Origin of the sequence: Deefgea rivuli DSM 18356, from assembly GCF_000620145.1 — a bacterium.
GTDB classification, from domain to species: domain Bacteria; phylum Pseudomonadota; class Gammaproteobacteria; order Burkholderiales; family Chitinibacteraceae; genus Deefgea; species Deefgea rivuli.
Genome location: NZ_JHVM01000003.1, coordinates 461,069 through 518,739 on the forward strand (window position 1 = coordinate 461,069; position 57,671 = coordinate 518,739).

Sequence of the window (57,671 nt, forward strand, 5' to 3'; positions counted from 1 at the left end):
TACATAAAGCCCCAAGCAAGCTTGGGGCTTTATTAAACATGCGAACTTTAAGCCTAAGAGCTTACTCGCCCAGATACGCTTGCTGTACTTTCTCGTTCGCTAACAAAGCCTTAGCATCATCGCTAAAAGTGACTTTGCCTGATTCCATCACATAGCCACGATTGGCGGTTTGCAAAGCCAACTTGGCATTTTGTTCAACCAGCAACATCGTCACGCCTTCAGCAGCCACCATGCGGATGATTTCAAAAATCTTCTGCACAATAATCGGTGCCAAACCCATTGATGGCTCATCGAGCAACAGCAATTTCGGACGACTCATCAACGCGCGACCCATCGCCACCATTTGCTGCTCGCCACCGGATAAAGTTCCTGCCAACTGTTTGAAACGCTCTTTCACGCGTGGAAACAATTGATACACGCGCGCCAGATCGTTCGCGATTTCGGCTTTATCATTGCGCCAATACGCGCCCATCAATAGGTTTTCTTCAACCGTCAAACGGCCAAAAATCCCGCGCCCTTCTGGCACCATGACCAAACCGTGACGCACATAATCGTGCGGCTCGAGCTTTGCAGTCGATTGCCCTTTAAATAAGATTTCGCCGCCCGCTGGCTTAACCATGCCCATTAAAGTTTTCAGCGTCGTGGTTTTACCTGCGCCATTCGCGCCGATCAGCGCCACCAACTCGCCTTCTTTGACTTCAAGACTAATGCCTTTGACCGCATGAATCCCGCCGTAGGCGACTTTTAGATCATTGACTTGCAACAATGCTTTATTTGATGATGCGCTCGTCATTCTGGTGCCACTCCCAAATACGCTTCAATCACTTTTGGATCATTTTTCACTAGCTCAGGAATCCCTTCAGCAATTTTTTTGCCGTAATCGAGCACTGCAATTCGATCGCACAAACCCATCATCAATTTCACATCATGCTCAATCAATAAAATGGTTACGCCATCGTTGCGAATTTTTTCCATCAAGCGTTTCAAATCTTCGGTTTCTTTTGGATTCATCCCTGCAGCAGGCTCATCAAGAGCCAACAGTTGCGGGTTCGTCGCCAAAGCGCGCGCGATTTCTAAACGACGTTGATCACCATACGATAGATTGCGCGCCAATTCATAGGCACGATCCGCAATCCCAACATACTCCAGCAATGTCTCGGCTTTAAGTTGAATAGCCGCTTCTTCTGCGCGTGCTTTCGGAGGGCGAAACACAGCACCAATCACGCCAGTACTGGTACGCACATGCTGGCCGACCATTACGTTTTCGAGCGCTGTCATATTGGCAAAAAGACGAATATTTTGGAAGGTTCGCGCAATACCCGCTTCGACGACGATATTCGGTTTTTTGCGGAATAAATCTTTGCCATTAAAAGTAAACCGGCCTTCATCCGGCTGATACAAGCCCGTCAACACATTAAATAATGTCGTTTTGCCCGCGCCATTCGGGCCGATCAAGCCGTAAATTTCGCCTTTATTAATCGACAAACCAACACCCGACAAAGCATGCAAACCGCCAAAACGCTTATTAATGCCTTCAATAGATAATAAAACCTCAGTCCGTAACATCTCAGTCATGATTACGCTCCGCGTCTTGCAGACTATCTTTTTCTTGTAGCGAAATCGTCTTAGTTTTTGGTTTTAGCTCCGCACGGCGCTGCTTTGAAGGCCAGATCCCAGCAGGACGAACTAGCATCACAATAATCATCGCCAAACCAAAAATCAGCATCCGTAGGTTTTCTGGATCAACCACTTTGCGTCCCGCAATCGCCATTTGCACCGGATTAATCACATCGCGCAAAATTTCTGGCGTGATTGACACCAAAACCGCACCCAAAATCACGCCCGGAATATTACCCATGCCGCCCAGCACCACCATGGCCAAAACCATAATCGATTCCATCAAAGTAAACGATTCTGGTGACACAAAACCTTGGAAGCTGGCAAATAAAGCGCCGGCCACACCACCAAAACTCGCGCCCATTGCAAACGCCAATAGTTTCACATTGCGGGTGTTAATCCCCATTGCATTGGCAGCGATTTCATCTTCACGAATCGCCACCCAAGCACGGCCAATCCGCGAATTTTGTAGGCGTTTCGACACAAAAATAATCAAAAAGCACATTGCCAAAATTAGGTAGTAGTACAAATGAATTTTTTCGAAAACGATGCCGAAAAACTCAATCGGACGCCCCAAATCAAAGCCAGCAATCTGCACCGCAGGAATATTATTAATCCCCTGTGGGCCATTGGTGATGTTAACTGGACGGTCTAAATTGTTCATGAAAATACGAACGATTTCACCAAAACCCAAAGTTACAATCGCCAAATAATCGCCGCGCAATTTCAAAGTTGGCGAGCCCAGCAGTAGGCCAAACAAGCCTGCAACAAACGCTGCGATTAGCATCATCACCAAAAAATTAGGTCTAAATAACCATTCAGGAATAAAAGCCTGCAAATGCGGCGAGTTTAGCAAAGCGAAGGTATAAGCCCCCACCGCATAAAACGCGATATAGCCTAAATCAAGCAAGCCGGCATAGCCCACCACAATGTTGAGCCCCAAGGCCAACATAATGTAGAGCAAGGCAAAATCGATGGCGCGCAGCCATGAATTCCCGCTTTCAAAAAAGTAGCCCAAAGCCCAAGGCAAGATCGCTAACACCAGCGCCATACCCGCCAGCACCAGCGTGGTTTTTAAATTATTCGCGCGAAATTCGGCGCTATTGAATGCAATATTCATGATGTCCCCTACGCTTAAGCGCGTTCTGCAACGCGTTCACCCATCAAGCCTGATGGACGGAACACCAGTACCAAAATAAGTACCACGAAAGCCAAAATATCTTTGTAATGACTACCGAGCACGCCGCCCGTTAAATCACCCAAATAACCAGCCCCCAAACTTTCAATCACGCCCAAGAGCAAGCCGCCCAAGACAGCGCCACCCAAATTACCAATCCCGCCCAGTACTGCGGCAGTGAAGGCTTTCAAGCCGATCATAAAGCCCATATAGGCATGCGCTTGATCGTAATTGGCGGCCACCATCACGCCAGCCACAGCACCGAGTGCCGAGCCAATCACAAACGTCATCGAAATAATGTGATTCACATTCACACCCATCAATTTCGCTACATCCGGATTTTGTGCCGTAGCACGCATCGCGCGGCCCATTTTGGTTTTTTCAATCAGGAAATACATGCCCGCCATTAACAATAAGGTCAAAACGATAATCGCAATTTGCACATCAGTAATCGATGCGCCACCAATATTGTGGACTTCAGACGGCAGAATCGCCGGAAATGGGCGATAGTTACGACCCCAAATCAGCATCGCCAGCTGTTGCAACACAATCGACACCCCGATTGCCGTAATCAACGGCGCTAAACGCGGCGCGCGGCGCAATGGTCGGTAAGCCACTTTTTCAATCGTGTAACCCAAGAGCATAGACACAGGAATTGCCATCATCAAACCGACCAGCAAGATCATCGGCCCCGACAATTGCATGTTTTGCCCAAGCAATAGATTGATACAAGTAATCGTCACCATCGCACCGATCATCACCACTTCGCCGTGGGCAAAGTTGATCAACTGCATAATGCCGTACACCATCGTGTAACCCAGCGCGATGAGCGCATAAATGCTACCAATCACCAGGCCATTAATAATTTGTTGCAGAAAAATATCCACTGGAGACTCCGTCCTTAAAAGGCTATTTGTACAACGAGGTCAAATAGACCCGCTGTTTTATAAAGTTCATGCTACGTTGCGTGGCATATCAGTTAGTGCCAAATATTACCGTAACAGTTTGGATAAGGTGAAAATTACCCGTTTGCTGTGGTGTGGAATACTGTGTTTTTCCCTAACGCATTTTTCTTACAACTCATTACTATTTTTTTAATCATGAAACTATAACCAAAGCAACTGCATAGCGGCACTTAATAATCTAGGTATTTAAATGCAGGCTTTATTATTCATAGGCCACAGCTCAATACATCGCTTAGCTTATTTTTCATTCAGATAAAATCAGTTTGTGAAATACAAAAAAACCCGCCATCTAGGCGGGTTTGAAAAACAGGAATACAAACTAAATTTAAGCAACAAACTGTGCGATTGCCGCCTCAAAGCGTGCCAAACCGGTATTAATCTCGTCATCTGTAATCACCAACGATGGCGCAAAGCGCACCACATTCGGCCCAGCCATTAAGACCATCAAACCATTTTGCGCGGCCAAGCCCAAAATATCTTTAGCGCGATCCTTATATTGCTCAGTCAAAACCGCACCAATTAACAAGCCCAAGCCACGTACTTGGCTAAACACATGATATTTGGCGTTAATCGCAGCAATACCCTCAAGGAACTGCGCGTGCTTAGCTCTCACACCCGCCAAGGTTTCTGGTGTATTGATCACATCCAATACCGCGCCCGCCACTGCACACGCCAATGGGTTACCACCGTAGGTCGTACCGTGCGTACCCGCCACCAAGTGCTTGGCAATATCGGCAGTCGTCAGCATCGCGCCAATCGGGAAACCACCACCTAGACTCTTCGCGCTAGTCAAAATATCTGGCACGACGCCGTATTCTTGGTATGCAAACAAACTACCTGAACGACCCATGCCGGTTTGCACTTCATCAAAAATCAAGAAGGCATTGTGTTGGGTGCAAAGCTCACGTACACCTTGCAAAAAGGCCGCGTCAGCTGGTAATACGCCGCCTTCACCTTGAATCGGCTCGATAATCACGCACGCCGTGTCGTCATCAATCAGAGCTTTAAGTGCTTCGAGATTATTGTATTCAAAATACTCAATGCCAGTCGGCTTCGGACCGAAACCATCTGAATACTTCGGCTGTCCACCAACGGTTACTGTAAAAAATGTCCGACCATGAAAACTATTCAGCGTCGAAAGCACTTTATGCTTTTGCTCACCAAAGCGCTCAATTGCGGCCCGGCGCGCTAATTTAAGCGCAGCTTCATTCGCTTCTGCGCCTGAATTGCAAAAAAACACTTTATCGGCAAAAGTCGCAGCCACCAGTTTTTGCGCCAATTCTAATGCTGGCTCATTGGTGAACACATTCGACACATGCCACAATTTATTCGCTTGCGCAGTTAAAGCGCCAACCAAAGCCGGATGGCAATGGCCCAAAGAATTCACCGCAATTCCGCCAGCAAAATCGATATATTCTTTTCCTTCCTGATCCCAAACACGACTTGCCTCGCCGCGCACCGGAACGAAAGCAGCAGGCGCATAGTTCGGCACCATATATTGGTCAAAAGCAGCACGGCTTAAAGGCATGAGAGTTTTCCTTTGATAATTAAATCAGCGATCGATATTAATGCAAACGCTTCTTAGCACAGCGCAATGCCAGAGAAAATATGGCGGAGCGATGCGGCTTAGAAGTACGTTTAGCTTTGAGCTGATGATAAACCAAGAGTCTACTTGCTGACACATTAGGACTAACCCTTTTCGCTAAAAACATTGTTCTTTGCTGAGAACAATACCCAACATTCAAACAATTAAACTTAAATAACAAAAAAGCCCAATCAACGACTGGGCTTTTTGTTAAATGAAAGCTAAAACTACTCAGCTTTTCCGCCTCGCGCCAAGAACAACCACGTCTCAATGACGGTATCGGGGTTCAGCGAAATCGTTTCAATACCTTCTTCCACCAACCACTGCGCAAAATCAGGATGATCCGATGGGCCTTGACCACAAATGCCTACATATTTCCCCAGCTTGCGACACGCTTTGATCGACATTGACAACATCGCTTTGACCGCTTCATTACGCTCATCAAAGCTTGTTGAAACCGGGCCGCCCGAATCGCGATCAATCCCCAAAGTCAGCTGCGTCATATCATTCGAGCCAATCGAGAAACCATCAAAATATTGCAAGAATTGCTCAGCCAATACCGCATTGGCAGGGATTTCGCACATCATAATGACGCGCAAACCATTTTCGCCGCGTTTTAAGCCGTTGCGCTCGAGCAATTCAATGACGCATTCAGCTTCTTTTAAAGTACGTACGAAAGGAATCATCACTTCGATATTGGTCAAGCCCATCACGTCGCGGACTTTTTTCACGGCGCGGCATTCAAGCTCAAAACAATCGCGAAACGATTTATCCACATAGCGCGCCGCGCCACGGAAACCAATCATTGGATTTTCTTCATGCGGCTCGTATTCAGCACCACCAAGCAAATTGGCGTATTCATTCGATTTGAAATCAGACAAACGCACAATGACTTTTTTCGGATAAAACGCCGCACCCAAAGTGGCAATGCCTTCAGCAATTTTATCGATATAAAAATCAATGGCCGAACGATAACCCGCGATGCGCTCTTCGACTTGCGATTTGAGTGGTTCGGCCAGATTTGGGTACGCCAGCAGCGCTTTCGGATGAATCCCGATCATGCGGTTGATAATGAATTCCAAACGCGCCAAGCCGACGCCTTCATTGGGCAATTGGCAGAAATCAAAAGCCAACTCAGGATTGCCGACATTCATCATAATTTTAACCGGTGCGGCAGGCAGCGTTTGCAGCGCAACATCGAGCCGCTCAAACTTGAGCAAGCCTTCATACACAAACCCAGCGTCGCCCTCAGAGCACGACACGGTCACCTCATCGCCTTCACGCAGCATTTGCGTTGCATCGCCGCAACCGACGACCGCGGGAATACCCAGCTCACGCGCAATAATCGCTGCGTGGCAGGTTCGGCCACCGCGATTAGTGACAATCGCCGCCGCGCGTTTCATGACAGGTTCCCAATCTGGATCAGTCATATCCGACACCAACACGTCTCCAGCTTGCACGCGATCCATTTCCGACACATCGCGAATAATCCGTACCTTGCCTTGGCCAATTTTCTGACCAATCGCGCGACCTTCGGTCATGATGCGGCTGGTTTCTAGCATGCGAAATTTGGTGAGCTTATCCGAGCCAAATTCTTGCGATTTCACCGTTTCTGGCCGCGCTTGCAAGATATACAACTTGCCATCAATGCCATCACGCCCCCATTCCACATCCATTGGGCGGCCGTAGTGTTGCTCGATAATCACTGCGTAGCGCGCTAATTCCTCGACTTCGGCATCGGTGATCGAGAACTGATGGCGATCTTCTTTGGATACCGCGACCGTTTTAACCGATTTACCAGCCACAGATTCAACATCAAATTCCATCTTCAATGCTTTACCGCCCAAGTGACGACGCACAATCGCTGGGCGACCTGCGGCCAGTGTTGGCTTGTGCACAAAAAACTCATCGGGATTCACTGCGCCTTGTACCACCGTCTCGCCCAGACCATACGAAGCGGTGACAAACACCACCTGATCGAAACCCGATTCGGTATCAATGGTGAAGAGTACCCCCGCCGCGCCCTTGTCCGACCTGACCATCCGCTGTATACCCGCCGATAGTGCGACGATTTTATGATCGAAACCTTTATGTACGCGATACGCAATCGCGCGGTCGTTATACAGCGACGCAAATACCTGCTTCATTGCATCGACGACGTTTTGGTAACCAACGATATTCAAAAACGTCTCTTGCTGGCCTGCAAATGACGCGTCAGGCAAATCCTCAGCAGTGGCCGATGAGCGCACCGCAACGGTGACGTCATCACCCAAATTCGCATAATGCTCGGCCATCTCAAGCTCAAGCTGAGCAGGCAATGGTGTTGCCATAATCCAATCACGAATTTGCTTACCGACGACAGCGAGTTGCTTCACATCATCGACATCTAATGTACTTAAAATCGTATCAATACGTTCAGCCAAACCGCTTTGCGCCAGAAAAATACGATAAGCCTCAGCGGAGGTCGCAAAACCACCCGGCACTCGAACACCTTTTTCGGTCAACTGCGAAATCATTTCGCCTAAAGAAGCATTTTTCCCGCCCACTTTTTCTACGTCATGCATGCGTAGCTGAGCGAAATCGAGTACGTATTTTTCAGTCATCTGCTTGGCCCTTATTTGTTTAAATGCTGCATTGCAAAATTTTCTTTTCCAGTTTAGCTTTTTAGATGCAGAAGCCAAGTCGGGAATTACCTTAACAGGACTTACCTTTACTGGTTTTCCTGCGCATTGCGCGGTATTCTAAAAACAACAGGGGGAACTATGCGCCGCACTGCTTTTTTTATTTCAGATCGAACAGGAATTACCGCCGAAATCCTCGGCCATTCATTGCTATCGCAATTTGAAGACGTCGACTTTAATCGGATCACACTACCGTTTGTCGATACGATTGCCAAAGCCGATCAAGTCGCGTTGGATATCCGCCGCCATGCGGTCGTTGATGGCTGTCGACCTTTGGTGTTTAGTACGATTGTTGACCCGATTTTGCGTAAACGCATCTTGGTTGAAGATGCGCTGACCATTGATTTTTTGGAAAAATTTATCGGCCCAATCGAAGAGGAGCTTGGAGTTGAATCAACGCATACCGTGGGTCGCTCTCACTCCATCGGTAATTTCGAAGAATACAAAAATCGCATTGATGCAGTGAATTTTTCAATCAATCACGACGATGGCATCATGCCGCGCGATTTAGCCGAGGCTGATTTGATTTTGGTGGGTGTGTCTCGCTCAGGCAAAACCCCCACCTGCCTTTATCTCGCGTTGCAATTTGGTATCAAAGCCGCCAATTACCCGCTCACACCAGAAGATTTTGGCCAGCACACTCTGCCAAGATTATTACTCCCCTATCGCAACAAACTCTTTGGCCTAACGATAGATCCTGTGCGTTTGCAGCAAATTCGCGAAGAACGCAAGCCCGACAGCCGCTATTGCGCGCTCGAAACCTGTCAATTTGAAGTCGCCGAAGCCGAAGCTTTGCTACGCCATGTAGGGGTGCCCTATTTGAATGCAACCAAAATGTCGATTGAAGAATTATCGACCACCATCATGCATCGCACGGGTATCAAGCGCCGCACTTACTAACAAGTAAATACATTTCAACTGAGTGATTTATCACCACACCACCATCATGAATAGATACTGGCACCAAGCGTCGCACCCTACTAACGAGTAAGTACATCTCAGCTAAAAGACTCATCACCACAATCATGAAGGGGTACTGGCATCAAACGCTGCACGGACCAAGCCCCATATACAAACTCTTGTCACGATAAGCCATTAAAACCTGCGATTTAGGCTGTTTTTCTGCAAAAAAATCGCTTACAGGTAAACACAGCTTCCTAGCATTGCGCTGAGACGGTAAACTGCGTTTTTACGCCGTTGTGACGCCACTATTTATATGACCAGCTTTGCTTATACCGATGATTCGGTGAATGTATTTGAGTTCAAAAGTACCAGCACCAAACTCACCGCCTTCGTGCCGACAACGCTAGAGCCAGAAAAACTCATTCTTGCATTGCAAAATCAGCTCGGCGATGGCGAACACTTCCTGTCTGATGAACAAATTGCACTCGATTTTAGCCAGCTCGCCAGCATTCCATCGGCGATTGAAATCGTCGCTCTCATTAGTTTATTGCGCCAATTTCATTTGTATCCGGTAGTGGCACAAGGCGGCAATATCGATCAGCAAGTCGCCGCCAAAGAAGCAGGCCTCGTCGTTTTGCTCGATAGTGGCATCACACCCGCTGCCGCACCCGTAGCTGAACCCGTGGCAGCACCGAGCGCGATGATTATTGATCGTCCAGTTCGCACCGGTCAGCAGGTCTACGCTAAAGGCTGCGATTTAATCGTACTGGCCTTGGTATCACACGGCGCAGAAGTGATTGCCGACGGCAATATTCATGTCTACGCCCCCTTACGTGGCCGCGCCCTTGCTGGTGCTCGTGGCGATACCAGCGCGCGAATTTTCACCACCTGCATGGAAGCTGAACTTGTTTCAGTCGCTGGGGTCTATCGCTCGCTCGACGAAGACTTGCCAACGTCTATCGCAGGCAAGCCCAGTCAAATTTTCCTCGATCAGGACAAGCTCGTGATCGAAGCGTTACAACAAACCAATTAAATCGCACACTAAATTCAATTATCCCAGGGGAACTCTGTGGCAAAAATCGTAGTAGTAACATCAGGCAAAGGTGGCGTTGGCAAAACGACAACTAGCGCCAGCTTTGCTTCCGGCTTGGCTTTGCGCGGCTTCAAAACTGCCGTTATCGACTTTGACGTGGGCCTGCGTAATCTTGATTTAATCATGGGTTGCGAGCGCCGCGTCGTATATGACTTTGTCAATGTCATCCAAGGCGAAGCCAGCTTGCGCCAAGCACTGATTAAAGACAAAAACTGCGACAATCTGTTTGTGCTGCCCGCCTCGCAAACACGCGATAAAGATGCGCTATCAAAAGAAGGCGTGGAAAAAGTACTCAAAGAACTTGAGCACGACGGCTTTGATTACATCATTTGCGACAGTCCAGCGGGTATCGAAACGGGCGCATTCTTGGCACTTTACTACGCCGACGAAGCGATTGTCGTCACCAATCCTGAAGTCTCATCCGTACGTGATTCAGACCGCATCATCGGCATTTTGGATGCAAAATCCAAACGCGCTGAAGACGGCGGCTCAGTTAAAACGCATTTGTTGATTACACGTTACAGCCCGGCGCGTGTTGAAAGCGGCGAAATGCTATCGCTCGACGACGTACAGCATTTGCTACGCATTTCATTGATCGGGATTATTCCAGAATCGGAAGCGGTTTTGCAGGCATCTAATGCCGGTATGCCAGCGATCCACAATGCGGGCACCGATGTGTCGGAAGCCTACAAAGACGTGGTTGCGCGCTTCTTAGGTGAAGACAAGCCGATGCGCTTTATTGAAGTACCAAAGGCACCGTTCTGGAAACGGTTGTTTGGGGGTTAAGCGATGTCGATTCTGAGCTACTTTTTTGGCGAAAAGAAAAAAACCGCCAACGTTGCGCGCGAGCGTTTGCAAATTATTTTGGCGCATGAACGCAGCAGCCATAACACCACACCGGATTATTTGCCGCAGCTGCAACGTGAATTATTAGAAGTCATTTCTAAATACGTCGCGATCAATCCAGAAGACATTCAAATTCAACTGGAACGCAAAGACGATTTTGAAGTACTTGAACTCAATATCGTTCTGCCAGAGCACCACAAGCGTTAATTATTACGACGCTTCATAGTAAGACCTCTAAGGGTTCAGCCAATGGCTGAGCCCTTTTTGTATTGCGCCATCCAACGCAAGAACAGGCTGTGCGCCGTATGCAATGTTATACTGATTACACATTAATATTGACCAGAAGAAGCTGCGGCTTCTCTACAGCACGTAAAGGCTCGTATGACTATCACCATTAAAACTGCCGAAGAAATTGAAAAAATGCGCGTTGCTGGCCGTCTAGGCAGCGAAGTGCTCGACTACATCACGCCATTTATCAAACCAGGTGTGACGACCGAAGAAATCGATCGCCTTTGCCACGAGTATATGATTAATGTGCAGGGTACTATCCCAGCCCCCTTGAACTACTGCCCTCCTGGCTATATACCCTACCCAAAATCAATCTGCACCTCAGTCAACAATGTGATTTGTCACGGTATTCCAAACGAGAAACCACTTAAAAATGGCGACGTGGTCAATCTGGATATTACCGTCATCAAAGACGGTTACCACGGCGACAATAGCCGCATGTATCTGGTCGGCGACAATGTTGCAACCCACGCCAAACGCCTGTCGCAAGTGACATTTGATTGCATGTGGATTGGGATCGACCAAGTGAAAGCCGGTGCGCGTTTAGGCGATATTGGCGCGGCGATTCAAAAATACGCCGAAAAAGCCGGTTATTCAGTCGTACGTGAATTCTGTGGCCACGGCATTGGCGCCGTATTTCACGAAGAGCCACAAGTATTGCATTACGGCAAAGCTGGGACTGGCGTTGAACTCAAAGCAGGGATGATTTTCACAATTGAACCGATGATTAACGCGGGTAAACGCGAAATCAAACAAATGAGCGATGGTTGGACGATCGTCACCAAAGATCGCAGTCTGTCGGCACAATGGGAGCATACGATACTCGTCACCGAAACGGGCTACGAGGTATTGACCGTATCCGCAGGCACCCCGCCACGCCCAGAGAAATACCTACTCGCATAATACACACGCCCTCGTTTGAGGGCGTTTTTAAATCTAAAGATTAAAAACGATTGGATCACGAAAGATACGAAAAAAAGCCGAAAAAAAGCAAAAAAACCCCGTAGGAAACCCAAAAAAGCGCTGCCCAAATGAATTAATGATTTGTTTGTTTTTTTGCCTTTTTTTCGTGCCTTTCGTGTTACGACTTTTTTCGTGTCTTTCGTGATCCCGCCTTTTTGCAGTTGGAGTTTGCCGCCATGCGCTCGGTTAGTGCCATTCGTGAATCCTATGCCAGCGCCAAGATCGCGCTGCGTGATCGTTTTGATGTTCCCACTAAGGCTGCGCCTTTATTGAATGCGCTGGCGCATTTAACCGACAAAACCTTGGCAGAGCTATGGGAACGCCACGAATTCACGCCCGATGTATTGCTCTGTGCGGTAGGTGGCTATGGGCGTGGTGAGCTATACCCCTATTCCGACATTGATCTGCTGATGTTACTGCCTGATCAGCCCAGCCCAGCACTTCTAGAAAAGCTGGAAGTACTCATCGGTGAGCTGTGGGATATTGGCCTTGAAGTCGGCCACTCGGTGCGCACGACGACCGATTGCTTGTATGAAGCCGAGCGAGACATTACCGTACAAACAGCGCTATTAGAAACGCGGGTTTTATCCGGCGACAAGCAGCGCTTTAACGAGTTTATGGACACCGTCCATCGGCATATTGATCCCAAAGAATTCTTCGAAGCCAAGCTGATTGAGCAGCAATCACGCTACGGCCGTTTTCAAAATGCAACGTATAAACTCGAACCGAATATCAAGGAAGCGCCCGGCGGCTTGCGCGACCTGCATTTAATCGGCTGGATTGCCGCCAGCCAGCGCCTTGGCCGTGATTGGCATTCGCTTGCCGCGCTCGGCATTTTAACTTTTGAAGAAAACAGCAAACTCTGCGAAGCCGAACGCGTGCTACGCACCTATCGCATCGCGCTGCATTGGCGCGCCAAACGCCGCGAAGATCGGATTTTATTCGACTATCAACACGCGCTCGCCAAAGATTTTGGCTTTGACGACCTTTCTACGGCAGGCCGGATTACGCAGCGCGCCTCTGAGGCGCTGATGGCCGAGTATTACTTGGCGGCGCGAATTATCACGCAGCTGGTTCCCGTCTTGGTGCATGCGCTGCGGCAGCGGATTTATTCGTACCTGAGCAATACCACGCCGGTGAACGACGATTTTTATATTCGTGACGGCCTGCTGGCAATTCATGACCCCGAATTATTTAACAAAAATCCATCGGCGATTTTGGCGCTGTTTTTGCACTTAGAACAACGCCGCGAAGCGACCGATATCGCGCCCGAAACACTGCGCGCACTGTGGCATGCACGCGAACTCATTAATGATGAATTTCTAGAAAATCCGCACAATAGACAGCTTTTTATCGCGCTATTTCGCGAACCGCGCGGCTTGACGCGCATTTTGCGCCGCATGAATCAATATGGCGTATTAGGCCGTTACATCCCCGAATTTGGCGATATTGTGGGCCGCATGCAGCATGATTTATTTCACGTTTATACCGTCGACGAGCATATTTTGATGGTGCTACGCAATATGCGCCGCTTTGCTGTACCGGCGTTTACGCATGAATATCCGCTGTGCTCCAAGCTGATCGAAGAATTTAAACATCCTGAAGTGCTGTATTTGGCGGCGCTGTTTCACGATATCGGCAAGGGGCGTGGCGGCGATCACTCGCAAATTGGCGAAAATATCACACGAGACTGGTGCAGCAAGCATCCACTGCCAGTGGAAGACACTGATTTAATCGTTTGGCTGGTACGCCATCATTTAACCATGTCATCCGTCGCGCAAAAACAAGACGTTTACGATCCTGATGTCATTACCGAGTTTGCCGAGCTCGTCGGCGATGTGCGCCATTTGAACGCGCTGTATTTACTCACAGTGGCCGATATTCGCGGCACCAGCCCGAAAGTATGGAATGCGTGGAAAGCCAAACTCCTCGAAGATTTGTTTAAAGCGACCCAGCGTTTTCTGAACCGCGAAAGCGGTCATTCATGGTTGAGTGAACGACAAGAAGAAGCACTAAGACTATTGCGTTTGTACGGCCTGCGTAACGATGCGCACGATGAATTTTGGGCGCTGCTCGACACTGTCTACTTCCTACGCCACGACGCGCGCGATATTGCATGGCATACCCGCATGCTGTTTAATCGCACGCACAGTGAAGAAACCGTGGTGCGCGCCAAATTGTCCGAATCGGGCGAAGGCCTACAAGTCGTGATTTACGGCCCCGATCAAGCCGATTTATTCGTACAAATTTGTAGCTTTTTTGAGCGCGCGGGTTATTCCATCTTCGACGCACAAATTCATACGACACACCACGGCTATGCACTCGACACCTTTTATGTGTTCATTCCCGACAGCCTGCACGCCTCGTATCGCGACTTAATTAATTATGTTGAGTACGAGTTGAGCGAACGAATTAATCAGAAAAAGCCAATCCAAGCCGCCGCCTGTGGCCGTTTATCGCGCCAACAAAAACACTTCCCGATCAAAACACACGTCCAAATTCGCCCAGATGATAAAGGCAAGTATTCGGTGCTCTCAGTCGTTACCGGCGACCGACCCGGTCTACTTTCCACCATCGCCCGCATTTTGGCCGCCAATCGCATCGAGATTCAATCGGCCAAAATTATGACGCTGGGCGAGCGCGCTGAAGATAATTTCTTAATCTCGGGCCGCGTACTGAATGATGAAAAAGTCGTTTTACAATTAGAAAATGAGTTGCTACAAGCTTTAACTCAAAAATAAACCAAGCCACAAGGAGAGCATAATGCGTTGGGATAAAATGCCGGAAGACCATAGCAATGTTGAAGATCGTCGCGCCAGTGGTGGCTCAAGTCGGCGTGGCGGTGGCAAGCTTAGTCTCGCGGGCATCGCCATCGTCGTTGTGATTGGCTTAGTGATGGGAAAAAACCCCGTCGAAATTCTCGGCATGGTCATGCAATGGCCTGAAGGCAGCGCGCCTACCCAGCAAGCCGGCCCCGTCAATACCGCCACCGACAACGATCAAGTCAAATCGCAAGCCGTGAAAACGCTCACCGACACCCAAGACACTTGGACTACTATTTTTGCGCAATCAGGCGAAAAATATCAGCAACCGAAAATGGTGTTGTTCCGCAATGGCGTGCAAACCGCCTGCGGCAGCGCCACCTCGGCCGTCGGCCCCTTCTACTGCCCGGGCGATAGCAAGGTGTACCTCGACTTAGGCTTTTTTGATGAAATGCACAAAAAGCTCGGCGCACCAGGCGACTTTGCGCAAGCCTATGTGATCGCGCATGAAGTCGGCCATCACATTCAAAATCTAACAGGCATTTCCGGCCAAGTGCATCAAAAACAACAGCAGCTTTCCAAAGCAAAAGGCAATGAACTCTCGGTGCGGCTCGAATTACAAGCCGATTGCTACGCTGGCGTTTGGGGATATTACGCAGCCAAAAAAGGCTTGGTAGAAACGGGGGATATGGAAGAAGCGCTGAATGCCGCCAATGCGATTGGCGATGACACCTTGCAAAAAAACGCTGGCCACAGCGTGATGCCCGATTCTTTCACGCACGGCACGTCCGCTCAGCGCATGACTTGGTTTAAGCGCGGTATGGACAGCGGCAACCCACAAGAATGCGATACATTCAAGTCGGCTATCTAGGTATAGAGCGCTAGCCATTATTAGTAGATACTTAGAAAGCAATACCCCAACAAAAACCCCAGCAAATGCTGGGATTTTTTAAAACAAATCGATCACGAAAATCACGAACATAATTCAAAAAACACGAAATTTAAATCTCCGTAGGTCGGGTTTTAACCCGATTCCGCAATGCTGTCGGGTTGAAACCCGACCTACGTTTACAATCTATTTCGTGATTTTTGCCCTAACTCGCGCCGTTCGTGATCCTTATTATTTTTCAGACTTGCGCGGATTGCGGCCTAATGGGCTTGGTTCATTGCGTTTTTTGGCCAACTCGATTTGCTTTTGACGTTCCATCGCGCCACTACGGGTTTTTTCGCTCAGATTGTCATAGCAATGCGGGCAGCTTACGCCCGCCACATAATGCGGCGATTGTCTTTCTTCACTAGAAACGGGCTGACGACAAGCGTGGCACAGCTCGAAATCGCCCTCGGTCAAATCGTGGCGCACCGTCACACGGTTGTCGAACACAAAGCAATCGCCCTTCCACAAAGTGTCTTCTTGTGGTACTTCTTCGAGGTATTTCAAAATCCCACCTTTTAAGTGGTAAACCTCTTCAAACCCTTCACCCAGCATATAGCTTGATGCTTTCTCGCAGCGAATCCCGCCAGTACAAAACATTGCGACTTTTTTGTGGACTGCCGGATCGAAATGTTCTTTCACGTAGTCTGGGAATTCACGGAAAGTTTCGGTTTTCGGGTCAATTGCACGCTCGAACGTACCGATGGCTACTTCGTAATCATTGCGCGTGTCGATCACCAACACTTCAGGATCTGAAATAATCGCATTCCAATCTTTGGGCTCGATGTAGGTGCCGACTTTTTTATTTGGATCAACACCAGGCACGCCCAAAGTGACGATCTCTTTTTTGAGTTTTACTTTGGTACGCAAAAACGGCTGCTCGTCGCAATACGATTCTTTATGATCGACATTCACCAAGCGCGGATCAGAGCGCAGCCACGCCAACAGAGCATCAATCCCTGCCCGCGTTCCTGCTACTGTGCCGTTAATGCCTTCATCAGCTAGCAACAGCGTGCCGTGCACGTCTAAATCGGTCATCGTTTGTAAGAGCGGCTCGCGCAAAGCTTCATAATCGCTGAGCGTCACAAATTGATATAAAGCGGCAACGACAATACTGCCGTTCTGAGAGGCATTGTTCGACATCATTTCTCCAAGTGGTCGCCCACGTAAAGGGCGGACCGGAATATTTAAAAACCGCTAAATAAAAGATAGCCACATCTTGTGGCTATCAATCACAACCAAATTAGTATGTTTAATTATTCAATACGACAAAAAATATAAATTAATGGGCGCTCGGGCTTGCCATTTATCCTTTCAATCTCGCCAAAAATCACTCGACCGTCGCAAACGAGGGATGTAAACCATGGCAAAAATGCACGATTAACATAACCCAGCCTACCTTGCTTAGAAACAATCTGAACTGCATTTATATCAACCGTGTTTGCACAATCTACTTCAAAGGCAACGTTATCTCCAACTTGTGGAGTTAATTGCTCCAAGTCACTCTGATGCCGAAACCCCGCCACTTCAAGCAAAAGATCAATTGGCTGTGAAATAGAAGAAAAATCTGGGACAAAACTAAATGTATCAGAAGGTAATTTGCCCCCTGTATAACCCAACAAAGAAAAATCACTACCTGAAAAACTACTAGGCAAACGAAATTGCATTAAATAATTAGAAAAGTCTTCCCGTTTTCTAGGAGGCAGCCGTCGTGCTAAAGCATCCATCACACCAACATTATGAACGGGCTTTTCTAAACTAAATGCTGCATAGCCCTTAAAACCCTGTTTAATTGCAAAATTATAATCTTCTGTATCAATTAAATAATTAAAAATATATTCATCATTTGAGCGAACGACTTCAGCCACCACTCGACGTGTGCGTGGACGCTGGTCTTCCGAACATTGCCACGTTAATAACAAACGCTCAGGCTCATGTATATATTGTAAAAAATTCACTTTAAAATCTCTCTCATCCGCTCAAGGCGATAACTTAACAATTTTTTTATCCATTCAATTCTCAGCGGATCTAGCCTGTCCTTATCTGGCAACTCAAACGTCCCTAAGGCATTCATTATTTCCACAAACCGATCAAAATCAAAATTTGCTAATTTTGCAACAAAATAATCTTTTATTTCATTACGCGTAACTAAAACTTCAAACAGCACCATATGCGGCACACGAACCAAATTTTTCGGATTATCTCGCATATGGTGACAACCTTTATCAACATATACTCTCATCCTATCGCTCGGCCAATTTAAAACTCGATCAGGCCATCGGTCACTACCAAAACTAGTTCCATTATCGAACCAAGGAGCAAAACGAAAGTGATATTGCCCCAATTGAAGATCTGCAACATCAATCAAGAAGCCCCAATTATCTTGATGTCGATCTGAATTCCCGATTAAGGTATCAAGTAAGACCATATCAGCAATTCCCTTCCGCCAAATTTTTCCTACTGTTTCTCGACTAATTCTACAAGCGTCGCTCCAGTTATGCTGCCCGCCCTTCCTGCGATCAAATGTTTCATTTTCACGCTGAAAGATATGCCCTGCTGGATAAAACTCTGTAATGCCCTCCTGATAAAACCACTCAATTAAAGCTGCATATTGTTGTGTACTTTCATCGTAAGCAACAAAAGCAGGTGGCACTGAGATTTCCAGCATCAGTCCAATCTGATAGGCCAGAATCTCACCCCAAAATTGCTGAGGGTAACGTCTATCAGAGTGCTTAAATAAATAGTACCAATTCGGTTTTATTCCAACAAAGCACGGCTCATCTTGAGACAAAACCCTCTTTTTAGCTCTAGCACCTTCTGGATAAGCAAGTCCCCATTGCTCATCAGCTCGCCAAGTTCCTACCTGAATAACGTGTGGTTGCAGCAAATGGATCTACCAAGTATTTAATATAGATATTGAATCTTGCGGGATATTTTTCATTCGGTCAAAATTACACAACTACGTCGCTCTCAATCCCATAAAAAATCATATCTAAATCGCTTCTCAGCTGCTTTTTCAATTCAAACACAGCATCAAAACAATCGCGCCAGCAACGCATTGGCATATTTGGCATCCAGCGGAATCGCCGCTTTGGCGCCACTGCCCAGCGCCGACTCAACTGGCGTACCGCTCTTGCCGCGAATTTCAGTAAGTTTCACAATGATATTGCCGCTTGGGTGGATCACTTCAAGCGAGTCGCCGACTGAGAATTTATTCTTCACATCAATCTCAGCCCAACCATCGTGGATATTCAGTACTTCACCAACGAACTGGCTGCGGTGCGCTTTGGAATGGCCTTCGAGGTAGTTTTGCGTTTCGTGCGTGCTGTGGCGTTGGTAAAAGCCATCGGTATAACCGCGATTAGCAAGACCGTCCAAATCAGCCAGCAAAGTCGGATTGAATGGGCGGCCTGCCACAGCATCGTCAATCGCTTGGCGATACACTTGCGCCGTGCGTGCAACGTAATATAGCGACTTGGTGCGACCTTCGATTTTTAGCGAATCGATACCCATTTTGACTAAGCGCTCGATATGCTGCACCGCGCGCAGATCTTTGCTGTTCATGATGTAAGTACCATGCTCGTCTTCGATGATGGGCATCATTTCGCCAGGGCGATTAGCTTCTTCGATCAGATAAGTTTTATCGGCTAGCGGATGACGCTCAGCGCCGCCGCACGATGAAACTGGTGCAAAGGCTTGATTGGCATCATTCATCGCTTTTTGGAAATCAAATTGAATCACCTGCTCTTTCAACGCTACATCACCCGCGTCATCTTCCACCGTGTCGTGCGTTTTATAGTCCCAACGGCAGGCATTAGTACAGGTGCCTTGATTGGGGTCGCGGTGATTGAAGTAGCCCGACAACAAACAACGGCCTGAGTAGGCAATACACAGCGCGCCATGTACGAAGACTTCGATTTCCATATCTGGGCAAAGCTGGCGAATTTCTTCGATTTCATCGAGCGACAATTCGCGCGATAAAATCACCCGTTCCAGCCCCATTGATTTCCAAAATTTCACGCCAGCGTAATTGACCGTATTGGCTTGCACCGACAGGTGAATCACTTGCTCGGGCCACTTTTCGCGCACCATCATAATCAGGCCAGGGTCGGCCATAATCAGCGCGTCGGGCTTCATCGCGATGACCGGTTCCATATCAGCGAGATAGGTTTTTACCTTGGCGTTGTGCGGCAAAATATTGCTGGCGACAAAGAATTTTTTGCCGCGCGCATGCGCCTCCAAGATGCCTTGGCCGATTTGCTCCAACTGAAATTCATTATTGCGCGCGCGCAAGCTGTAGCGTGGTTGTCCCGCGTAGACCGCATCGGCACCGAAATCATAAGCTGCGCTCATTTTTTCCAGCGTACCAGCAGGCAATAAGAGTTCAGGGGCTTTTAAGGTCATGGTCTACGCACACTCAAACTAAGAAAGGCGCGCATTATACCGCAAATGCATTGCACAAAAAACAAGCAACAGCAATAAGTTGAGCTAAATCAGTAACTTGATCACCTTACCCACAGCTAACCCACACCGTATCCTTTTTTATCGGGGATAAATCGAGTAAAACGATTTTTTCCGCAAATTCCGCTGCGATTCGCTTCAATTTCAGCCTAAATCACACATTACTCGCTCATTTTTTAAGCAGAGCATTAAAATCACAATAAAACAGCAACTTAGCACAGATATCCACAGCCTTTCAACACAACGCTCCCGCCACACTGTGAATTAGACCTTGAAATTGCTCAAAAAATAGACACCAATAAATTTTTCTTTAATTACAACAAGCTAGATCGTTTACCCACAGCCCACTCACAGGCTTAGGCCAAATAAAAAGGGAAAACGGGTTTGATTCCAACAGACAACAAAAAACCGAGCATAAAGCTCGGTTTTATTCACATTGGGCCACAGCCAAAGCTAGATTTTAGGCGAAGGCCACACCTTCCAACTCGGCCATCATTTGCTCTTCATAACGCTCAACCGCGGTATGCAGCACCTGCTTCGCACAACTACTACATTTGCCACAGCAGGTCGCAGCGGTGGTGACCCGCTGTAACTGGATAAAAGTACGCACACCGGATTGCTCAACGGCTTGGCATATCGCTTTATCACTGACATTATTGCAAACGCATACAATCATAATGAGAACCTTATTAGCAACTGTTCTCATTATCATAAAAAAATCCACTCCTGCCAAGTGGATTTTTATTTTGGTGATTAACGGCAAGCGGCGCCCCCTACATGCGTTAACGCTCAACGCCCCGACGAATCGATCTAGCCAAATCCTCCGCCCACTCGCACCGACTGCAAATTGCTTTGTACCAGCAGCCCCTTTGCGCCACCTTCAAATACGCTTCGCCCAGATACTGGAGAGCAACGATACCCCGCAAACCACCGCAAAAGAAAACGACTCGCCAAATCCCCACCGATAAAAAAATTAGCCCCGCAATCGCAGGGCTAATTCATTTAAATCCATTCAGTTCAATTAAAGCATGGCTAGCTTTAATTGAATACTCGCCGCAATCCCAGTCGCATCAAGACCACAGTCAGCCAGCAGTTGTTTCTGCTCACCATGCTCAACGTAGCTATCGGGCAAGCCCAGCTGCAATACCGATTTGAGGACGTTATTCGCCATTAAGCACTCCAACACCGCACTGCCTGCGCCGCCCATAATCGCGTTATCCTCAACGGTGACGATCAAATCGTGCGTTGCCGCTAATTCCAACACCAGCGCAGTATCCAGCGGTTTAATAAAGCGCATATTGGCGACCGTTGCATTTAATTCTTCTGCGGCTTTAAGTGCCGGTTCCAGCACCGTACCAAACGCCAAAATTGCGATTTTTTTGCCATTGAGTTCTGCGCCTTGGCGGCGAATTTCGCCTTTACCCCAAGGCAGCAAACTCATTTCCGCATCGACCTTCGCGCCTAAACCACAGCCGCGCGGGTAACGTACTGCAGCAGGCCCGATATGTTGATACGCGGTATAGAGCATTTGGCGGCATTCGTTTTCATCGCCTGGCGCCAAAATTGCCATATTCGGAATGCAGCGCAAGAAAGACAAATCAAAACTACCCGCATGCGTTGGGCCATCTGCGCCGACTAAACCGGCGCGGTCAATCGCAAAGGTTACATCCAAATTTTGCAGCGCCACATCGTGAATGAGCTGATCGTAGGCGCGCTGCAAGAAGGTCGAATAAATCGCCACGACGGGTTTCAAACCTTCGCAGGCCAAACCTGCCGCAAACGTCACTGCGTGCTGCTCGGCGATGCCGACGTCAAAATAACGCGTTGGATATTCGGCATGAAAACGCACCATACCCGAGCCTTCGCGCATCGCTGGTGTCACCGCGACTAATTTCTCGTCGCTCGCGGCCATATCACAGAGCCAATCGCCAAAGACTTGCGTAAACGTTGGCTTGGTCGACTTACTGCCACATACGCCCTCTTCCTGATTAAAGGGGGTAACTGCGTGATACTTAACAGGATCAGCGACTGCAAGCTTATACCCATTGCCTTTTTTGGTCACCACGTGCAAAAACTGTGGGCCAGACAATTGCTTGATATTGGATAAAGTCGCCACCAGCGTTTCCATATCGTGACCATCAATTGGGCCGATATAGTTAAAACCGATTTCCTCAAACAGCGTACCCGGCGTTAAAAAGCCTTTGACGCTCTCTTCGCCTTTTTTTGCCAGCTCTTTGAGCGGCGGCACCACATCGAGCATTTTGCCCGACGCATTGCGGATGCCATTGTAAAATTTGCCTGATAAAAGCTTGGCGAGGTAATTATTAAACGCGCCGACATTCGGCGAAATCGACATTTCGTTGTCGTTTAAAATCACCAGCAAGTCGATATCATCACGATGCCCCGCGTTAAACAGCGCTTCAATCGCCTGCCCCGCAGTCATCGAGCCATCACCGATCACTGCAATCGCTTTGCGTTTTTCACCTTTGATATGCGCAGCTTCCGCCATGCCCAGCGCAGCACCAATCGATGTCGACGAATGCCCGACGCCAAAAGTGTCGTATTCCGATTCTTCGCGCTTTGGAAATCCAGCTAATCCACCCTGCTGGCGCATCGTGCCCATCCGGTGTTTACGGCCAGTCAGGATTTTATGCGGGTAGCTTTGATGCCCCACATCCCAGACTAAACGATCATGCGGCGTATCAAAAACATAATGCAGCGCAACGGTCAACTCAACCGCGCCCAAATTGCTGGCAAAATGCCCGCCAGTTTGACTCACTGAATCGAGTAAATAGCTGCGTAATTGCTGCGCAACAGCGGGCAATTCTTTGCGCTCGATTTGGCGTAAATCGTCGGGTGTTTGGATAGTATCAAGCAAAGGGTAATTCATTTGTACCTTGCACAGCAGGGGTATATCCCTGCAAGTCCTATTAATATTTTCTGTCAACGATATACCCAGCAAGGGCACTTAACATAGCGGCTTTTTCGCCAAACGGAGTGAGCGATGCCAAGGCGGACGCTTTTAGCTCAGCGGCTTTTTCTTTCGCGCCCTTCATGCCCAGCAAAGCCACATACGTTGGCTTATGATTTGCAGCGTCTTTACCCGCAGTTTTACCCAAAGTCGCCGAATCGGCTTCGCAATCGAGAATATCGTCGACCACTTGAAACGCCAGACCAATGCATTTGGCGTAATGATCCAGCGCCTCACGCTGCTCTGGCGCGAGTGCCGTACCGCAATACGAACCGAGCAAAACTGACGCACGAATCAGCGCGCCTGTTTTCAAAATATGCATCATTTCCAGTTGCGGCAGCGTCAACTCTTGGCCAACGCTATATAAATCCACGCCCTGCCCGCCGCACATCCCCAAACTACCCGAGGCATTCGCCAAAATCCGGATCATTTGCAATTGGTCGACCGGATTATCCGCCAAAGTGCGGTTAGACAATACTTCAAACGCCGCCGTTTGCAGCGCATCACCCGCCAGCAAGGCCGTTGCTTCACCGTAAGCGACATGCACCGTCGGCTTGCCACGGCGCAGCACGTCGTTATCCATTGCAGGCATATCGTCATGCACTAAGGAATACGCATGAATCAACTCCACAGCAGAAGCGGCGTATTGCAAGCGCTCTGGCGACGCATCAACCACCGCGCCCGCCGCAAACGCCAGCAAAGGCCGCACGCGTTTGCCGCCATCGAGCACGCTATAACGCATCGCATCGTGCAGGCGCTCGGGCAAATGATTGCTCGATGGCAACACGCTAGCCAGCGTTTTTTCCATTTGTGCTTGGACTTCATTCATCCAAGTCTTGAAGTCTGTTGTTTCAAGCTCGCTCAATTTGTAGCTCCAGCGCCCGACAAAGGCTTAAGCTCATCGCCTTCCAGCACACGCACTTGTTGCTCTGCGCTTGAGAGTTTCCCTTCACAAAAACGGAGCAATTCAGTACCACGCTGAAATGCAAGCAAGCTAGCATCCAAAGCCTGACTACCGCTTTCCATTTGCGCAATCAAGCCCTCCAGCTCGGCCAAACCTTGTTCGAAATTATCGGGCAACGCCACCGATTTAGCTGCTGCTTTCGCCATAGTCCTAACCCACCGCCAAATAAAACCCGTGAAACGATAACGACCCACCGCACGGCAGTCAAGCCAAGTGCACTGGGCAAAAGGAGCTTATTGTACCCTTGCCGCCTCAGCGAAAACAGTAATTCCGTCACCAAGCCTGCGCCAGCAGCGACTCAGACGCTCAGACTGCTAGAATAGAGACACTTTGAACACCGCAATCCGATAAAAATGCCCCGCATCGCTTACTTTATTTTGGCGCACGCCCACCCCGAACAATTAACGCGACTTGTCACTCAACTGAACTGCCCGAGCGTACATTTTTATATTCATATCGACGCCAACACGCCCGATGCTGTGTTTACCGCGATACAAGCTCAAGTTCAAACCAGTCGCAACAACATCACTTTCATTGAGCGCCAGCCCTGCCGCTGGGGCGGATTTTCATTGGTTGATGCCAGCCTACGCCTCATTCAACGAGCAATGCAAGATGGGTTCGATTTTGGGGTATTACTCTCTGGACAAGACTACCCAATACATAGCAATGAATACATCAATAATTTTTTATCTAGTACAGATAGCCTCGGCTTTATCGACATCAAATCGGCGAGCGATTTTGATGTCGCTTACCGCTACCGCGCTTGGCATTTTGAAGTGCTCAATGGCAAAACCAGCGGGAAGATTCTACAAAAAATCCAACGCTTTACCCGATTGATCGGCCTGCAACGCCAGTTGCCCGCTCCACTCCAGCAAATCCATGCTGGCTCTCAATGGTGGATACTCAGCCAAACCGCCTGCCAAGCTGTATTGGATCTCTGCGAGCAAGAACCCCAACTGATTGATTTTTTTAAGCATACCCTCGTGCCCGATGAAATGTTTTTTCAGACGCTTTTAATGCACACCGCATTAGCGCCACAACTCACGAACAACGCAATGCGTTATCTCGAATGGGAAGAAGGCGCTTGGTCGCCACGCACATTCAAACCCGAAGAAATTAGCCAACTAGCAGAAAAACCCGATTTATTTGCACGAAAGTTCGCTCCCGACTTGGCGAGCAGTCAAGCGTTAGCTTTGTTGCATAGCGAACAAAAAACCAAAAACAAACTTTAAGCGAATAACAGAGCAGTCTACGATAAGGTATCGCTTACAAAACTTTGCAGAATAACCATGGATACCTTGCTCGGCGGCATTTCACTTCACAATATCGGCCCGCAACTCATGCGCGCCCTCAAGCTCAGCCCGAGCCCCAACGCCCATCTCGCAATGAGCTACGCCAGTGAAGCGCGTAGTTTGCTATGGCAAGGAAAAATAATCCCCGATACCGCCAGCATTCCCGAATGCCAGCAAGCTATTTTACGCAGCAGTGATTACGGTGCTTTAGCAGCTGCTCCCCACCTATATCAAGACCATCTGTGCATAGCGATTTGCGGTACGATCGAAAATTTAGAGCACGTTAATGCACTCTTAAATGACAGTGAATCGAGCAATAAGCGGCAAGAACACCTGATCGCAAGCTTGATTGATCGGCACTGGCAACAGCACCATGATTTATTGCGTGCACTACATAGCACGAGCAAAATACTGCAAGGCTATTACACACTCACCGCCTACTCCAGCAAAGATCCAGAGCATATTTACTGCACCACATCGGGCCCCGCCTTTTTTGTGGCTCATGGCAATGACAGCAGTGTTTTTGCGTCCGACCCGATTTTTTTGCGTGAGCGCGCAGCCCTCATTACCCAATTGCATGATGGTGATGTAGCACAACTCTCTGCAGCAAAAATCAAACTCATCGACTCGAACGGCACAGTCATACATCGCGACCCAGCACCAGCACACACAGCGGGGCAATTACCACACTTTATGCTGCGTGAAATTCATGCACAGGCACGTAACTGCGCCGAATTCATTCATCACGCAGAAGAAAATCGGCTAGAAAACTGGCTCAGCACGCCTGAATTATTTGCCAATATTGATAGTGCACTACTGATTGCCAGTGGCTCCAGCCATCACGCGGCGCAAACTGCACGATTTTGGCTAGAAAGCCTGGCGGGAATTCCTACCCAAGTTGAATTGGCCAGTGAATTTCGCTATCAAGAGCGCACGCTCAGCCCCAGCACACTGATTGTCGTGATTTCTCAATCTGGCGAAACTGCCGACACCGTTGCAGCGCTTGCGCATGCACAACAATTAGGCTGCCAAATTACGCTAGCGATTAGTAATCAGGGCAACAGCACCTTGATGCGCCAAGCTGCGCTGCAATTGCAATTACATGCCGGTGAAGAATTGGGCGCCACATCGACCAAAACCTTCAGCGCCCAATTGCTAGGCTTATTCTTGCTTGCCCAAACATTAGCCAAAGCCCGCCACAAAAAGCTTCCTGCCCAGCTCAGCAATGAGCTACGCGCCTTGCCTGCAGCGATTGCGGCCGTTCTCGCCCTTGCCCCCAAACTGGGCGAGTGGGCTAAATACCTAAGCAAAAAACCACATTTATTGTTTACCGCACGCCATATGTACTACCCGATTGCACAGGAAGGCGCACTAAAATTTAAAGAAGTCACTTATCTGCACGCAGAAGCCTACCCCAGCGGCGAACTCAAGCATGGGCCACTGGCGTTGATTGATAATAACTTCCCTGTTATCGCTTGCTTGCCGTGGGATATTCTGGCTGAAAAGCTGCTCGCCAACCTGCATGAGGTACGCAGCAAACATGGTGAAATCTTCGCCCTTAGCGACGTCGCACTCCCGCCGATTGCTGGATTTAACACCATTCGTATGCCACCCAAACTTCCCCACCTCAACCCAATTTTATATGGCGTCGCATTGCAAATACTGGCTTATTACACCGCCACATCACGCGGAAATAGCGTCGATACACCACGCAACATCAGCAAAACTGTCTCAACGGAGTAAATTTTATCGATAAAAAAGGCCACATCATCGATGCGGCCTTTTTCTATGCACACTTAAACTTAATTATTTTGATGCGTTAATGATATATAAAGCAGCAGCTTTAAATTCTTCATCCGACCCACTAAATCCACCTTTAGGCGGCATTGCATTCAAACCTTTAATCGCAATCGCCACGGCATTATCAACGCCATCTTTCAAGCGCGGAGCCCAAGCTGCTTTATCACCAAACTTAGGTGCGCCAGCAAGACCCGCATCATGACAGGCCATACACACACTCGCGTAAATCTCTTTACCTCTAACCGCAGGATCAATCGCAGCACCCACTGCGCCAGCCACTTTTGGCTCTTCAAATTTCGCGCCACCAGCATTTGCCATAAAGGCCACGCCGCGTTTCACTTCATCATCAGTCAAATCAGCAGCGCCGCCCTTAGCTGGCATCGCATTAAAGCCACTAATTGCATGCTTAACGAGGGTATCAAAACCTTGGCCAATACGTGGAGCCCAAGCGCCAGCATCTGCAAACTTAGGTGCCCCCGCCAAACCCGCGTCATGACAGGACATACAGACGGACTCATAAACAGCCTTACCGCTTTTTGATCCTGGTGGACCACCATCAACCACTTTAATTACGGCAACAGGCTGCAAGCGCGCAGTAACAGCCTCTTTAGTCATCGTTGAACTGGTGACGTCCGTCGCCATACCAGAAGTGAATAGTTTAATAACCAAGTATGCAAACAAAGGCACACCAATTAATGCCGTCACAATAATGCCGACAACGCTTTTAAACGCCGATGCGCTGGAACTGCCCATGCTGTCATCCCTTTTTAAATAATGTAATTTGTGTTTGCGAATCGTTATATCGCTCTTATCGTCGGCAATTATACCGACAACACAGAAACAACAAAACACTATTCACAAACCAACTAGACGAAAGCATCATAAGCCGTTATCATCGCACCCCTACTCGTAATGCGCCCGTAGCTCAGTTGGATAGAGTATCAGTTTCCGAAACTGAGGGTCACAGGTTCGATTCCTGTCGGGCGCACCAATAAAATCAACAGCTTAGCTCAAAGATGATTTCAAACTCATCGAGCTAAGTCTGTATATAGTGCCAGCTATAGTACCACTTTCATAAAATACTTCAGCATTGCCCCCACCTAAAATAAACATTTCTAAGTGCAATATAGCCAAAACAATAGAGACGTCGCGCTTGCTCAACAACCACAAAACAACAAATACACACCTCAAATGACAAACTTGTTCACAATCGCCAACGTAAAACAAGAAGCAAAGTCAGAAAAATACAACAGATAAAATTGAAATAAAGCAGAGGCAACTCTGTTTGAACTAGAAACCTTGGTCAAGTTGCTTTCAGCTTCCGAGCTAGCCTCAGAAACATTTAATTGAGCATGGGTTAACGCCAACATAAAGTTACGGCTAGTCTTATGAGTATTAGATGAATATCAAAAACACTCCCCCTCAAGATGACAGTTTGTCGGACGCCCCATAATCAGCTTGTGCGCTAGTTTTCATTCGACAGAGCAGCCAGGAGTCGCTTGGCTTCGCATCCATGCTAACACCCCATCACACTGCCAGCGGAATGCCGGACAAAGATAAGACTGCCCCAGCGTTCGTTTACGCCATTGATGAGTTCATTAGAACCAGTGCGCAGGGCTGGTAGATATTTGCCTGAAATAGCGAAATCACGCTCCCTTGATGTGTACCGCGAACCGGAGCGTCTCCCCCCCCCCCCCATAACGCCACCTGTTTTGACGAGCTGATTCTGGTTGTTACCCGCTTTAAATACGTGGCTGACGTCAATAATGGTGACGTTATTCTACAACAATGCACAGTATTAACCCGAAAGCCTAGTACTTAAAGGCTTTGGCGACGATACGTACTGAATTTATATCAAAAAATCCACATCTAACGATGAATAACCAATAGAGATGACCCACATATCTATGCAAAAAATAAATAAATATTTTTTTTATTTAAAGTAAAAATAGAAGTTAAGTAAAAAATAAACAAATGCTAGAAACAGAAAATAATAATTTTTAAATTGCGAGCCCTTGAATTTCAATGAAAATTAAATTATGTTTGTAATAGTTAACAAACAACGGGAGAAATACAACATGAGTAGAATCATTAGATTCGCGGAAGCCGCTAAGATTTTTGGGGTATCAAATTCGACACTTTACCGCCTGCAGAAAGCGCATGATTTCCCACCACTTATAAAAGTGACTCCGAATGGGCGCGCATCAGGTTTCTTTGAGGATCAGATTGAAGAATACCTTGCAAAGATAAAAATTGACAAGAATAAAACTACAAATACATCACAGACAGATCCTTTATGCGGAGAATCAAAATGAGCAAGAAGATCACATTTCGGCTTCAAAAAGAAATGCACACCACTTTAATAATGCTGGCAAAAAAAAGAAAGGTACCAATATCTGGCTTGGTTCGCGAAATAATCAGTGATTCAGAAAACATCATCTGCTACCTGCAAGAACAGGCAGAAATCTTCGAAAATGAAATACAACAATTAAGAGGCATAATTGAAGAAAAGAACAAAGAGATTCAACAACTTAAATTAGGGTAAAAAAATGAATATCACAATTATTCATGTCCCTAAGCTACGCTTAAAATCCCCACGTGACCTTATTCATTACTTGGCCAAAAATGCTGACCTAAGTTTACCCCATGGCATTTGCAAATTACGATTCCTAAACGGGGTAACTAGCAATATACAGTACGAGATCGATGAGTTTTGTCGAGAAATTAAAAGGACCAGAGCTAATTCAAGGCCGCTACTTCATATCGCAATTAGCTTTAGCCCTTGCGAATATGCCAGCAAACTTGAAATTGAAATGGTGATTATGAAAATTCTAACGAAGCTTGAAATTCATAAGCACCGTGTGGTTTATTGCCCCCATTTGGATACGGCAAACTTGCACCTGCATCTTGCAATATCTCGAGTTGATCCAGATTCAGGAAAAGTGGTAAGGATTAACAATGGCTTCACCAAGAAAGGATTTCGACGGATTATGGATCAAATTTCAGCTGATTTTGGCTGGACATCTGAAGCCAAAAGCAGAACCGCACTACAGATGCTTGAAATTCAATACGATAAAAAATCAGCACAAATCGTCAAAAGTCCTAAATTTCTAAACGAAATTCTTAGATTAGCTTTGGGAAAAGCAAAATGTTGGCAAGACTTTCATTTACATCTCCTTAGAATTGGCCCTAGAGTTTCATTTTGCTCTCAGAACAGGTTGCTCTATTACTTTAATAGTGTTTACTTCTACGAGAAAGAATTACCAAAAACATTTCATCTTAATAATTTAATTAAGAAATTTGGCCCATACGAGGAACTAAATTATGAATTCGAAACCAGAAAATTCCAGCCACACGCTTCACATTTTGGGATCAGAAAAGACATCAGTTTGTCATCACGATTGCAAGAACGCCCACATTTTCTCGACCGAAGATCTGCGTCCAATCGTATTTTGCCTAATCCTGCAAAGTATCATCGACTTCAAAATTCCCCTATGCGATGGGAACACGACAGTGAATCTGACCGATCTGACCGATCTGACCAATCAGAAACAATCCGAAGCGATCGAAAAATAGCTGAGCAAATTTACAGGAATCTAAAAAATAACAAAGATATTTCACTCCTGTATCGACTTGGCAGCAATCCAGATCTACTTAAATTTGATTCTGAAGATTTAACCATCGGCAAAATTGAGAATTTTTTACGGAAATCAAGACTTGTCAATAGATCGATTGAATTTCATCTTCAATTTAACAGCTCGAAATGGCTTTGTTTTCGCCTAAACGACCATGCTTTCGCAGTGCTAGAGAAGCTACCTTTGCTGCTAATTAGTGGCCGTATCAATAAGGAAGTATATGTAGCAATAAATATTGTACCGATTTTAGAGAATTTCATTGGCAGCTCAACGCTAGCAGCAATAGCCCTATTGGAAATAATTCTTGAAGCAATTAGCGTTGACCGATTTGCTCGCCAAGAAGTTGGATTCTTAATTTATTCAAAAAATCGAAAACAATTGACCAGCAAAAAACATGGATCCAAGGAAATTAGCTGTGATTTTTTACAAAAAATATCCAGTAAAATTAAAGAAAACATCAGCAACAATAAAGGGTTAGATCGGCATGACATAAAAAGCTTTTTACTTAATGCTAGAAGGCACTTTATAAGTCCAAAGGTACATTTCACCAGAGAACTTTATTTGTTCTTTTTTATTGGTGTAAAAAAGTTTGGCGACCTGTTATGCAGAAAGTCTTTAACTGACGCATTTGCTGACATTGCGGAAAACCATGGCTATTCCCGTGATGAAGTGCAGGATATGGTTTTGAATTTTGATTGTTGCATTGCAAACCGGCCAAAAATAACAAATAGCAGTGGAAAGGTAAAACCAAAATATGAAGACAAACCCGAATTAGCAGAAAAGTACGCGGTCTCCATGCTGTCTTGTGACCTTGCATGCTTAATGGAGCAGCATCATTACTGGATACCACATTTAATCGGCGCTCGAACAGCGACAGACTTATGTTCAATACCGACTGAATTGGCTCCTTCATCATTACCAACTATCTAAGTTACACTCGGCCCTACTTAGCGTTAAAATTTTTCCACTGAACTGTCAAGTCGATTGTTTTTCACCAAAATACTCAAGTTTGTCATCTGAATCACACAGGGTTTCACGGAGACGCCAATTCTTGAGAGAATGGCGCCATGAAGAAATCTAATCAGTTTTCACTTGAAGTCCGCGAATGCACTATTCGCATGTGAGCACCGTGCCGAAGACCCATCGAGTGCGCAATACTCGTTTGAATTGCTAGCAAAATAGGCTGCGCGCCCGAAACGCGCTTACAGTGGTGGTTGCTGTAAATCGTACGCTACTGCACATTCGCGTAAAGTTTGATCGTGCAGATCAAGTACTGGTCTAATGGAACCCAACTCGTCTCTTTGATAACCTCCTGCGAGATTCCATGCCACCGGCAGCTGAAAGCGCCGACAGTATTCAAATACAATACGATCTCGTCTTTGCATTTGCTCACTCGTTAAAAAGCCGCCTAGTGGATCATTGATGTGTGGGTCTGCTCCAGCCTGATACAGCAGTAGAGTGCAGTCGGCAAAGCTGTTCATTACCTTGGGCAAATCGGCTAGAAAGCCTTCGGCAAACTCAGGCATAGTACTCCATCGTGCCCCCATGCTGATGTGCTCAATCCAGCCCTCAAGCTGAAGGCGATCAATGATGGCCTGACTACCATCACCATAATGCACATCGCAGTCCAGAATACCTACTTTATAAACCAAACCAGCCTGCTTGAGTGCGATGGCGGTTACTAACAAACCATTAAACGTGCAATAGCCAAATGCTTCGCCATAGCCTGCATGATGGAATCCAGATACTGGAGCAATAGCAACTTGCTGGTTTTTCAGAGCATCATGGGCCGCCGCCAGCATTGCGCCAACCGTATAGCGACAGCTTTCCGCAAGTACGGGATCTTTTGCCCGAAAACCATTCGCCCGCGTGCCTGCAAAAATACCGTCCACATAGTCTGGATCATGCGCTAGTTTCAATAATTCAATACTGGCAGGCTCGATAACATGGACGGAAATTGAAATATCCAAGGCTTGCCAAGAAGCTAAAACTTCCCTCGGCTTCGCTGCGCTAGGTGAAAAACTGCCCACATTGCCAATCATATTTTCCGAATAAAACACGGGTATGGCAGTCATTGGAGGCAAAGGAAGCATCATGATAAGCCTCCGTTCGCAAGTTGATGACCTTAGTGGCTACCTTCCACATTCGTTTTGAGTAAAAGCCTCTGGGTTTGCAGAACCTGTTCTAACAACAAGGCAAAATGATCTTTGGCACGCCCATTCAGTTCAGCGACAAGCGCCTCGTGATCAGCCTTTAACTTGCTCACGTCTAGGCTGTGTAGGTACTCCGGCACGCTCATGCCCGTGGGCCGCATCACATGATCTTCTGGGGTATGACGCTCTACGCACCGGAGCTTCATAACACAATTGGCGTGTCATTTCCCACTCTAAGCAAGGAAACGGCCTGTCACCTAGCCTACCTGCTTCAACTGAACAACGAACGTTTGAAGCTCTTCTCGCACGATCAATCTGATCTGATCGCTAAGGCCAACGGTTTCTCCTGCTGCGTGATTGGCCTTGGCATCCTCCTGCTCAAAACTGGATTGCAATCTTGCAACAATTTCTGCATTCATGCTTCTGTTATTGGCTTTTGCTGCGGCAGCAATTTGTTCTCTCATTCCATCAGGATAACGAAGAATGTATTTGTCTGCGCTCTGGCTAGGTGCGTTATTTTTCATAATTAATCCAGACACATGGCAAGTAGCCATAAACACAACAAGAAAATGGCAAGTAGCCATATTTAACATTGACTAAGACAAAATGCTAGTTCATTATAAGCATGGCAACTTGCCATGTTTATAATGTAGCATCTTAGTAAAAGGAAAGCCCCAAGGTGCTGGAACACCCCAAGGCTTAATTTGAGCAGTAACCCACCCAGTGCATGAATCTCAGGAGAGAAAACAATGCAAAGACATACTACCACGCAGCTTTACTTTGTAGCACAAGTCAAATCTACGCAGGAGCACAATGATGCGTAACTTCAATTCATTTGTGAACGCTCCTTTCAACTTTCAGTTAAAGCCTGACTACCTGATCCGTGACGCGAGGCATCTGTTTTTTCCTCCAGCAGCGAGCGAGTTGTTCGCCAGCACAACAAAACTCTTCACCATACAGGTGCATTCAGCGCCTGTGACATCAATAGAACAAGCGCCGTCCACTTCAACAAACGATCGGAGTACAGTCATGAATTCAGTCAATTTTGCTTCGTCAGTACTTCGCATACCATCACTTATCTTTGCTCAAATTTCTGAAAATATAACTTCAGAATATGATTCGACCTTCAAATCTCAGGAACATGACAACGATATATTGTTTGATACTGACTGGTTTGGCTGCGAAAGAAGCACAGCTCAACCTGCAATGGTTCAAGTCTCCAAAGAAGATGCCGAAGCGGAATTAGTACTAGAGCCTGCCGAATTCGCTCAACGCGAACTGGAATCAAAACAACAACGTGAACTCAGTCAGTTTTTTGCAACCGTACTCAAGCTAGCGGGCCCGTTCCATTCCAATTTTGAACGGACACGTGTGGTCAATTTCAACACTGAATTAACCACAGGACTGATTCAAATTTTACAAGAAACATTACAGATGATTGCTAGGGAACTAGAACTCATTAATTCAAACCATGCCAGTTGGCCACAGTCTCTAACGAGTCAGAAAATTCCACTTATCGTTTCGACGCAGAGCAAAGAACTCAACAAATTTATTGATCGCTACCATCCAGCGATTGTGCTGTGGTGCGCGCCAAATCAGCGCATTAAAAGAGCGGGAGTTAGCGACATTGTTTTAAAAGATGGCTTTATGCCACATTTGCAGCTCACATATGACTAGAACATTTTGGTGGGCGGCGGCGCATTCATGCAGGATTTTTCGTTCGCGCAACGCGAAGAACTACTGTCCTTGCCATTTAACGAGCGGGAGCTCACGTTACTCAGCGCGTCTGAGTACCTTTATGAAACGAAAGAGTTACCTCCAAAGTTATCAAATTTACTACTTGTAGAAGGCGCTTACGAGCAGGAAGACCAAGCATTCAAAATTGATTTGTATGAAATATGCGATGCATTTCATAAGGCTTGGCGTGCAGGCGGATTCGGTCTGCTACAGATTAGTCAAGACGTTCATCAAGGCAAACTTGAAATCCTGAGCCATAAACCATCCCCCCATGTGCAAGCTAATTTCGATATTCAAGCGCTAGATTGTGGAGATTATCAGTTGCAATTTACGATTCCTCAACTATGCGCCACGGCACAAACTGGCATGCTTGCTTATCACTGCAATGCAGAGAATCAAAAACCAGCAAATGGCATCCACACTTATGACTTGCAGAATGCCGAGAACCTTCAAGCAAGTAGCCAATACAGAATCGCTCCCCACTTTATTGAAAATCGAGAACAACTGTATAAAAAGGTGTGTGCGATTTGCGCTGGTTACAGTCAATTTTTAACCAATTTGACAGATATTAATGGGAGCCAGATGCAATGAGCCAACAACTGTTAAATTTAATGTCGCAACAGCAAATGGCTCTACTCACTAAGATGTCATTAGCGTCTAACTTGGCGACACCCATCCCCGCTAGCACAAAAAACTCTGTGTATTTAATTGAATATACCGCGTTGGTAAAACGCATTCAGGAGATGGATAAGTCATCGAAAAATGAGGGGGGCGGCACGAAGAAAATGCTAGAACAATTATTGCAGCCCAAACCGCTACGTATGGCGAAAATGGCCGATTTGGATGCACTTGAGCAATTCGCGGCTGAAAATCCACATTTATCAGATTTACTTAATCAAATGGTGATTCAAGTACATCAGCAAGTGGTCACCGAGCAAGCTCTGCATTTTAGTCCACTCCTTTTAGTCAGCCCGCCAGGCTTGGGTAAATCTTGGTTTACTTTCAAACTCGCTCAAGTACTGGACTTACCCTGCTTTGAGTTCCAGCTCAGTGGCTCTGCTGATACGCTGCAATTATTGGGGACATCAAAGCACTGGTCACAAGCCGCACCCAGTGATTTATTACGTCGAATGGCGGATTGCCCGATTGCAAACCCAATCATTGTGTTCGATGAGGTGGATAAATCTGGCAGCTCGAATGGCAGCAAGCTCAACGATATTTTATTGATGCTGCTGGAGCCGGAAAACGCGCGTCGGTTTGAAGATAAGTATATTGGGCTACCAACGCGGATGGATTACCCCAGCTATTTACTCACCGCCAATGAACTTGAGCAGATTTCATTACCGCTGCGTGATCGTTGTATATTGCAGCAATTCGTAGTGCCGAACGACAGTGCTGCGCGCAACCAACTAGTACGCAATGTGTATCGAAAGCTAATCGAAGAAAACAACTTAGGCAGTTGGTTCAGCTCTGAACTCACAGATGAATTGTGCGAGCAATTTTTCCCGACGGAATGCAAATCAGCACGTGAAATTCGCCAGCGGCTTAGTCAAGGCATCACACTGGCCCAGCAGCCATTTGCTAAAAATCGAATCACTCAACCGCCAGCGCAAAAACTCATGCCAATCGTACCGGATACGCCAGTTGCAACCCCAGCTCCAAGAATGGGTTTTTTGCCTTAGTTACGTTTTAAGGCTAAAAATTGAGTAAATTACTACACTGCTGCGGATTTTAAGGCCGCGTGCACAAAACTAATCTGACTGAAATAACAAAGGCAGCTCAATGCTGCCTTTGTTATTTCAGTCAGGTCAAATCTTGCATCTTAAGCAAACAACATTCAATCAACACTAAATTTAACGGTTAACGATCAGAGTTTCCCGTTTTCATAAGTGCAAATTCAGTCAGAAGTTTCTCAATTAATACCCTCTGATACTCTGGTAACACCCGAAGTTTTTGGATGTGCCGAATTTCTTCATCACTCAGCATAACGGGGTTATTTAATGGCTCCAGCCTGATGAGACGCTCCTCACTATCACCATTTCTTAACCATTGAAATGGCACGTCTAGCCAGTTCGCCAGCACACGAATTTTATCATCTGTTGGAATTGACTGTGCATTAAGCCATTTATGGGCTGTTTGTTGGCTAATGGACTCCCCTAGGTAGCGCAGATTAAATTGAATCGCTAATTGCGTCCCCGTTTCGACGGTACGGGAACTACGTTCTAGCGCTTGCTTCAAGCGTACCGAGAAAGCGATTTTATCGTTTGAACTCATATCAAGAGTATCTGTGAATAAATTCACACACATAACAACCGACGATTGTTAAACAACAACCAAACTACTAAAGTAAGGCCTTACCCTATTTTTGCCTCCGTGGATTAAACGGATTACTCGAATAAATATGACGAATCAATATCAGTACGGCAAAGACACTACCGAATTTTCCTCTATTTCTGGCGCGGTACTGTCGCCCCAAATACAGCAACGTTCCTCTACGCGCACAGATTCGCACTTCTGGATCAAAGTTGACGAGGAATATGAGCACGAGGTGTACCTGTCTCATACCAATCTTCCTCTTCGCCAAGGCCAAGAAGTCACAGTGATATTTGCAAAAGTGATCAAGGGATCAAGATATGGGCGACCAGAGCAAACGTGGGCCTACCTTGGGGGCATCAATCACACAACCCAACGCAGCACAAAATTCGAGGATACGGCGTCCCTGCGCCATAGCTTTCATCTTCGCGATAACAAGATTCTCTTAAATCTATGTCAAATATTTTCAATTATTGGAATCGCGCTCCTCATCCCTCCCGTAGGTGTCGCTTTAGGAGTGGTTTTCATACTAATTACCCTACCGAACATGTTCAACAACGAAAGATTTCATTTTGATTTTATGGATTATCACTTCAAGAAAAAACCAGAGCTGAACGCATTGATTGATCAAATTATTTTCAGCAACTAACACGGCCACGCAAATAACACTGAATTTTACCAAAAAACTCAATTAAACAAACACATAGGACTAAAAATGAAATTACGATTAATTGCTATTGTTGTGAGTAACTTGTTATTAGCGGCATGTGGTGGGGGCGGTAGTTCAACGCCAGAGAGCCCTGTCACAACTGCTAAACCAACAGCGGACCCTACCGCAACAGCCGTACCTGGCGTGACTCCCATTCCGGTTGGCGTCAATATCGCACCAACACCAAAACCCGAGACACTGATTCAAGCAGAAGCGGCTGGTGTTCAAATGCTCAATGCCGCCAGAACATCTTGCGGGTTCGACGCATTAGTGAATGATGCCGTACTTAAGGTGGCCGTAGATGGTGCGGGTAATTATTTCAAACTGCGCTACGCGGAAGCCTTATTCGCTTACGGACACTATCAAGCGGCAGGGTCTACCGGTTTTACCGGTGCCACTCCATCAGATCGCGCTCAGACGGCAGGCTATCCAACACTGATTGGTTGGGCTGGCCCACGTGTATACGAAAATTTATCCACCAGCATAGCCCCTACCGGTTACACGTTTTATTCAAAAGTGGATGCGGCCGAAGCGATGACCGAAGACTTATTGAACACGGTGTATCACCAATTGAGCCTGATTGCGCCAATGCGTGAAGTCGGAGCCTCCTATGTTGAAGCTTCCTATATTGAGGGAACTGCTCCAAAAGAGATAACACGGCAAGGCTCCTCGATAGCTCACCGGATCACCTTCAATACAGGTACTCGCACAGCAACGGATGGTGCCGCTTCTGGCAGCAACACCGTACTCAGCTACCCGTGCCAAGGCAGTGAAATTCCAGCAACCTTCAAGCCCTCTCTTGAATCACCGAACCCGATGCTCGATGTGGGCAGCAAGGTCGTGGGTTCGCCAATTGGCCTGCGTGCGCCAACTGGAACGACTTTGGACATAACCAGTTATTCAGTGCAAAACCAAGCAGCACAAATACTCGCCAGTCGTCTGCTCACGAGAACGAAAGACTCGATGATTTCGGGTAATAACGCCTCAATTGTGCCGGAAGAGGCTTTGGAAGTAGGTAAAACCTATCGCGTTACCGCGCAGGGTACGTTTTCGGGTAATGGCTTTGCTGTGACGCCATTCTCCATCGATTTCACCTTTAAAACCCGGGCCGCTCGCCAGAATAATTTGGTGAAAAAAGTGTAACGAGACGGATTAAGCCTCTGTCACCTCAAAAAGTGGCCGAGGCTTTTTTCTAAATTTCCCCTTTAGCCGACGGTACACAATCAACTCGTGCGCCGAAAAACGGACTAACAAATACCACGCTGCAATTGATTTTGTCATCAATTAACCGGAATACACGCCATGAATTTTCGCACTCAATTAATTTGCGCCATAACGACCTTTTTAGCCAGCAGCAACATGATTTGGGCCGCTGGCGACAAGCCCAATGACCTGACTCCGCAGCAAATAACATCGCGCTTTCAGGGTGAAGCTCGCCCAATGAGTCGTGATGTTTTTACAAAATCACCATTAACTAAAAAATTACCAACTGGCTGGGTGATTTCGCCCTACGGCGGCACCACCATTTTTTTTCCGAACGGCCAAGGTCGTTATCATAAAGTGGTTGAAATGAATAATGCCGCGCTTTATGCCGCGTACGAGCTTCCAAACAATAGATTATTACTGATTACGCAAGATACCCGCGAAGGCGCTTTGCAACTGGCTGCTTTTCAAGTCTGGGCGAGCGATAAAGTAAAACCAGAACTCGTCGCTAGGTGGGTGGGCAACAACGAAGATACAGCTTCGTGCATGGAGACCAAAGCGCACTGTTATTCGACCAAACATCAACTGAGTAAAGATCAAACGCGCCTGACTTTTAAAAGCACAGGTAAAGATGCGGATTACTCTTTGAAAGATGCACCAATTATTGATCGACATAGCGCTAATTTTTGAATTTAGCATCTTGTTAAAAATCAGCATGAGTATGCGGTCTACTCATGCGATTGATTTTGGGATTAAGTAAAACATTCCACTTTAAAAGCATCAAACGATCAGTCGTCATGACTGACTATTTTCGAACGCTCCACTACTTACATTTTTAATAAAGCTCATCAAGATGAAATGTCTGAATTGCAACACAGAGAATAAAGCTGGCATCAAATTTTGCGCTGGTTGCGGCAACAGCCTTACTCATGCATGCTTGAGTTGTGGCCAGCATAATCCCATCGAGGTGAAGTTTTGTCGGGGTTGTGGCGCTAAGACGGCTCTGATTCAACCTTTAGATGTAGCCTCTACAATTGCGTCGGCAACACCAGATATCAGTTCAAAACTGCAAGACAGCTTACCGCAAATTCAACATAGCCAAGAGCCGCTTGTTCCGCCGAATATCGCTCCTCCTGCCGCAGCCGCAACACAATCAGATGCCACGACAGACCTTATAGATGCGCCTGCCCCGTTAAGTTTACCTAAGGCTTCGATCGCGAACCGACCTAAGCACAAATCCCATCGGCTACAGATTGTCTGCGGCGTAGTCTTACTTATCGGTTTCGCTAGCGCGGGTGCGTTATATCTTAGTAATCCAGCGATTTTGACGCCAGATCATGACAGTCATTCCGCCAGCGGCGTTATTGCGGCACACACTGCAAGCCCTTCAACGACAACACTTCCCACTGCGACACCCGCTGAGACTGCGATTCCAACGCCAGAAGTCACGCCCACTCCAGAAGCAACTGCAATTGCCACAGATACCCCTACGGCACTACCCGTCATTATTACAAAAACAACTGTGAAGCCTAAACCCAGCCGTTCTCCCAAACCGACACGCACAGCGACGCCGCCTCGCGAGTCGACTCTGAACACTGAGCGTGAGATACAGGCGACTGAATTACCGACACCTAAAACATTTGGATTTGCTGAAAAGTTCGCAGCGTGTGCTCGATTGGATTTCATTCATCGAGCGGCATGTGAAGTCAAATTGTGTTTCAACAATTCTGCCGCCCCCGAATGTAAGCATGAACCTTCAATCCAAGATCAACATCGTCGCTAATTGAACCTGCTATTCAGTTTTAATCAAGAAGACAAACACAAGGTTCGACTTACTTCAGGTAACAGAAACTGAAATGCTAATTTTTACTGCGTTTAAAGAAATTAGCATGACCAACAATTCATTTAATACACGCAAATCATAGAGGAAAATAAAATGGCTTATTGTGCAAACTGTGGAACCAAAATTGATGAAGAGGCTAGATTTTGTGGGGAATGCGGTACGCCCGTTGTGCACGCGTCTATTGCTTTGCCAGCTCAAACGCCTAGCGTTTCAGCAACTGCAAGCCCATCAATAGCAACCCCAGAGTCCGCACCAGAACCAGGCGCTAACTCAGAATTAAATGCAAAGTATGCAGTCGATGCTGCGGTTAATGTAGCAAGTTCAGCTGTAGCAGCTGCTGCGTCCGTTACTGCGACAGGTGCTGCTATTGTGAATGAAATCGGCAAAAGAACCATGTCGAGCGTGAATGCAGCAAACCCTGCAACTAAGAAAAAAGTGATCGGCACTCTTGTGCTCGTAGCACTGCTTGGCGGAATCGGTTTTAGTGCCAAAACCTTATTTTTTGCACTGAGCCCGAAGAGCCCAGAGTCCACAATTAAAGAATTCTATACCACGCTTGAACAGGGCGACGTCGAGGCCATGGTTAAACTTTTCGTACCCTCAAAAACTAATTTAGCCAATGAAAAAGAGAAAATAGCATCGGTTGTACTTTCAAGCGCCGCCGACATTAAAAGTAAAGGCGGACTCTCTCAAATTAATACCAAGTGCATACAAGATGAAGACAATGAGAATGAGCAAAGTTGCAAAGTCACTATTAAATTTGGTGACGGTGACGAAGAAGGCCCCACAAAACATCTTTTGAGAAAAATTAATGGCGTATGGAAGATCAAATAAGGCGCTTCTTAATTAGGCTAGGCACGATTGCTTTGCTGGGTTGGATCAGCTTTTTGTTGATCACCACATGGAGCGATCGCCGCCATCAGCAAACTGCACCGATTTCGCTTTACCAAACCATCTCCCTGAATTCACTGCCCAATGGAGCACTACTGTTTCGGCGCGGGAAAAGCACTGAGTCTGACGCAGTCGTCATGAGCAAAGATGGCAGCAAATGGAGTCATGTGGGCTTAATCGCATCAGGAGCCAATGGCATAACAGTCATTCATGCCGTTCCGGCTGAGGAATACGGCAAGCCCGATGTCGTAAAAGAAGATCAACTTCAGTATTTTCTGGCTGATGAACGTGCTGTTGATGCGGCAGTGATGCGTGTTAATGGTGTAGATGACAAAGAAGCTGAAGCAGCAGTTCAGGCGGCCAGACGCATGATTGGGATGCCGTTTAGTATTCATCCAGAAAATAAAACAACCAATGGAATTTACTGCACAGAGCTGGTTTTATTGGCTTGGCAAGCAGCAGGAATCACTTTGACCGAGCTACGTGACAATGTGCAATTTCCTTTTTTTAGTGGTCAGTATTTGTTACCCGACACACTGGCATCATCAAATTGGCTTCGGCCAGCCCAACTTCTTCAGGTCACACATCAGCATTCAACTGATTAGAGTTTGCTCATGAGCATATTGGGAGACGCCCTTTACCAGAAGTAAATGTCACTTGATTTTGCGGAGTAATATTAATATTCAAAGCCATCGCACGCTTCGAAGTACTAATACACACCCAGTAATTCGTCTTGCACATACAAGTACAACGCACGATGAATTATACAAAGAGCATTAAACTCATCACCAGCGACATTGAGCCCGCCGTCTTTTACGCTGCCATACACGTCCATACGCCTCTTTATAAACAGACGTTTAAAATAGTAAAAACGCCAGCCGACCATTATACAAATCAGCGATTGAATCTATACCCGTCTTCAGCACGACTCTGCTCAACGACATCGAGCCTAAAAATCAAACTGACTCTGTTTTAAGTTAAAGCATTGAGTAGACAAACACGCCTTGAAAAATAAAAAACATGTGCTACACGCGCGCACCCGCATGCAGGCGCGCACGCTCGCACGGAGAAATCCTATTTAGAAAATAAATACAATTATTTTTAAAAAAACATAAAAAAATGAGCCGAGCCTTTTGTTTTTTTAAATTTTTATCGTAAAGTTGCCTCCACCACTCAACTGTTGAAAAGAGAAAAACATGGAAAAAATCATTCGCATTACAGATGCTGCAGAACGTCTTGGCGTATCTCGCTCAACGCTGTACAAAATTGTTGAACAGGGTCATTTGCCTCCACCAATCAAATTAATTCCTGGTGGGCGAGCCTCTGGTTTTTTTGAAAGTCAGCTTTCTGACTACATCTCAAAACGTAAAGACAACAAGTAGAAAGCCCAATTTTGTTTAATCTAAAAGTCAATTAATTAGCATCAAGGAAAATGAAGGTGAGTAAAAAAAATATCTGCTAGGATTTCAGGCTGTGGCATCCACATTTATTAAAATCTGCTGAAAACCCGAAGAAAACGCTACCAGACCTAATTGTCGCTGCGCTTACTGAAGTTCAGATGAGGTAAGATACCTTCATCATAAAATAAAACATTGAGACATTGAAAATGCCAAACTAAAATACTCAATTGATAAAAAGGATTCGAATTGTGAATTTTATAATTCGAGAATTTGATGTCAAAGAGAATACACTAGTTAAAAAATGGCTACATTTGACAAAGCCAAGATGAACTTGCGCGTAAAATAAGTAGATGAACTGCAATTTATCAAAAAAATGGCATCAAAAATGGAATTTGAAATTATTGAATTTTGTTATGAAACAAATTCTGCAATGAACAATGAAAAACTACTGCTTTATTTGTCAGTTAGACTTCGGCCAACTATGATTTAGATGGTCGTTTATTTTTAATTAAGCGTGAGTAGCACCGAAATTTTTATATTTTGAGTGACTCTAACCAAGATAGCGACTCTAGGATTTTAAACATAATGACTGCTAATCATCCGATTGCAGTCTTTCAAGGTTTGATGTCGAGCTTCTGCTGTTCGGCCTAAGCGGACATTAGCATTGTGCGACTTGGACAACAGCTTCCGACCAATTATTTATATAATTTTTGATCCTCAAAATAAAAAGCACTCATATTTCTACGGGTGCTTTTCAATAAGATTAAGCTATCTGCATTGCATGTAATCGTGCGTAGTAACCATCAGGTCGATTAACAAGCTCTTGATGTGGCCCTTCTTCTACAATTTGTCCTCGATCCATTGCAATGATCCGGTGAGAGTTCCTCACCGCAGAAAGTCTATGCGCAATAATCAGCACGGTTCTCCCAGAACAAATGGCTTTCATATTATTCTGAATCACTCGCTCAGATTCGTAATCTAGCGCACTGGTTGCTTCATCAAAAATTAAAATTCGTGGATTGGTTACTAATGCGCGTGCAATCGCAACTCGTTGACGTTGGCCACCAGACAGTCCGGTGCCATGTTCACCGACATGAGTATCATAGCCTTCAGGTAACTCAACAATGAATTCATGTGCACCTGCTAATTGAGCGGCATGAATAACTCGTTCCATGCTCATACCAGGATCAGCCAATGCAATGTTGTCGCGGATACTGCGATTGAAGAGCAAGTTTTCCTGCAGAACTACACCAATTTGGCGGCGTAACCAAGCGGGATCTGCAAGACTTAAATCAACGCCATCAATTAACACACGACCACGCTCCGGCACATACAGCCGCTGTAAAAGCTTAGTTAATGTACTTTTTCCGGAGCCAGAGCGACCCACAATCCCAATAATTTCGCCCGCGTTAATGCTGAGATTAATACCTCGTAAAATTTCCGGCGCATCTGGGCGATATCGGAAATGAATTTGATCAAATTCAATTTGCCCTTTGATTGGCGGGAGTTGTGCGCGATTTTGGTTTATTTCCGTACGGGTATTCAAGATGTCACCCAAGCGTTGCATTGAGATACCGACCTGCTGAAAATCCTGCCACAGTTGGGCTAAGCGCATCACAGGACTGGCAACGCGGCCCGCTAACATGTTAAATGCGATGAGTTGGCCGACAGTTAACTCCCCCTCAATAACCAGTCTTGCTCCCATCCACATCGTAGTGACAACGACTATTTTTTGAATCAGATTGACGCCTTGGCTACCAATATTAGCCAACTGAGTGACTTTAAAACCTGCCGCAACGTAACCTGCAAGTTGATTGTCCCAACGCCGTGTCACTTGTGGCTCAACGGCCATTGACTTGATCGTTTCGACGCCATTAATCGTTTCAACTAAAAACGATTGGTTTTCGGCACCACGAGCAAATTTCTCATCAAGCCGTACTTTTAGAATCGGTGTGATGAGTACAGACAACAGCACGTAACAAGGTAGAGATAAGACAACGATCAGCGTTAACCAACCACTGTAGTAAAACATGACGGCCAAAAATACGACTGAGAACACGAGATCAAGCACAGAAGTGAGAGCTTGGCCCGTTAGAAAATTCCTAATGTTCTCTAGCTCTCGAACGCGAGCAACTGAGTCGCCAACGCGCCGCGCCTGGAAATAGGCCAATGGCAATGCCAATAAATGCCTAAATAATTTTGCCCCTAGTTCAACATCAATCCGATTGGTCGTGTGTGAAAACACATAAGTGCGTAAGGCCGTCATGCCGACTTCAAATATCGAAATCACTAACAAACCAAGCGCAAGAACGTCCAATGTCGTGAGCCCCCGATGGACGAGGACTTTGTCCATAATGACTTGGAAGAATAACGGTGTAGCTAATCCAATCAATTGCAGTACAAACGAAATCAGCAATACTTCGCCTAGTAATTTTCGGTATTTGACTATCGCCGGGATAAACCAAGAAAAATCAAAACGCGCCAAATCTCCTGCGAGACTAGCTCGTGAAGTAAACAAGATAAGACGACCTGACCATAGTGTAAGCCAATCATCTTTAGAGATTTTCTGCGGTCGACCAAAGAGTGGATCTTGTAAAAGAACTTCATCACCTTCGATTTTTGCGAGGATGACCCACTTTCCTTCACTGGTTTTTGCCATTGCGGGTAATGGCGTTCGTTCAAGTCGATCAAAATGGGTATCAAGCGCTTTAACTTTCAAGCCAGACTTTTTCGCGGCTAGTAAAACGTCAGCTTCAGTCATCATGCCCTGACTACTGGCAAATTCATGCTTAATCTGTTCAGGTTCAATCGCAACTTGATGAAAACGAGCTAGCATGACTAAGCAGGCTAGCGCAGAATCCATCGGTCCTTCATTCCCACCCAAATCTGGCGAGATTGTGTTTGCATTCATCATTTAACTCAAAAGAAAACCGCCCCCTGAGGGGGCGGATATAAGTGTAACTTAGATCAGCTTAATGCCAGTTTGCTGCTAGGACTGGCTGCAATTGCTCACGATATTGATCAGGAAGTGTTGTTTCTGCAGCTGAAAGAGGTGCCATCCCCGCCATCGCAGATACCAACGCATCGACTTGTGTATTAAGCAATGTTTTGCCATCTGCAGTTTTGATTTGCTCGATCTGATGACTGATGTACCAATCCTTCACTACAACTTGGCCATCTCCACCAATGATATCAATTGCGAGGTTATTGCCATCGCGTTTAAACCAAAGTTCGTCAGAATTAATTCCTTCAAGGGTTAGATTGTCATTACCACCCCAATCTAGAATCTGGTCACGACCATCACCACGCGCATAATGGTAAGTGTCATTATCCCAGTCGGCAAATAATTGATCATTGCCTTTACCACCACGAATATCGTTACCACCACCGCTGGCACGTACGACATCATCGCCATCGCCAGCATCAATAAAGTCGGCACCATAATCGGCTTTAATCAAATCATTGCCAGAACCACCATAGATTGTGTTTTTACCCCCACGTCCGTCAATGACATCATTACCAGAACCTCCGTTGATGAAGTCATCCCCCCAATCACCCGTCAAAGTATCGTTACCGGCACCTGCAATAATCCGATCTTTACCACCCATACCTTGAATCACATCATTACCATTGGTGCCGATTAATGTTTCATCGCGCCAATCGCCATTTTTGGTAATGCCTGGATGTAATGGCATAACCAGCTTAAATACATCATCAGCATGCAAACCGTAGCGATCTGAAGCGCGAACATTAATATCCCAGCTACCTAAGATTTCAGGGTCGATATCCGCATGGAATTGGCCTTTGGCAGCATCAAATTTGAGCCACTCAGGTAAAGCCGAACCATCTGCTTGCGTGGCAGATAGGGTGAGCCAATCGCCCATATCAGGATCAACAAATGTGCCAATTGGCACAGTAACGTCGATTGGGCCTGGTGATACAAAACTCACATCAGTAAGTGGGCTTACCAACTTCGGTGGGCGGTTAATTAACTCAGCCAAATTACGCACTGTTCCATCTGCAAATTCAACTTTTGCGGTTGGTAGTGTTTGTTCTGCGGTGTACGGGTCATAATTCATTTGAATTGTGTCACCCGTAGTGCCGTAATGAATCAGCAGGCTATTTGGCGCGTATTCAAACGACAAGCTGCTCAAAACAATACCAGCGCCAAAGCGCAGTGTATTGAGGCCGCCAGAACCATTTTCTTGAGTATCGCTCACAGAGTCATGACCATCGCCTTGTTCAAACAAGAAAAGGTCGTTCCCTAGACCACCAACCAGCACATCATTCCCAGCGCCACCGTGTAGCACATCGTTGCCAGCTTCGCCATCAAGGGTATTAGCACCAGAGTTACCAATCAAATTGTTAGCCGAGTTATTACCTGTACCTGAAATATTGCCTTCCCCTACCAAGGTGAGGTTTTCAATATTTCCGCTGAGCACAAAAGATGCGCTAGCCATAACGGAGTCGACACCTTCATTAGCAAACTCAGTAACGGTGTCACTACTGTTATCGACGTAGTAAAGATCGTTGCCTTTGCCACCATACATTCGGTCTGCACCTGCTAAACCATTCAGGGTGTTGTTGCCTTCATTACCGACTAGGCGGTTGTCCAGCGCATTACCTGTTGCAGTCAGATTTTCTTTACCGAATAGGCTCACATGCTCAACATTGTCGCCCAGGGTGTAGCTCAGATTGGTTCGAACCGTATCTTCGCCTGCATTGGCTGATTCAATGACAACATCTCCCACATTGTCGACGATATAGACATCATTACCTAGACCACCATCCATTTCATCAGCACCTTCGCCGCCATCCAATAGATCGTTACCATCTTGACCGTAGAGCCAGTCTTTATCGTCACCACCAGAGAGTTCATCATTGCCGAGCCCTCCGAGCAGTGCATCATTACCTGCTTCGCCAAATAGCTGATCATTGCCTTCTCGACCGTCAAGGACATCGTTACCCCAACCGCCAGAAACAAAGTCATCGCCCTCACCAGCAAAAACCAAATCATTGCCGCCTTCGGCGTAAATCTGATCATTGCCTGTATTGCCAAAGACCATATCGTTGCCAAGGCCAGCGTAGATCACATCATTGCCTTCGCCCCCATCAACAAAGTCGTTATCCGCACCGCTATAGATTACGTCATTGCCTGCTTCACCTAAGATGGCATCATTCCCGACATCATCATAAACAAAGTCATCACCCGCGCCAGCCTTCACGACGCTATTGCCTTTACTCGCCAGCAATATATCGTCGCCCTCAGTACCCAGTGTTTCAGTACCTGAAGGGCTAAATGGTGAGGTGGGTACAATCGTGCTAGTGCCATCAAGATTCGGCACTTGAACTTCAGGGCGGGTAGCGAGTGTGACGTCACCCGCTTTAATGACGCGACCATCGGCAAAAGTTACATCGATTTGCCCATGTACGGTATTACCATCTTTAACAAACGATTTACCATCGCTCTTCAATGCGATTGAGGTAATGCCAAATGCGTCTAAAGTACGGAATTCACCCGCATCAGTTACACCGTTTTCATTAGCATCAACCCAAACGCCAAACTTGCTCCAGCGCTCATCTAAGCTCGATAAGAAACCATCACCATTGCTGTCAAAGCCTCGCAAACCTTCTAAGTCAGTTTGAGCGCCAGCTTTATAACCAACGAATGCAAGTTCATCGGCTCGATCAATTTTACCGTTGCCATCGGCATCAAATGCTAAGAAGCCATCACCACCTTTTAACCACGACATGCGGTCCCGCCAACCATCTCCGTTGATGTCAAAGAACACGTTGCTATCGTCAACATGGATAAATGACAAGCCGTCGCCATTCAAATCAAGTGCAATTGGCTTTTTACCATCGCCACCTTTTGGCGTTGGGGGTGGACCAAAATGCGTTACTTGAATTGTTTGCTCAGTCCACGCACCAGAGGGATCCTTAACTCGAATCTTGAATGCATCAGGTGTTTGCTTTGCTGTTGGATCTAGAACTGTAATTCGTGTTGTTGCGCCTTCAACACCCGTGTGCCCCCAATATTTATAGCGCCCAGTCACAGGGTCTAATTCAACTTCACCCCAATTAGGCTGAGCCAATATTTCAAAACGTAGCTCCGCTGCAGTATTGTCAATATCAGATGCTTGTGCCCAACCCGAATTCGCATCTTCATAACCAATAGGTTCAGTATGCTCAATAAGCGTAATAATTGGATTATCACGCGAACCTCGGTATTCAACTTTGGTTTCAGTCCAAGGTGTATAGATTGGCGTCGCTTCTTGAATTGTGCTAATTGAAGGATCAAGCTTCGGAACAATTGTTGTTCTTAAGTGTTCATTCCCACCTCTGCCAATAATGTAAAGGTCCCAACCATAGATTGACCGACCTGGGTCGTCTTGAACCGTTAGTGTTGGCGCATCATTGATACCTTTGACTGTGACAAAAACAGGTACTGAAGTACGTGAGCCATCTGGCGCTTGCAAGACGTAATTAAATGCAGCTTGATCACCATAGTAATTTGGTGACGCTAAAAATTCGATCGTGCCATTATCCAATAACTGTACCGAACCGTTTTTAGCGCTTTCAACTGCCACAACCGTTGAGCCAGCTGGTACTTTACGATCATTTTCCATTAAGATTTGAATCGGAATATAAGCAGTTTGATCCTCAAATACGGTAACGCCATCAGCATTTGGCGTGAATGCACTTAAATCCTGAGTCGTAGTGACGATGAGTGATTTTTGACCATCACTCTTCTCAACTAAAATCCCCTCTGGGATCTTAATCGCACGCGAGCCTTTAGTATCCGCCGTCAAATCAGCGGACACCATAGAGCGTTCTTGGCCATTAATATCAAAGGTGTTGCGCGCATAATTCAGTGAAGTCACGCCCAAATCGCTGAGTTTTTTCGACTCACCGTCATCCACCACGCCATCACTATCTTTGTCTTGCCAAACTTGCAAGTATTTAAAGACCGGATCTGCACTAGTTAGGCGTTGATCATAGTTGCTATCCCAATAGCGTAGCGTTGGAACCCCCTTGAGTTCATCCACTAGTTTTGCATTGGAGAATAGATCGGTACCCGCATCTAAGTAGCTCGACAAGTTACGATCTAAGACCAGCATTGCATCGTTAGCGCCAACCCAACCCGTATGCTTCAGGTAACCAGAGTCATCGACATTGAACGAGACGTTTGAGTTTTCACGTGCAATCGTTGAAATCTGCCCATCGCCATTCATATCCAGCGCAATCGGGCGGAAGCGCTGCGTATCGCCTGTCGGCGTTGCAGCTAACTTACCTTCAGAAGCCGCCATCTGCACTTCAGTCAAAGCGGCTTTCGGATCACCAGCTTGGTTTTTAAGATAAACCGTATCCACTTCGTATTGAGCCGCTAAGCCTTGGCGTTCAACTGCATTCGTTAACAATGCCTCTTGTAAATCAACAAAGAACTCTGGGTCATCGGTACTTACACCGAGGCGCTTACCTTGGAAGTCATACACGCGATCTCGGGTTACGCCGGTTACAGGATCAAGATCATGCAAGGTGAACTTATCATCGCGATAAGTCAGCGAACCAAAACGCAATGGAATCGCGCCAATCGGCATTTCAGGGTTATCGGTGCGTGCTTTTTGCACCAGATATTCCATGGTCGCTTTCAAGTTGCCCAGCATGCTGCCAACTCGAGCATCGCCGCCAGTCTCACCAACTACGCTCATGCCAAGTTGACCATTGTCCCAAGTGAAGTGGCCTTCACCCCATGCATCCGGTACTTTAGAAGCATTAACTAGCGAGTACAGCATATAAGCCACGGCAATCACTTGACCAACGATAGGCACAGGTGAAAGCGCTGCAACCATAGAGATGGCGCTGACTGCGGCGCCTTTGACGTCTCCATTCACCAAACTCATCACAATACCCAATGCAGGCACTACTTTACCGAGAGTCACGCTTGCTATTGAGTTGGCAGTATTGACTGCAGCAGCACTAGCACCCGCCGCACCTGCAAAACTAGCAAAGGCGCTCGCCGTGTAGCCAACCAGGGAGGCACCAGAGTATGCAATGCCAAGGGCGTTTTTATCTTCGATGGCTTTTTTAAGGCTGACGACACTACCAATTGCGCCCAGCACAGCAGTAACACCTTGGATGCCATTAACGATTTTTCCGGCATCTGCAGACTTACCCCAATCACTGGCTTCAATGACCGTCTTACCAATCGTTAATGTTGCTCGTGTTACGGCTAGCGGCTCACCAGATTGAATCGCTTGGGCTAAAGCCAAAAATTCAGCAGTTCGGTCTAGGGCATCGCTAACTTGGGCTGTGGTTTTGTACTCTTTGATTTTATCTTCGAGCTGTGTTTTTGCGGCAACATCGCCTTTGGCTGCACTAAACAAATCCTCAATAGACGCATCACCAAATACTTGACGATATGCATTGGCATTGATCTTATCGCTTCCATTTATTGAAGTAATTTGAGAATTAATCGGTTTTCCTTCCCCATTGAGATGGAAAGAAATGCTAACTTCATCACCATTATCCGATTTCAGTACAGTCGAAGCGACAGGGATTTTATAAGCAGATTGTGAATTGCTCTCATCAATAACATAGTTCACATTAAAAGAGTAAGGATTTCCTTCTTTGTCTACGCCTGTTTGTTCGAATCCTCCATCATTTCGCAATCTAATTATTGAAAGATGTTCAGCCCCTTCATTGAGATTTAATCCAAGTTTAACATTTAATTCATACTGTGCACTTGAGACAAACTGTTTTGAAATAATGTCTGAGTTTTTTTCAGTAAATAAATAACCACCATTTGTAGGGGTTATTATTACTTCAACATTCTTTACAACCGTTTCTATAGAGCCATTCTCTTGGGGGACTTCCACTGAAGAAGTTCTTTTAAATACCCGCACGCCATTGCTGAAGCTTACTCCATCCAAAACATCTGAGGATCCATCTGGATGGTTTAGCGATATTTTAATTGGCTCAGAACTATTAGGATCGATGTTGAAATACTTTTCCATAGCATTCCGGACATAGTCTTCACCATACATGCCCCCCACAATGCCCGCACCAAGAACGAACACTCCAGCTGCTACAGCGCCAGCTGGTCCGAGAGCGGCAAGTGGAGCCGCAAGTTCTGCCGCTAAGGTCGCGCTAATTAAGCCTGCATATACACCACTAGCCGTACCCGCAGCAAAAGTTGCGGCTATTTTCATTGCCCCATCAGTATCACCCTTCGCATATGCAGCCTGAACTTGATTTGCTGTGATCAGGACACCTAAAACGGCACCAACCTTTGTTAAGGTCCCTAAAGTCCTGAGCGTGCTTGCTGTTAATGGCGCATCTCCTATTTTTGTTGCATATTCATTTAATTGCTGAAAGTGAGTAGATAATTGACTATTTGCTGTTTTTGATAATTCTAATTGCTCGAATGATATTGCGCCAATTGATTTCTGTGAGTCATTATAAACATCCAAATTAAATAATTTAGAGTATGGGGTATCGGCAGCAAGTATGCCATCAATTCGCAACTTGCCAGCATCGATTAGTTCGGAAGAATTAACGAGTGTATTAAAATTTTGCTCGCCAAGTAGACCCCCCAAGTCAACGCCTGCGATGATATTTTTCTTCGTTCCATCTGCAGAAGTAACTATATTTATAGCAATCTTGAGGTCATCTAACTTATTAAATGAAGCCGCTCGTAATTGGCTATAAACCGCCTCGATCCCTTGCTCATTTTTCAATTGAAGCAAATAGTCACGACTCAAACCATTCAATTCGGTATTGTTGGAACGAAAAAAAGCGTCAACCTCTGTAAGCTCAAAGATGCGATCTTTCGTAGCAAATGCGGTCAGACTAACAACTTTTCCATCTCCAGCCAGTACATATTTTTCTGAAATAGTTGCCCAAGCGCCGCCTTTTCCAGCAAAAAGATAGTCTCCTGGAGCAATATCTTTGCCTTGCGTAGCACTCTCTTTCGCCGCAATACGGTTAACAGTATCAGACCACGTGGAATCCGTTGATGTTAAGAATTGAAATGCCTCGGTTGCATCTAGAATACGAACATTTTTCAACTCTTCTGACTTTATTTTTTCCGCTAGGTAGCTCGCGAGCTCCCCCGTATGCAATGAGTGGCCTGTGCCAACGAGGTTACCGCTATAGGCAATCGAAATTGCATTCTTGTCCGCACCAGGGACATCCACAGACAATTCTGACAAAAATTTGTTTAAATCTGCGAATGAATTGTAATTTTCAGGATTGTTTTTGAGTTTACTAATCGCTTCTTGTGCAGTGATTCCACTCATTTATCAAACCCCTCAAACAGGCATGAAAATTTCACTTCTTTCATTTCAGGATCAACTTTCATGCAATATTCTGTAAAACGCTTTTTGTCGCAAAAAAACGAATCTTTTAGATAACTAAAAATTTCTTTTGTTTTCGAATCAGTCAAATCGACAGGCAATATTTTCTTAAAAGAAAATAAAAATTGAAAACTCCACGAATCACCATCTTTGTTAGTGTTTTGGTTTTCGTAGTACCATACATATGCGATACTTTCGCCATATAGTAAAGCGCAAACTTTCACTTTATTATCATCATGAGCAGCTGTAATCCTAGTGACATTGATTGCTATAAGTTCACGCTCAGTATCTACGGCTGCTACGTTAGCACCATCAAGATCATAATCACAAACTAATCCAATATCATTGGCATAACTTAAGCCAGCTTTTTTTAGTCGCTCGACTTCATTCTGATTCAATTCTCTAAATGTAAACGACATAAACACTCCGGGAAAATTAATTAAATCTCAATTAAGAATTTTAAAATCATAGAAATTAATATTGGCACTTATGCTGAATAAACATTTAAAATATTTCCAGAGAGCACTGAAGACTTTAGTTCTATCAGCATATCTTCCCTTTGCCCAAACGGCGTCACAATGTCAATCAACCACAAATGCTCCCCACTTTTCCATTCATGCGGCTCAAGTTGAGTATTGCCCTGTAGCAAGCGCTGGTGAACGTCTTCAGCAACATACGCCCAGCTAATAAATCCCAACGGCATTTTTTCTTTCATAAATAGGCGGCACTGATCCAGAATCAGCGGCGGTTGCACTGCCCAATCTAGGTCGGCCAGCGTCAGGTGCTTTTTGGCATCATCGCGGCCATACAGCCAAGCGACTGGCCCCAAGGTAGGCAAGCGCTCAAACGCGGTTTGTGCGTACTGCACCAATTGCATTACATCTAGGCTTTGCTCTGACATACTCATTTCCTTTGGATTTAATTCGAATTCGATTTGAGGTTTAAGGCGTAATTACCACCGATATTGGTAAACCCCATTCGGCGCAGCATTTTATCGGTGCGCTCAATGTAGTGAGCACTAGAAACGATAAGCTTGAGCTCGGTCACGCCGCGATTTTTGGCCCAGCGGTGAAAGCCCATGACCAACTTAGTAGCGGCACTACTGCCACGCGCCTCGGGTGAAACAAACCATGAGATATTGGTCGCAACGACGCTATCGCAAAACCAATAAGCTTCTGCCATTACAAATAAGTAGCCCAAGATTTTGCCTTCATCGACCGCAACCAGAATGGCATATTTGCCACGCTGATCGGCTAGATAGGCTTCAAGCGATTTCCGTACTTTTGCATCATCATAATTAAATGTTTGATAACGCGACTCTTCTAAGGCCTGACGACCCATAGCAACCAAGACAGGAAGATCTTCCATAATGGCGAGGCGAATTTGAATCATGCTTACCTTTCACGAACACTTTCAGTGACGTGTTGAATGAGGGGGGAGAGGAAGTATTCGATCAGGCGGCGCTGGCCTGTTTTGATTTCGACGGTCACCGCCATACCTGGCGCAAGATGAACTTGTTTCCCATCGATATTCATAATCGAGCGATCCAGTTTTACTTTGGCCTGATAGACCAATCCGAGCTTTTCGTCGGAGATGGCGTCGAGGCTGACGTTTTGTACGCGACCATCGATTAGGCCGTATTTGGTGTAGTTGAATGTTTCAATCTTAATCGCAGCATGTTGACCGGCATTCACAAAACCGATGTCTTTGTTGGGTAAGACGGCTTGCGCTTCGAGCTGCTGCCCTTGTGGAACGATCACGAGTAGTGGCTGTGCGGCGGTGACTACACCACCAATGGTGTGAACTGCTAGCTGTTGCACCACGCCATCAACGGGAGCTAAAAGACGCGTGTATTTAGCAACTTGATCAGACTTAATAACTTCTTGCTTCATCGCATCCGATTGTTCAGCCGCCTGTGCGAGGAGTTCGTTTTGCGCCCGAATAAACTCAGCTTTAATCGAGTCTCGCTGTTGTTGACTGGTATTCAGCCCTGCTGCTAGTTCTCGACGTTTATTCCGCAAACTGGCGAGGTCTTGCTCCATTTCAATTCTGGCTTGCTGTTTATCAAGCACACCATGTTTCGAAATGAAGTTTTTCGTAGCGAGTTCATTAAAATCAGTCTCCCGCTGCTTCACAATCGGGAGTGTTTTTTCAAGCTTCTGGACTTGGTCTTCCGTACTGGCTAACTCGGCTTGTTTGCGCGCTGTGTCGGCATCTACTGTACTCAGTTTTGCGAGTAGCTCTTGCCAGCCACTGAGCATTTGGGCTGTTTTGCGTTCGCGCAGCGCTGCAATATCGCTGAGTTTGTCGAGGTCTGGGTCTGAGCCCAATACGGGAGATTTTTTCTCTTGCACGGCTTCAAGCAATGCAATCGCTTTGAGGCGATTTAGCTTAGCTTCCTGCCAACTACCTTGATTTTTGGAGGACTCTGCACCTGCAATGGTGCGATCAAGTTCAATCAATAAATCGCCTGCTTTAACAACCTGACCATCTCTGACGTGAATGGTTTTAACAACCCCAGGCTCAAGCGGTTGAATAGTTTTACTCTGATCAGAAACAATCAATTTACCGGGCGCAACGGCAACAATATCAATTTTGCCCAAGCAAGCCCAAATTAAGGCCAGCAGCAAAAAGCTGATCAATACATAGATCGTAACGCGTGCGGCGGGATGAGGCGGGCTCTCCTGTAGCTCTAAAGCAGCAGGTAGAAATGCAAGCTCGGCAGGCTGGCGAGGTGTTGAATCAAGAGCCTTTCTATTGATCCAAGCCTCTTTAAATACGGCGCGATACTGAACAAACAGCTCCCGCAAAGCCAAAAGCTTCATAGACTATATTTTTCATTTTGTAAATAAAGAAAAATACCAGTAATCTATTACTTAGACAATAGAAAACGCACCTTAAATACAATCTTAATGTTGCACCCAAGAAAGGTGATGCAGTGGTTTCTGAGAGGAAACTGAAAAATAATCGTGCCGAATGTTAAGACAAAAACACGTATCAATCGGTGGAATGTCTGCTTAGGCCGATGTGTCGATGCCGACGGGTGACAAATGAGAGGCCGCAAACCAACTGGTAGCGGCCTTCATTATTTTGGTTTTGCAGCTGAGCTACTCGGCCAAAGCCGACTTGCCGGCGCAGTGTCTCTCTAGAGCGAAGGGTTAGATTTGATTGTGGGCGACGCGGTTACTCTCTAGGACCATTCAAGCGCACCTGATGCGGTTTAGCTCGTCATTTGTGAATAGAATGTTTTGAACATCTCCTGACGTCTCAGAGATTTCCTCAAAGTTACTAAACCTAGAAAACCAGACCCAAGTAGCGAAGGCATCTAGCTTTGTAACCCCAATTACTTTGTGGAAGTCGGTCCAATGCCCGTTTCCAAGCGAGTGGTAGTGTGCTTTTTTCTCACCCTGAAGAGAAGTGACCAAAATGAGGTTGTCTTGTTTTTCAAACTTCCCCTTAAAGCTGGCCATTTTTGTCGCGACAAATTCAAATCTTGAGTCCTCTGTCTCTAGGGCAATAAGTGCTGACGCTCCATTGGCTTCTACGTGAACAGGGATTCTAACGGCAAAGTTCAGATATCTATTGGCAAGCGATTCGTTCCCGGCCAGTTCCTCTACCAAAGGCTGCCAAAACTTAACCTCTATGCGTATGCCTCTCTTGCTTGATAACATTAGTTCAACAGCCTTGTTTACCAGCCTTGTATCCCTTTTGACTGTCACTACAATGATGTAATGCTTTAGCGGGTTCTTGAAGGATTTTGTCTTGTCAAATTCATTGGCTAGATCATCGGCAGTAAAAGTCTCCACGCATTTACATTGCACACCGACAGCAGTGGTTTCGTTATATATGTAAACGTCGACGCCATCTTGAGCCTGCCCATGGGTTCCATACTCGTCGACAGTGCAGTCTGAAAATTTGCTTTTATAAAAATCCGCAGTTATGCGCTGTAGTTGCTGCCAGTCTTGCGGTGCTGGAATTCTTGTTTGATACAAATTCATTGTTTAGTCGGCTTGGTGAAATATACACCTGTGTAGGTGTATATTTGGTTTATCTGCGTGTATAACTCAGTATGTTACGCGCTTTTTTCATTGCTTTTCAAACATGTGGGGTTGATGACGCCCGAAAGTAAA

46 protein-coding genes, 1 tRNA gene and 1 pseudogene are annotated in these 57,671 nt (G+C 46.3%); 23 read left to right on the forward strand and 25 right to left on the reverse strand.

The annotated features are described in order from the left end of the window. Window positions 1-61: 61 nt before the first annotated feature. The 6 genes from Q320_RS0102085 to ppsA all read right to left on the reverse strand — a co-directional run bounded on the left by Q320_RS0102085 (window position 62) and on the right by ppsA (window position 7,947). The gene (locus Q320_RS0102085; protein ID WP_027467632.1) at window positions 62-793 is read right to left on the reverse strand and encodes an ABC transporter ATP-binding protein; all 732 of its coding nucleotides are present in this window, start codon (window positions 791-793) and stop codon (window positions 62-64) included. Continuing rightward, window positions 790-1,575, reverse strand: coding sequence for an ABC transporter ATP-binding protein (locus tag Q320_RS0102090; RefSeq protein WP_245590950.1), 786 nt, complete (start codon window positions 1,573-1,575; stop codon window positions 790-792). The genes Q320_RS0102085 and Q320_RS0102090 overlap by 4 nt, the downstream gene beginning before the upstream one ends. Then, window positions 1,568-2,737, reverse strand: a complete 1,170-nt coding sequence (locus tag Q320_RS0102095) for an ABC transporter permease subunit (protein WP_051534389.1) — start codon at window positions 2,735-2,737, stop codon at window positions 1,568-1,570. The genes Q320_RS0102090 and Q320_RS0102095 overlap by 8 nt, the downstream gene beginning before the upstream one ends. Window positions 2,738-2,751: 14 nt before the next feature. Further along, window positions 2,752-3,681 carry a branched-chain amino acid ABC transporter permease gene (locus tag Q320_RS0102100; protein WP_027467635.1) on the reverse strand — a complete coding sequence of 310 codons (930 nt, stop codon included), beginning with the start codon at window positions 3,679-3,681 and terminating at the stop codon, window positions 2,752-2,754. Window positions 3,682-4,084: 403 nt separating this feature from the next. Further along, complete coding sequence (locus Q320_RS0102105) at window positions 4,085-5,287, reverse strand: aspartate aminotransferase family protein (RefSeq protein ID WP_027467636.1); 1,203 nt, start codon at window positions 5,285-5,287, stop codon at window positions 4,085-4,087. A gap of 284 nt (window positions 5,288-5,571) precedes the next feature. Next, a complete protein-coding gene (gene ppsA / locus Q320_RS0102110; protein ID WP_027467637.1) occupies window positions 5,572-7,947 on the reverse strand; it encodes a phosphoenolpyruvate synthase in 2,376 nt (791 codons plus the stop codon). Between the two features lie 159 nt (window positions 7,948-8,106). On the opposite strand from ppsA, the gene ppsR reads away from it, so the two are divergent. The 7 genes and pseudogenes from ppsR to ypfJ all read left to right on the forward strand — a co-directional run bounded on the left by ppsR (window position 8,107) and on the right by ypfJ (window position 15,751). Further along, window positions 8,107-8,925: a posphoenolpyruvate synthetase regulatory kinase/phosphorylase PpsR gene (ppsR, locus tag Q320_RS0102115; protein WP_027467638.1), complete on the forward strand. Its 819-nt coding sequence runs from the start codon at window positions 8,107-8,109 to the stop codon at window positions 8,923-8,925. 316 nt (window positions 8,926-9,241) lie between these two features. After that, entirely contained in the window at window positions 9,242-9,961 is a 720-nt protein-coding gene (gene minC / locus Q320_RS0102120; RefSeq protein WP_035851702.1) for a septum site-determining protein MinC, read from the forward strand. Window positions 9,962-9,997: 36 nt separating this feature from the next. Next, window positions 9,998-10,807: a septum site-determining protein MinD gene (gene minD, locus Q320_RS0102125; RefSeq protein WP_027467640.1), complete on the forward strand. Its 810-nt coding sequence runs from the start codon at window positions 9,998-10,000 to the stop codon at window positions 10,805-10,807. A 3-nt stretch (window positions 10,808-10,810) separates the two neighbouring features. Further along, window positions 10,811-11,074, forward strand: coding sequence for a cell division topological specificity factor MinE (gene minE, locus Q320_RS0102130; RefSeq protein WP_027467641.1), 264 nt, complete (start codon window positions 10,811-10,813; stop codon window positions 11,072-11,074). A 168-nt stretch (window positions 11,075-11,242) separates the two neighbouring features. Then, window positions 11,243-12,058 (forward strand): annotated as a pseudogene (gene map, locus Q320_RS0102135) (type I methionyl aminopeptidase); the annotation flags it as partial. A gap of 236 nt (window positions 12,059-12,294) precedes the next feature. Continuing rightward, a complete protein-coding gene (locus Q320_RS0102140; protein WP_035851704.1) occupies window positions 12,295-14,859 on the forward strand; it encodes a [protein-PII] uridylyltransferase in 2,565 nt (854 codons plus the stop codon). Window positions 14,860-14,881: 22 nt separating this feature from the next. Continuing rightward, on the forward strand, window positions 14,882-15,751 hold the full coding sequence (ypfJ, locus tag Q320_RS0102145; protein WP_027467644.1) for a KPN_02809 family neutral zinc metallopeptidase: 870 nt from the start codon (window positions 14,882-14,884) through the stop codon (window positions 15,749-15,751). Between the two features lie 249 nt (window positions 15,752-16,000). Here the strand turns inward: ypfJ and trhO are convergent, their stop codons facing one another. From trhO to Q320_RS0102190, 8 genes are all read right to left on the reverse strand, one after another. Continuing rightward, window positions 16,001-16,954, reverse strand: coding sequence for an oxygen-dependent tRNA uridine(34) hydroxylase TrhO (trhO, locus tag Q320_RS0102150; protein WP_035851706.1), 954 nt, complete (start codon window positions 16,952-16,954; stop codon window positions 16,001-16,003). Between the two features lie 113 nt (window positions 16,955-17,067). After that, window positions 17,068-17,769 carry a hypothetical protein gene (locus Q320_RS18085; RefSeq protein WP_051534390.1) on the reverse strand — a complete coding sequence of 234 codons (702 nt, stop codon included), beginning with the start codon at window positions 17,767-17,769 and terminating at the stop codon, window positions 17,068-17,070. Continuing rightward, the gene (locus Q320_RS0102160; protein ID WP_027467646.1) at window positions 17,766-18,698 is read right to left on the reverse strand and encodes a HipA domain-containing protein; all 933 of its coding nucleotides are present in this window, start codon (window positions 18,696-18,698) and stop codon (window positions 17,766-17,768) included. The genes Q320_RS18085 and Q320_RS0102160 overlap by 4 nt, the downstream gene beginning before the upstream one ends. 146 nt (window positions 18,699-18,844) lie before the next feature. Then, entirely contained in the window at window positions 18,845-20,215 is a 1,371-nt protein-coding gene (gene trhP / locus Q320_RS0102170) for a prephenate-dependent tRNA uridine(34) hydroxylase TrhP (protein ID WP_027467647.1), read from the reverse strand. 517 nt (window positions 20,216-20,732) lie between these two features. Next, entirely contained in the window at window positions 20,733-20,948 is a 216-nt protein-coding gene (locus Q320_RS0102175; protein ID WP_027467648.1) for a (2Fe-2S)-binding protein, read from the reverse strand. 345 nt (window positions 20,949-21,293) lie between these two features. After that, entirely contained in the window at window positions 21,294-23,162 is a 1,869-nt protein-coding gene (gene dxs / locus Q320_RS0102180; protein WP_035851708.1) for a 1-deoxy-D-xylulose-5-phosphate synthase, read from the reverse strand. 40 nt (window positions 23,163-23,202) lie between these two features. After that, the gene (locus tag Q320_RS0102185) at window positions 23,203-24,072 is read right to left on the reverse strand and encodes a polyprenyl synthetase family protein (protein ID WP_035851713.1); all 870 of its coding nucleotides are present in this window, start codon (window positions 24,070-24,072) and stop codon (window positions 23,203-23,205) included. Between the two features lie 32 nt (window positions 24,073-24,104). Further along, complete coding sequence (locus Q320_RS0102190) at window positions 24,105-24,353, reverse strand: exodeoxyribonuclease VII small subunit (RefSeq protein ID WP_027467651.1); 249 nt, start codon at window positions 24,351-24,353, stop codon at window positions 24,105-24,107. A gap of 207 nt (window positions 24,354-24,560) precedes the next feature. Here Q320_RS0102190 and Q320_RS0102195 point away from each other — a divergent pair, with 207 nt between their 5' ends. After that, window positions 24,561-25,439, forward strand: a complete 879-nt coding sequence (locus Q320_RS0102195; protein ID WP_027467652.1) for a beta-1,6-N-acetylglucosaminyltransferase — start codon at window positions 24,561-24,563, stop codon at window positions 25,437-25,439. A gap of 57 nt (window positions 25,440-25,496) precedes the next feature. Then, a complete protein-coding gene (glmS, locus tag Q320_RS20530) occupies window positions 25,497-27,242 on the forward strand; it encodes a glutamine--fructose-6-phosphate transaminase (isomerizing) (protein WP_051534391.1) in 1,746 nt (581 codons plus the stop codon). 63 nt (window positions 27,243-27,305) lie between these two features. On the opposite strand, the gene Q320_RS0102205 is transcribed toward glmS, so the two are convergent. Beyond that, on the reverse strand, window positions 27,306-28,052 hold the full coding sequence (locus tag Q320_RS0102205) for a c-type cytochrome (RefSeq protein ID WP_027467653.1): 747 nt from the start codon (window positions 28,050-28,052) through the stop codon (window positions 27,306-27,308). 161 nt (window positions 28,053-28,213) lie between these two features. Between Q320_RS0102205 and Q320_RS0102210 the strand changes: the two genes are divergently transcribed. From Q320_RS0102210 to Q320_RS0102225, 4 genes are all read left to right on the forward strand, one after another. Continuing rightward, window positions 28,214-28,290, forward strand: a tRNA-Arg gene (locus Q320_RS0102210). Window positions 28,291-29,377: 1,087 nt separating this feature from the next. Beyond that, window positions 29,378-29,614 carry a helix-turn-helix transcriptional regulator gene (locus tag Q320_RS18095; protein WP_169734423.1) on the forward strand — a complete coding sequence of 79 codons (237 nt, stop codon included), beginning with the start codon at window positions 29,378-29,380 and terminating at the stop codon, window positions 29,612-29,614. Then, the gene (locus Q320_RS0102220; protein WP_027467654.1) at window positions 29,611-29,844 is read left to right on the forward strand and encodes a hypothetical protein; all 234 of its coding nucleotides are present in this window, start codon (window positions 29,611-29,613) and stop codon (window positions 29,842-29,844) included. Before Q320_RS18095 ends, Q320_RS0102220 begins: the two co-directional genes overlap by 4 nt. A gap of 4 nt (window positions 29,845-29,848) precedes the next feature. Then, on the forward strand, window positions 29,849-31,864 hold the full coding sequence (locus tag Q320_RS0102225; protein WP_027467655.1) for a relaxase/mobilization nuclease domain-containing protein: 2,016 nt from the start codon (window positions 29,849-29,851) through the stop codon (window positions 31,862-31,864). A 272-nt stretch (window positions 31,865-32,136) separates the two neighbouring features. Here Q320_RS0102225 and Q320_RS0102230 read toward each other — a convergent pair whose 3' ends face one another. Together Q320_RS0102230 and Q320_RS0102240 are read right to left on the reverse strand one after the other, a co-directional pair. Further along, a complete protein-coding gene (locus tag Q320_RS0102230) occupies window positions 32,137-33,030 on the reverse strand; it encodes an arginase family protein (protein WP_027467656.1) in 894 nt (297 codons plus the stop codon). Window positions 33,031-33,344: 314 nt separating this feature from the next. Continuing rightward, complete coding sequence (locus tag Q320_RS0102240) at window positions 33,345-33,611, reverse strand: Arc family DNA-binding protein (protein ID WP_027467658.1); 267 nt, start codon at window positions 33,609-33,611, stop codon at window positions 33,345-33,347. A 289-nt stretch (window positions 33,612-33,900) separates the two neighbouring features. On the opposite strand from Q320_RS0102240, the gene Q320_RS21440 reads away from it, so the two are divergent. The 3 genes from Q320_RS21440 to Q320_RS0102255 are packed head-to-tail and all read left to right on the forward strand — an operon-like array spanning window position 33,901 to window position 36,506. Next, window positions 33,901-34,764: a DALR anticodon-binding domain-containing protein gene (locus tag Q320_RS21440; RefSeq protein WP_156938950.1), complete on the forward strand. Its 864-nt coding sequence runs from the start codon at window positions 33,901-33,903 to the stop codon at window positions 34,762-34,764. A 27-nt stretch (window positions 34,765-34,791) separates the two neighbouring features. Further along, the gene (locus Q320_RS0102250) at window positions 34,792-35,415 is read left to right on the forward strand and encodes a hypothetical protein (protein WP_156938951.1); all 624 of its coding nucleotides are present in this window, start codon (window positions 34,792-34,794) and stop codon (window positions 35,413-35,415) included. Then, complete coding sequence (locus tag Q320_RS0102255) at window positions 35,412-36,506, forward strand: AAA family ATPase (protein ID WP_027467661.1); 1,095 nt, start codon at window positions 35,412-35,414, stop codon at window positions 36,504-36,506. The genes Q320_RS0102250 and Q320_RS0102255 overlap by 4 nt, the downstream gene beginning before the upstream one ends. A 178-nt stretch (window positions 36,507-36,684) precedes the next feature. Here the strand turns inward: Q320_RS0102255 and Q320_RS0102260 are convergent, their stop codons facing one another. Next, a complete protein-coding gene (locus tag Q320_RS0102260) occupies window positions 36,685-37,098 on the reverse strand; it encodes a transcriptional regulator (RefSeq protein WP_027467662.1) in 414 nt (137 codons plus the stop codon). A gap of 127 nt (window positions 37,099-37,225) precedes the next feature. Between Q320_RS0102260 and Q320_RS0102265 the strand changes: the two genes are divergently transcribed. The 7 genes from Q320_RS0102265 to Q320_RS0102300 all read left to right on the forward strand — a co-directional run bounded on the left by Q320_RS0102265 (window position 37,226) and on the right by Q320_RS0102300 (window position 43,165). Beyond that, window positions 37,226-37,786, forward strand: a complete 561-nt coding sequence (locus Q320_RS0102265) for a hypothetical protein (RefSeq protein WP_027467663.1) — start codon at window positions 37,226-37,228, stop codon at window positions 37,784-37,786. A gap of 66 nt (window positions 37,787-37,852) precedes the next feature. Next, complete coding sequence (locus tag Q320_RS0102270) at window positions 37,853-38,989, forward strand: CAP domain-containing protein (protein ID WP_027467664.1); 1,137 nt, start codon at window positions 37,853-37,855, stop codon at window positions 38,987-38,989. 159 nt (window positions 38,990-39,148) lie between these two features. Then, window positions 39,149-39,739, forward strand: coding sequence for a hypothetical protein (locus Q320_RS0102275; protein ID WP_027467665.1), 591 nt, complete (start codon window positions 39,149-39,151; stop codon window positions 39,737-39,739). 163 nt (window positions 39,740-39,902) lie between these two features. Further along, window positions 39,903-40,832: a double zinc ribbon domain-containing protein gene (locus Q320_RS0102280; protein WP_027467666.1), complete on the forward strand. Its 930-nt coding sequence runs from the start codon at window positions 39,903-39,905 to the stop codon at window positions 40,830-40,832. Between the two features lie 153 nt (window positions 40,833-40,985). Further along, window positions 40,986-41,726: a zinc ribbon domain-containing protein gene (locus Q320_RS0102285; protein WP_027467667.1), complete on the forward strand. Its 741-nt coding sequence runs from the start codon at window positions 40,986-40,988 to the stop codon at window positions 41,724-41,726. Then, entirely contained in the window at window positions 41,711-42,388 is a 678-nt protein-coding gene (locus tag Q320_RS0102290; protein WP_027467668.1) for a YiiX/YebB-like N1pC/P60 family cysteine hydrolase, read from the forward strand. Before Q320_RS0102285 ends, Q320_RS0102290 begins: the two co-directional genes overlap by 16 nt. Window positions 42,389-42,979: 591 nt before the next feature. Next, entirely contained in the window at window positions 42,980-43,165 is a 186-nt protein-coding gene (locus tag Q320_RS0102300) for a helix-turn-helix transcriptional regulator (protein WP_027467669.1), read from the forward strand. A 781-nt stretch (window positions 43,166-43,946) separates the two neighbouring features. Here Q320_RS0102300 and Q320_RS0102310 read toward each other — a convergent pair. From Q320_RS0102310 to Q320_RS0102340, 7 genes are all read right to left on the reverse strand, one after another. After that, window positions 43,947-46,046, reverse strand: coding sequence for a type I secretion system permease/ATPase (locus tag Q320_RS0102310; protein ID WP_156938952.1), 2,100 nt, complete (start codon window positions 46,044-46,046; stop codon window positions 43,947-43,949). Window positions 46,047-46,155: 109 nt separating this feature from the next. Continuing rightward, on the reverse strand, window positions 46,156-53,484 hold the full coding sequence (locus Q320_RS18105) for an SPM autocatalytic domain-containing protein (protein WP_035851728.1): 7,329 nt from the start codon (window positions 53,482-53,484) through the stop codon (window positions 46,156-46,158). After that, window positions 53,481-53,960, reverse strand: coding sequence for a hypothetical protein (locus tag Q320_RS0102320; protein ID WP_027467671.1), 480 nt, complete (start codon window positions 53,958-53,960; stop codon window positions 53,481-53,483). The genes Q320_RS18105 and Q320_RS0102320 overlap by 4 nt, the downstream gene beginning before the upstream one ends. A 68-nt stretch (window positions 53,961-54,028) precedes the next feature. Next, window positions 54,029-54,442 carry a toxin-activating lysine-acyltransferase gene (locus Q320_RS18110; protein ID WP_169734425.1) on the reverse strand — a complete coding sequence of 138 codons (414 nt, stop codon included), beginning with the start codon at window positions 54,440-54,442 and terminating at the stop codon, window positions 54,029-54,031. 17 nt (window positions 54,443-54,459) lie between these two features. Next, window positions 54,460-54,933 carry a GNAT family N-acetyltransferase gene (locus Q320_RS0102330; RefSeq protein WP_027467672.1) on the reverse strand — a complete coding sequence of 158 codons (474 nt, stop codon included), beginning with the start codon at window positions 54,931-54,933 and terminating at the stop codon, window positions 54,460-54,462. A 2-nt stretch (window positions 54,934-54,935) separates the two neighbouring features. Then, window positions 54,936-56,366: an HlyD family type I secretion periplasmic adaptor subunit gene (locus Q320_RS0102335; protein ID WP_027467673.1), complete on the reverse strand. Its 1,431-nt coding sequence runs from the start codon at window positions 56,364-56,366 to the stop codon at window positions 54,936-54,938. A 375-nt stretch (window positions 56,367-56,741) separates the two neighbouring features. Continuing rightward, a complete protein-coding gene (locus Q320_RS0102340; RefSeq protein WP_027467674.1) occupies window positions 56,742-57,539 on the reverse strand; it encodes a hypothetical protein in 798 nt (265 codons plus the stop codon). Window positions 57,540-57,671 lie beyond the last annotated feature (132 nt).

Bases quoted from the DNA above. Each gene is read 5' to 3' on its own strand.
- Q320_RS0102265 (WP_027467663.1), top strand. From the start codon at position 37,226: ATGACGAATCAATATCAGTACGGCAAAGACACTACCGAATTTTCCTCT.
- trhO (WP_035851706.1), bottom strand. From the start codon at position 16,954: ATGTCGAACAATGCCTCTCAGAACGGCAGTATTGTCGTTGCCGCTTTA.
- ypfJ (WP_027467644.1), top strand. From the start codon at position 14,882: ATGCGTTGGGATAAAATGCCGGAAGACCATAGCAATGTTGAAGATCGT.
- Q320_RS18105 (WP_035851728.1), bottom strand. From the start codon at position 53,484: ATGAGTGGAATCACTGCACAAGAAGCGATTAGTAAACTCAAAAACAAT.
- Q320_RS21440 (WP_156938950.1), top strand. From the start codon at position 33,901: ATGATGCGTAACTTCAATTCATTTGTGAACGCTCCTTTCAACTTTCAG.
- minE (WP_027467641.1), top strand. From the start codon at position 10,811: ATGTCGATTCTGAGCTACTTTTTTGGCGAAAAGAAAAAAACCGCCAAC.
- Q320_RS0102105 (WP_027467636.1), bottom strand. From the start codon at position 5,287: ATGCCTTTAAGCCGTGCTGCTTTTGACCAATATATGGTGCCGAACTAT.
- Q320_RS0102195 (WP_027467652.1), top strand. From the start codon at position 24,561: ATGCCCCGCATCGCTTACTTTATTTTGGCGCACGCCCACCCCGAACAA.
- minC (WP_035851702.1), top strand. From the start codon at position 9,242: ATGACCAGCTTTGCTTATACCGATGATTCGGTGAATGTATTTGAGTTC.
- Q320_RS0102185 (WP_035851713.1), bottom strand. From the start codon at position 24,072: ATGAATGAAGTCCAAGCACAAATGGAAAAAACGCTGGCTAGCGTGTTG.
- Q320_RS0102205 (WP_027467653.1), bottom strand. From the start codon at position 28,052: ATGGGCAGTTCCAGCGCATCGGCGTTTAAAAGCGTTGTCGGCATTATT.
- Q320_RS0102250 (WP_156938951.1), top strand. From the start codon at position 34,792: ATGCAGGATTTTTCGTTCGCGCAACGCGAAGAACTACTGTCCTTGCCA.
- Q320_RS0102255 (WP_027467661.1), top strand. From the start codon at position 35,412: ATGAGCCAACAACTGTTAAATTTAATGTCGCAACAGCAAATGGCTCTA.
- Q320_RS0102225 (WP_027467655.1), top strand. From the start codon at position 29,849: ATGAATATCACAATTATTCATGTCCCTAAGCTACGCTTAAAATCCCCA.
- Q320_RS0102320 (WP_027467671.1), bottom strand. From the start codon at position 53,960: ATGTCGTTTACATTTAGAGAATTGAATCAGAATGAAGTCGAGCGACTA.
- Q320_RS18095 (WP_169734423.1), top strand. From the start codon at position 29,378: ATGAGTAGAATCATTAGATTCGCGGAAGCCGCTAAGATTTTTGGGGTA.
- Q320_RS0102285 (WP_027467667.1), top strand. From the start codon at position 40,986: ATGGCTTATTGTGCAAACTGTGGAACCAAAATTGATGAAGAGGCTAGA.
- Q320_RS0102220 (WP_027467654.1), top strand. From the start codon at position 29,611: ATGAGCAAGAAGATCACATTTCGGCTTCAAAAAGAAATGCACACCACT.
- Q320_RS0102240 (WP_027467658.1), bottom strand. From the start codon at position 33,611: ATGAAAAATAACGCACCTAGCCAGAGCGCAGACAAATACATTCTTCGT.
- trhP (WP_027467647.1), bottom strand. From the start codon at position 20,215: ATGACCTTAAAAGCCCCTGAACTCTTATTGCCTGCTGGTACGCTGGAA.
- Q320_RS0102270 (WP_027467664.1), top strand. From the start codon at position 37,853: ATGAAATTACGATTAATTGCTATTGTTGTGAGTAACTTGTTATTAGCG.
- Q320_RS0102260 (WP_027467662.1), bottom strand. From the start codon at position 37,098: ATGAGTTCAAACGATAAAATCGCTTTCTCGGTACGCTTGAAGCAAGCG.
- Q320_RS0102175 (WP_027467648.1), bottom strand. From the start codon at position 20,948: ATGATTGTATGCGTTTGCAATAATGTCAGTGATAAAGCGATATGCCAA.
- Q320_RS0102310 (WP_156938952.1), bottom strand. From the start codon at position 46,046: ATGGATTCTGCGCTAGCCTGCTTAGTCATGCTAGCTCGTTTTCATCAA.
- ppsA (WP_027467637.1), bottom strand. From the start codon at position 7,947: ATGACTGAAAAATACGTACTCGATTTCGCTCAGCTACGCATGCATGAC.
- dxs (WP_035851708.1), bottom strand. From the start codon at position 23,162: ATGAATTACCCTTTGCTTGATACTATCCAAACACCCGACGATTTACGC.
- Q320_RS0102230 (WP_027467656.1), bottom strand. From the start codon at position 33,030: ATGATGCTTCCTTTGCCTCCAATGACTGCCATACCCGTGTTTTATTCG.
- Q320_RS0102330 (WP_027467672.1), bottom strand. From the start codon at position 54,933: ATGATTCAAATTCGCCTCGCCATTATGGAAGATCTTCCTGTCTTGGTT.
- Q320_RS0102140 (WP_035851704.1), top strand. From the start codon at position 12,295: ATGCGCTCGGTTAGTGCCATTCGTGAATCCTATGCCAGCGCCAAGATC.
- Q320_RS0102290 (WP_027467668.1), top strand. From the start codon at position 41,711: ATGGAAGATCAAATAAGGCGCTTCTTAATTAGGCTAGGCACGATTGCT.
- Q320_RS0102300 (WP_027467669.1), top strand. From the start codon at position 42,980: ATGGAAAAAATCATTCGCATTACAGATGCTGCAGAACGTCTTGGCGTA.
- Q320_RS18110 (WP_169734425.1), bottom strand. From the start codon at position 54,442: ATGTCAGAGCAAAGCCTAGATGTAATGCAATTGGTGCAGTACGCACAA.
- Q320_RS0102275 (WP_027467665.1), top strand. From the start codon at position 39,149: ATGAATTTTCGCACTCAATTAATTTGCGCCATAACGACCTTTTTAGCC.
- ppsR (WP_027467638.1), top strand. From the start codon at position 8,107: ATGCGCCGCACTGCTTTTTTTATTTCAGATCGAACAGGAATTACCGCC.
- Q320_RS0102335 (WP_027467673.1), bottom strand. From the start codon at position 56,366: ATGAAGCTTTTGGCTTTGCGGGAGCTGTTTGTTCAGTATCGCGCCGTA.
- Q320_RS0102190 (WP_027467651.1), bottom strand. From the start codon at position 24,353: ATGGCGAAAGCAGCAGCTAAATCGGTGGCGTTGCCCGATAATTTCGAA.
- Q320_RS0102085 (WP_027467632.1), bottom strand. From the start codon at position 793: ATGACGAGCGCATCATCAAATAAAGCATTGTTGCAAGTCAATGATCTA.
- Q320_RS0102280 (WP_027467666.1), top strand. From the start codon at position 39,903: ATGAAATGTCTGAATTGCAACACAGAGAATAAAGCTGGCATCAAATTT.
- Q320_RS0102095 (WP_051534389.1), bottom strand. From the start codon at position 2,737: ATGAATATTGCATTCAATAGCGCCGAATTTCGCGCGAATAATTTAAAA.
- Q320_RS0102090 (WP_245590950.1), bottom strand. From the start codon at position 1,575: ATGACTGAGATGTTACGGACTGAGGTTTTATTATCTATTGAAGGCATT.
- glmS (WP_051534391.1), top strand. From the start codon at position 25,497: ATGGATACCTTGCTCGGCGGCATTTCACTTCACAATATCGGCCCGCAA.
- Q320_RS0102340 (WP_027467674.1), bottom strand. From the start codon at position 57,539: ATGAATTTGTATCAAACAAGAATTCCAGCACCGCAAGACTGGCAGCAA.